At 51.7% G+C, this 55888-nt stretch carries 61 protein-coding genes (1 of these 61 cut by a window edge); 41 read left to right on the plus strand and 20 right to left on the minus strand.

What is annotated here, in order from left to right; genetic code table 11:
• The 6 genes from meaB to PsAD13_RS12205 all read right to left on the minus strand — a co-directional run.
• Window positions 1-591, minus strand: a 591-nt coding sequence (meaB, locus tag PsAD13_RS12180) for a methylmalonyl Co-A mutase-associated GTPase MeaB (RefSeq protein ID WP_084404710.1), incomplete at its 3' end; no start/stop codon positions are given.
• A gap of 142 nt (window positions 592-733) precedes the next feature.
• On the minus strand, window positions 734-1054 hold the full coding sequence (locus PsAD13_RS12185; RefSeq protein WP_057465850.1) for a heavy metal-binding domain-containing protein: 321 nt from the start codon (window positions 1052-1054) through the stop codon (window positions 734-736).
• Window positions 1055-1211: 157 nt separating this feature from the next.
• Entirely contained in the window at window positions 1212-1973 is a 762-nt protein-coding gene (locus tag PsAD13_RS12190) for a potassium channel family protein (RefSeq protein WP_084404711.1), read from the minus strand.
• Between the two features lie 150 nt (window positions 1974-2123).
• The gene (locus tag PsAD13_RS12195; protein ID WP_063318341.1) at window positions 2124-2975 is read right to left on the minus strand and encodes an SDR family NAD(P)-dependent oxidoreductase; all 852 of its coding nucleotides are present in this window, start codon (window positions 2973-2975) and stop codon (window positions 2124-2126) included.
• Window positions 2976-3279: 304 nt separating this feature from the next.
• Window positions 3280-5445, minus strand: a complete 2166-nt coding sequence (gene scpA / locus PsAD13_RS12200; RefSeq protein ID WP_063318342.1) for a methylmalonyl-CoA mutase — start codon at window positions 5443-5445, stop codon at window positions 3280-3282.
• Window positions 5445-7439 (minus strand): methylmalonyl-CoA mutase family protein, encoded by a 1995-nt coding sequence (locus PsAD13_RS12205; RefSeq protein ID WP_208986582.1) that lies wholly within the window; start codon window positions 7437-7439, stop codon window positions 5445-5447. The genes scpA and PsAD13_RS12205 overlap by 1 nt, the downstream gene beginning before the upstream one ends.
• A gap of 747 nt (window positions 7440-8186) precedes the next feature.
• On the opposite strand from PsAD13_RS12205, the gene PsAD13_RS28340 reads away from it, so the two are divergent.
• Window positions 8187-8888, plus strand: coding sequence for a LuxR C-terminal-related transcriptional regulator (locus PsAD13_RS28340; protein WP_057465853.1), 702 nt, complete (start codon window positions 8187-8189; stop codon window positions 8886-8888).
• 122 nt (window positions 8889-9010) lie between these two features.
• Here PsAD13_RS28340 and PsAD13_RS12215 read toward each other — a convergent pair whose 3' ends face one another.
• The gene (locus tag PsAD13_RS12215) at window positions 9011-9400 is read right to left on the minus strand and encodes a DUF2780 domain-containing protein (protein ID WP_082597153.1); all 390 of its coding nucleotides are present in this window, start codon (window positions 9398-9400) and stop codon (window positions 9011-9013) included.
• Between the two features lie 378 nt (window positions 9401-9778).
• Here PsAD13_RS12215 and PsAD13_RS12220 point away from each other — a divergent pair, with 378 nt between their 5' ends.
• Together PsAD13_RS12220 and PsAD13_RS12225 are read left to right on the plus strand one after the other, a co-directional pair.
• The gene (locus tag PsAD13_RS12220) at window positions 9779-11167 is read left to right on the plus strand and encodes a dipeptidase (RefSeq protein WP_063293258.1); all 1389 of its coding nucleotides are present in this window, start codon (window positions 9779-9781) and stop codon (window positions 11165-11167) included.
• 97 nt (window positions 11168-11264) lie between these two features.
• On the plus strand, window positions 11265-11846 hold the full coding sequence (locus PsAD13_RS12225) for a TIGR00730 family Rossman fold protein (RefSeq protein WP_063288149.1): 582 nt from the start codon (window positions 11265-11267) through the stop codon (window positions 11844-11846).
• Window positions 11847-11921: 75 nt separating this feature from the next.
• Here the strand turns inward: PsAD13_RS12225 and PsAD13_RS12230 are convergent, their stop codons facing one another.
• Both PsAD13_RS12230 and PsAD13_RS12235 read right to left on the minus strand, forming a co-directional pair.
• Window positions 11922-12785, minus strand: a complete 864-nt coding sequence (locus tag PsAD13_RS12230) for a DMT family transporter (RefSeq protein ID WP_208986592.1) — start codon at window positions 12783-12785, stop codon at window positions 11922-11924.
• Between the two features lie 231 nt (window positions 12786-13016).
• Window positions 13017-13679, minus strand: a complete 663-nt coding sequence (locus PsAD13_RS12235; protein ID WP_057465857.1) for a haloacid dehalogenase type II — start codon at window positions 13677-13679, stop codon at window positions 13017-13019.
• A 566-nt stretch (window positions 13680-14245) separates the two neighbouring features.
• On the opposite strand from PsAD13_RS12235, the gene PsAD13_RS12240 reads away from it, so the two are divergent.
• Window positions 14246-15115: a branched-chain amino acid aminotransferase gene (locus PsAD13_RS12240; RefSeq protein ID WP_057465858.1), complete on the plus strand. Its 870-nt coding sequence runs from the start codon at window positions 14246-14248 to the stop codon at window positions 15113-15115.
• Window positions 15116-15162: 47 nt separating this feature from the next.
• Here PsAD13_RS12240 and PsAD13_RS12245 read toward each other — a convergent pair whose 3' ends face one another.
• Window positions 15163-16353, minus strand: coding sequence for a YbfB/YjiJ family MFS transporter (locus PsAD13_RS12245; RefSeq protein WP_208986594.1), 1191 nt, complete (start codon window positions 16351-16353; stop codon window positions 15163-15165).
• A 260-nt stretch (window positions 16354-16613) separates the two neighbouring features.
• Between PsAD13_RS12245 and PsAD13_RS12250 the strand changes: the two genes are divergently transcribed.
• From PsAD13_RS12250 to PsAD13_RS12270, 5 genes are all read left to right on the plus strand, one after another.
• On the plus strand, window positions 16614-17213 hold the full coding sequence (locus PsAD13_RS12250) for a superoxide dismutase (protein WP_063296261.1): 600 nt from the start codon (window positions 16614-16616) through the stop codon (window positions 17211-17213).
• Window positions 17214-17354: 141 nt separating this feature from the next.
• Window positions 17355-17963, plus strand: coding sequence for a TetR/AcrR family transcriptional regulator (locus tag PsAD13_RS12255; RefSeq protein ID WP_057465861.1), 609 nt, complete (start codon window positions 17355-17357; stop codon window positions 17961-17963).
• Window positions 17938-18243 carry a hypothetical protein gene (locus PsAD13_RS12260; protein ID WP_063318346.1) on the plus strand — a complete coding sequence of 102 codons (306 nt, stop codon included), beginning with the start codon at window positions 17938-17940 and terminating at the stop codon, window positions 18241-18243. Before PsAD13_RS12255 ends, PsAD13_RS12260 begins: the two co-directional genes overlap by 26 nt.
• Window positions 18230-19390 (plus strand): aromatic ring-hydroxylating dioxygenase subunit alpha, encoded by a 1161-nt coding sequence (locus PsAD13_RS12265; protein ID WP_084404712.1) that lies wholly within the window; start codon window positions 18230-18232, stop codon window positions 19388-19390. Before PsAD13_RS12260 ends, PsAD13_RS12265 begins: the two co-directional genes overlap by 14 nt.
• A complete protein-coding gene (locus PsAD13_RS12270) occupies window positions 19387-20445 on the plus strand; it encodes a ferredoxin--NADP reductase (RefSeq protein WP_063318444.1) in 1059 nt (352 codons plus the stop codon). Before PsAD13_RS12265 ends, PsAD13_RS12270 begins: the two co-directional genes overlap by 4 nt.
• A gap of 1 nt (window position 20446) precedes the next feature.
• Here PsAD13_RS12270 and PsAD13_RS12275 read toward each other — a convergent pair whose 3' ends face one another.
• From PsAD13_RS12275 to msrB, 4 genes are all read right to left on the minus strand, one after another.
• The gene (locus tag PsAD13_RS12275) at window positions 20447-20830 is read right to left on the minus strand and encodes a hypothetical protein (protein ID WP_057465863.1); all 384 of its coding nucleotides are present in this window, start codon (window positions 20828-20830) and stop codon (window positions 20447-20449) included.
• 49 nt (window positions 20831-20879) lie between these two features.
• Complete coding sequence (locus PsAD13_RS28100; RefSeq protein WP_208980729.1) at window positions 20880-21245, minus strand: hypothetical protein; 366 nt, start codon at window positions 21243-21245, stop codon at window positions 20880-20882.
• A 218-nt stretch (window positions 21246-21463) separates the two neighbouring features.
• Window positions 21464-23557: a S9 family peptidase gene (locus tag PsAD13_RS12285; RefSeq protein ID WP_063318347.1), complete on the minus strand. Its 2094-nt coding sequence runs from the start codon at window positions 23555-23557 to the stop codon at window positions 21464-21466.
• A gap of 295 nt (window positions 23558-23852) precedes the next feature.
• Window positions 23853-24260, minus strand: coding sequence for a peptide-methionine (R)-S-oxide reductase MsrB (gene msrB, locus PsAD13_RS27325; protein WP_084404713.1), 408 nt, complete (start codon window positions 24258-24260; stop codon window positions 23853-23855).
• 258 nt (window positions 24261-24518) lie between these two features.
• On the opposite strand from msrB, the gene PsAD13_RS12290 reads away from it, so the two are divergent.
• From PsAD13_RS12290 to PsAD13_RS12335, 10 genes are all read left to right on the plus strand, one after another.
• Window positions 24519-26867: a putative monovalent cation/H+ antiporter subunit A gene (locus tag PsAD13_RS12290; protein ID WP_063318348.1), complete on the plus strand. Its 2349-nt coding sequence runs from the start codon at window positions 24519-24521 to the stop codon at window positions 26865-26867.
• Complete coding sequence (locus PsAD13_RS12295) at window positions 26867-27283, plus strand: Na+/H+ antiporter subunit B (RefSeq protein ID WP_057465865.1); 417 nt, start codon at window positions 26867-26869, stop codon at window positions 27281-27283. The genes PsAD13_RS12290 and PsAD13_RS12295 overlap by 1 nt, the downstream gene beginning before the upstream one ends.
• A complete protein-coding gene (locus PsAD13_RS12300) occupies window positions 27283-27660 on the plus strand; it encodes a Na+/H+ antiporter subunit C (RefSeq protein ID WP_057465866.1) in 378 nt (125 codons plus the stop codon). Before PsAD13_RS12295 ends, PsAD13_RS12300 begins: the two co-directional genes overlap by 1 nt.
• A gap of 4 nt (window positions 27661-27664) precedes the next feature.
• Window positions 27665-29251, plus strand: coding sequence for a Na+/H+ antiporter subunit D (locus tag PsAD13_RS12305; RefSeq protein WP_063288157.1), 1587 nt, complete (start codon window positions 27665-27667; stop codon window positions 29249-29251).
• Window positions 29248-29727: a Na+/H+ antiporter subunit E gene (locus PsAD13_RS12310; RefSeq protein ID WP_057465868.1), complete on the plus strand. Its 480-nt coding sequence runs from the start codon at window positions 29248-29250 to the stop codon at window positions 29725-29727. The genes PsAD13_RS12305 and PsAD13_RS12310 overlap by 4 nt, the downstream gene beginning before the upstream one ends.
• A complete protein-coding gene (locus PsAD13_RS12315; RefSeq protein WP_057465869.1) occupies window positions 29724-30077 on the plus strand; it encodes a cation:proton antiporter in 354 nt (117 codons plus the stop codon). The genes PsAD13_RS12310 and PsAD13_RS12315 overlap by 4 nt, the downstream gene beginning before the upstream one ends.
• Window positions 30074-30436 (plus strand): monovalent cation/H(+) antiporter subunit G, encoded by a 363-nt coding sequence (gene mnhG / locus PsAD13_RS12320; protein WP_063293249.1) that lies wholly within the window; start codon window positions 30074-30076, stop codon window positions 30434-30436. The genes PsAD13_RS12315 and mnhG overlap by 4 nt, the downstream gene beginning before the upstream one ends.
• Before the next feature lie 463 nt (window positions 30437-30899).
• Window positions 30900-31316 (plus strand): MucR family transcriptional regulator, encoded by a 417-nt coding sequence (locus PsAD13_RS12325; RefSeq protein ID WP_008549808.1) that lies wholly within the window; start codon window positions 30900-30902, stop codon window positions 31314-31316.
• A gap of 490 nt (window positions 31317-31806) precedes the next feature.
• Window positions 31807-32217 carry a helix-turn-helix domain-containing protein gene (locus PsAD13_RS12330; protein WP_193757784.1) on the plus strand — a complete coding sequence of 137 codons (411 nt, stop codon included), beginning with the start codon at window positions 31807-31809 and terminating at the stop codon, window positions 32215-32217.
• Window positions 32201-32947, plus strand: coding sequence for a DUF6456 domain-containing protein (locus PsAD13_RS12335; RefSeq protein ID WP_063303619.1), 747 nt, complete (start codon window positions 32201-32203; stop codon window positions 32945-32947). Before PsAD13_RS12330 ends, PsAD13_RS12335 begins: the two co-directional genes overlap by 17 nt.
• On the opposite strand, the gene PsAD13_RS12340 is transcribed toward PsAD13_RS12335, so the two are convergent.
• Entirely contained in the window at window positions 32910-33341 is a 432-nt protein-coding gene (locus tag PsAD13_RS12340; RefSeq protein WP_057465873.1) for a SufE family protein, read from the minus strand. The two genes, PsAD13_RS12335 and PsAD13_RS12340, sit on opposite strands and share 38 nt — an antisense overlap.
• 146 nt (window positions 33342-33487) lie before the next feature.
• Entirely contained in the window at window positions 33488-34072 is a 585-nt protein-coding gene (locus PsAD13_RS12345; RefSeq protein ID WP_057465874.1) for a DUF5330 domain-containing protein, read from the minus strand.
• Between the two features lie 528 nt (window positions 34073-34600).
• Between PsAD13_RS12345 and PsAD13_RS12350 the strand changes: the two genes are divergently transcribed.
• The gene (locus PsAD13_RS12350) at window positions 34601-35479 is read left to right on the plus strand and encodes a peptidoglycan-binding protein (RefSeq protein ID WP_057465875.1); all 879 of its coding nucleotides are present in this window, start codon (window positions 34601-34603) and stop codon (window positions 35477-35479) included.
• 33 nt (window positions 35480-35512) lie between these two features.
• A complete protein-coding gene (locus PsAD13_RS12355; protein WP_082597157.1) occupies window positions 35513-35899 on the plus strand; it encodes a DUF1491 family protein in 387 nt (128 codons plus the stop codon).
• On the opposite strand, the gene PsAD13_RS12360 is transcribed toward PsAD13_RS12355, so the two are convergent.
• On the minus strand, window positions 35873-36529 hold the full coding sequence (locus PsAD13_RS12360) for a hypothetical protein (RefSeq protein ID WP_208986596.1): 657 nt from the start codon (window positions 36527-36529) through the stop codon (window positions 35873-35875). The two genes, PsAD13_RS12355 and PsAD13_RS12360, sit on opposite strands and share 27 nt — an antisense overlap.
• A gap of 644 nt (window positions 36530-37173) precedes the next feature.
• Here PsAD13_RS12360 and PsAD13_RS12365 point away from each other — a divergent pair.
• A complete protein-coding gene (locus PsAD13_RS12365; RefSeq protein ID WP_063318349.1) occupies window positions 37174-38016 on the plus strand; it encodes a hypothetical protein in 843 nt (280 codons plus the stop codon).
• 12 nt (window positions 38017-38028) lie between these two features.
• Here the strand turns inward: PsAD13_RS12365 and PsAD13_RS12370 are convergent, their stop codons facing one another.
• From PsAD13_RS12370 to PsAD13_RS12380, 3 genes are read right to left on the minus strand one after another with little or no spacing between them, the layout of a single operon-like run.
• Entirely contained in the window at window positions 38029-38619 is a 591-nt protein-coding gene (locus tag PsAD13_RS12370) for a hypothetical protein (protein WP_063318350.1), read from the minus strand.
• Window positions 38616-39317 carry a DUF1214 domain-containing protein gene (locus tag PsAD13_RS12375; RefSeq protein WP_063318351.1) on the minus strand — a complete coding sequence of 234 codons (702 nt, stop codon included), beginning with the start codon at window positions 39315-39317 and terminating at the stop codon, window positions 38616-38618. The genes PsAD13_RS12370 and PsAD13_RS12375 overlap by 4 nt, the downstream gene beginning before the upstream one ends.
• A complete protein-coding gene (locus PsAD13_RS12380; RefSeq protein WP_063318352.1) occupies window positions 39314-41551 on the minus strand; it encodes a PBP1A family penicillin-binding protein in 2238 nt (745 codons plus the stop codon). Before PsAD13_RS12380 ends, PsAD13_RS12375 begins: the two co-directional genes overlap by 4 nt.
• A 127-nt stretch (window positions 41552-41678) precedes the next feature.
• Here PsAD13_RS12380 and PsAD13_RS12385 point away from each other — a divergent pair, with 127 nt between their 5' ends.
• The 19 genes from PsAD13_RS12385 to PsAD13_RS12475 all read left to right on the plus strand — a co-directional run.
• On the plus strand, window positions 41679-42158 hold the full coding sequence (locus PsAD13_RS12385; protein ID WP_057465880.1) for a YcgN family cysteine cluster protein: 480 nt from the start codon (window positions 41679-41681) through the stop codon (window positions 42156-42158).
• A gap of 457 nt (window positions 42159-42615) precedes the next feature.
• Window positions 42616-43128, plus strand: a complete 513-nt coding sequence (locus PsAD13_RS12390; protein ID WP_063293240.1) for a hypothetical protein — start codon at window positions 42616-42618, stop codon at window positions 43126-43128.
• A complete protein-coding gene (locus PsAD13_RS12395; RefSeq protein ID WP_193777049.1) occupies window positions 43061-44392 on the plus strand; it encodes a terminase family protein in 1332 nt (443 codons plus the stop codon). The genes PsAD13_RS12390 and PsAD13_RS12395 overlap by 68 nt, the downstream gene beginning before the upstream one ends.
• A gap of 217 nt (window positions 44393-44609) precedes the next feature.
• Window positions 44610-45788, plus strand: a complete 1179-nt coding sequence (locus PsAD13_RS12400) for a phage portal protein (RefSeq protein ID WP_063293238.1) — start codon at window positions 44610-44612, stop codon at window positions 45786-45788.
• Window positions 45781-45969 carry a hypothetical protein gene (locus PsAD13_RS12405; RefSeq protein WP_063303628.1) on the plus strand — a complete coding sequence of 63 codons (189 nt, stop codon included), beginning with the start codon at window positions 45781-45783 and terminating at the stop codon, window positions 45967-45969. Before PsAD13_RS12400 ends, PsAD13_RS12405 begins: the two co-directional genes overlap by 8 nt.
• 51 nt (window positions 45970-46020) lie before the next feature.
• The gene (locus PsAD13_RS12410; protein WP_063318353.1) at window positions 46021-46200 is read left to right on the plus strand and encodes a hypothetical protein; all 180 of its coding nucleotides are present in this window, start codon (window positions 46021-46023) and stop codon (window positions 46198-46200) included.
• Between the two features lie 25 nt (window positions 46201-46225).
• Entirely contained in the window at window positions 46226-46651 is a 426-nt protein-coding gene (locus tag PsAD13_RS12415) for an HK97 family phage prohead protease (RefSeq protein WP_063296280.1), read from the plus strand.
• An 83-nt stretch (window positions 46652-46734) separates the two neighbouring features.
• Window positions 46735-48066 (plus strand): phage major capsid protein, encoded by a 1332-nt coding sequence (locus tag PsAD13_RS12420; protein ID WP_082597164.1) that lies wholly within the window; start codon window positions 46735-46737, stop codon window positions 48064-48066.
• A 32-nt stretch (window positions 48067-48098) separates the two neighbouring features.
• Window positions 48099-48671, plus strand: a complete 573-nt coding sequence (locus PsAD13_RS12425; protein WP_084404714.1) for a head-tail connector protein — start codon at window positions 48099-48101, stop codon at window positions 48669-48671.
• The gene (locus PsAD13_RS12430; protein ID WP_063318355.1) at window positions 48668-49006 is read left to right on the plus strand and encodes a phage head closure protein; all 339 of its coding nucleotides are present in this window, start codon (window positions 48668-48670) and stop codon (window positions 49004-49006) included. The genes PsAD13_RS12425 and PsAD13_RS12430 overlap by 4 nt, the downstream gene beginning before the upstream one ends.
• Entirely contained in the window at window positions 48990-49400 is a 411-nt protein-coding gene (locus tag PsAD13_RS12435; protein ID WP_063318356.1) for a DUF3168 domain-containing protein, read from the plus strand. The genes PsAD13_RS12430 and PsAD13_RS12435 overlap by 17 nt, the downstream gene beginning before the upstream one ends.
• Before the next feature lie 24 nt (window positions 49401-49424).
• On the plus strand, window positions 49425-49841 hold the full coding sequence (locus PsAD13_RS12440) for a phage major tail protein, TP901-1 family (RefSeq protein ID WP_063318357.1): 417 nt from the start codon (window positions 49425-49427) through the stop codon (window positions 49839-49841).
• Between the two features lie 10 nt (window positions 49842-49851).
• Window positions 49852-50202 (plus strand): gene transfer agent family protein, encoded by a 351-nt coding sequence (locus PsAD13_RS12445; protein WP_063318358.1) that lies wholly within the window; start codon window positions 49852-49854, stop codon window positions 50200-50202.
• Window positions 50199-50426, plus strand: coding sequence for a phage tail assembly chaperone (locus tag PsAD13_RS12450; protein WP_063318359.1), 228 nt, complete (start codon window positions 50199-50201; stop codon window positions 50424-50426). Before PsAD13_RS12445 ends, PsAD13_RS12450 begins: the two co-directional genes overlap by 4 nt.
• Entirely contained in the window at window positions 50423-50968 is a 546-nt protein-coding gene (locus PsAD13_RS12455) for a phage tail tape measure protein (RefSeq protein WP_063318360.1), read from the plus strand. The genes PsAD13_RS12450 and PsAD13_RS12455 overlap by 4 nt, the downstream gene beginning before the upstream one ends.
• 210 nt (window positions 50969-51178) lie before the next feature.
• Window positions 51179-51823 (plus strand): DUF2460 domain-containing protein, encoded by a 645-nt coding sequence (locus PsAD13_RS12460; RefSeq protein ID WP_063318445.1) that lies wholly within the window; start codon window positions 51179-51181, stop codon window positions 51821-51823.
• 22 nt (window positions 51824-51845) lie between these two features.
• Complete coding sequence (locus PsAD13_RS12465) at window positions 51846-52733, plus strand: DUF2163 domain-containing protein (RefSeq protein ID WP_063318361.1); 888 nt, start codon at window positions 51846-51848, stop codon at window positions 52731-52733.
• 2 nt (window positions 52734-52735) lie between these two features.
• Window positions 52736-53176 carry a peptidase P60 gene (locus PsAD13_RS12470; protein ID WP_063318362.1) on the plus strand — a complete coding sequence of 147 codons (441 nt, stop codon included), beginning with the start codon at window positions 52736-52738 and terminating at the stop codon, window positions 53174-53176.
• A gap of 18 nt (window positions 53177-53194) precedes the next feature.
• Window positions 53195-55888: the 5' portion of a glycoside hydrolase TIM-barrel-like domain-containing protein gene (locus PsAD13_RS12475; RefSeq protein WP_063318363.1), read on the plus strand. Its footprint extends 1185 nt past the window's final position; 2694 of the gene's 3879 nt are visible here — the first part of the coding sequence; the start codon lies at window positions 53195-53197; its stop codon lies beyond the right edge, outside the window.

The raw sequence follows: 55888 nt of genomic DNA on the forward strand, positions 1-55888 counted from the left end.
CTCCAGCACGCCCTTCTTGATCCCCTGCAGCTCATCCCCGGCACCCGGCAGCATCAGCACGAGAAAGAAATCAACCATCTGTGCAACAGTCGTCTCGGATTGCCCGATACCCACAGTCTCAACAAGGATCACATCAAACCCAGCCGCCTCACACAAAAGCATGCTTTCACGGGTTTTGGCAGCAACACCACCAAGTGTACCGGCTGATGGAGAAGGACGGATGAAGGCATTACGATCTATAGCCAACTGCGCCATGCGGGTCTTGTCACCCAAAATGGAGCCGCCAGTCCGCGTTGAAGAGGGATCAACAGCCAGCACGGCCACTTTGTGTCCGGCTGCTGTGAGATTGGAGCCAAAGGTGTCAATGGTGGTGGACTTGCCAACGCCCGGAACGCCAGTGATGCCAATGCGGAAAGCATTTCCGGTGGAGCCCATCACCTTGGTCAGCAGCGCTTCGGCTTGCTCACGATGCGCTGGCTTCTTGGATTCAACAAGTGTTATGCCACGAGCAAGCGCAGCACGCTGCCCATTCAGCAGCCGCTCGGCAAGATCATCAATGTTGTCTCTGGAAGAAGCGAGGCGTGCATTCATTCAAATAAATCCGGTCAGAAGAATCTCTCCTGCCAACCTTGAACAGATGACGCCCCTTTGCAAGTCAGCGACTTGGAGAAGTTGTGGGGCAGAGCAGAACCCTGCGCCAGTTCTTCAGAAAGGATACGCAAAGAAAAACGCGTTAGCGGTAGGTGACAGCAGTACCGGTTGCGGTCACCATCAGCATAGAACCGTTGCTGCCAACAGTCTCATAATCGATGTCGATGCCAATCACAGCATTTGCGCCATAGCGAGCCGCTTCCTCAGTCATCTCATGCAGCGCAATCTGACGGGCTTTCTTCAACTCCCCCTCATAGGCGCCGGAACGACCACCGACGATATCGCGAATACCGGCAAACAGGTCCTTAAAGACGTTCGCACCCAGAATTGCTTCACCATGAACAATTCCCTTGTAGTCGGAAATCTCTTTGCCATCGAGAGTGTTAGTGGTCGTAGTAAGCATATGTCATCCTCAAATCCGTGCCATGGCCCTCAGCCAGACACACATCAATCCGTTCAATCAAAACCAACAAGCTATGATCGAAGTGCCCGAGCCCATAAAACGTATGGGCGCTTATCTCATGTAGGAAAGGATCTTACAAAATCCAGTGGTAGCCAAATTAGTCTGGGACGTGAACTCTCTTTTGCTTGCTTACCTCACGTCTCATCTCGGTCAATTCAGCGTGAAGCGCGTCAAGTTTTGCCTCCAGAACTTGTAAATCTTTGTTGCCCGCGTCTTCGCTCTCATTGATGAAGAGATTAGCAACGATTGTACCTGTCAAGGAGGCAAACATACCAACACCAACAGTCATCAAAAAAGCTGCGATCACACGACCTACGGGTGAAACAGGAAAGAAATCTCCATAGCCCACTGTTGTGATGGTAACGAATGCCCACCAGATGGCATCTCTCAGACTGAGAATATTTGCACCTTCCATGTTTTTCTCTACTTGGAGAATAGCAACTGCAGCAAGGATGACCATCAGGATGGAACTGATGAACACAAGAGTAAGAATGTTGTTTGTTCTCTTGTTAAAGATGTGCCGTACAATGGTATGGGAAGCACGGATTGCGCGAATTATTCTGAAGAGCCTGATAATGCGTCCGTATCGTAGAGGGTCTACCAATGGGATGCTCGAAATGAGGTCGATCCAGCCCCATTTCATAAAATAGCCTTTCCTTTCTGCCTTTATGAAACGGACAAGAAAATCAATGAAGAAGACACCGCAAATTACAGTATCTGCGTAAATCAGTAGAGTAATGGTATCCGCGTCAAGCTGCATTGCTTCCTGGATAAGCAGTGCAGCGATTACATATATTGACAGTACGACAATAAACAAATCAAAAAGATGAGGTGCCGTTTGCAAGGAACGCTGGTTCATTACAGAAAATACCTAAAGTTAAATTTCAACGCTATCCCATTGGAATTGAAAAAATCATTCCGACAGATCTGGTGCTAATATTTCCTACTCAACATCGAGGTTTATGCAATTAATAGTTGCTGGTGTCTACAATGCACCAGCTATCAAAGACTACCTGATCTTCCCAGCTTTCTGGAAACTGGCAAACTTTTCGCAATAGTCTGGATGCCAACGTGAAAGAGCTGGACGGTTTTCGATAATACCAGCAGCTGCCCAGGCGATCCGTAGCTTGTCGGTGTTGGAGTCTACAGCGTTATCAGGGCACAGAATGTAAAAGTCACCCTCAGCCATACGCTGGAAGAAGTAGTCAACCGTTTGCTCGCTGGTCCACGCATCCTTCGGCTTATCTGGATATTGGGCCATGTTTATACCCGTGTGAGTAAAGCCTGGTACAAAGAGATGTACTGAAATAGGCGCATTAGCCTCTCTGAGCTCATGGCAAAGCTGTTCACTTATGACTTTTATGCCTGCCTTGGTCGTGTTGTAGGCAGGATTGCCGGGAGGTGTCGTGATCCCTTGTTTCGAGCCTGTGTTGATCACAACAGACGGGCGGTTTGCGTCCACCATGCGCGGCAGGAAAGCATGAACGCCGTGGATTACACCAAACAGATTGACCGAGATGAGCTTCCGCCAGTTCTCCATCTCACCCCAGCTTGAAGATGGAATTTCAATCCCGGCGTTGTTCATAAGAACGGCCACATCACCAGCTTCAAAGGCTTTGTCGGCCAAGGCTTTCACCTGGCTCTCATCAGAGACATCTGTAGGAACGCCAAACACGCTCGCAGAACTGGAAGCAACAGCGCGAACATCTTTTACAGCTTCCTCAAGTCGGGAGCCGGGCAGATCTGCAAGAACTACACCTAACCCCTGTTGAGCAAACCGAAGGGCAGATGCTTTGCCGACACCACTTGCTGCACCAGTAACGACCGCTAAACCACCGAGTTCAAGAGCTTCTTTAAACATTGTTGTTCGCCTCATGACTGGAAGTTCTATTATGGAAGGAGACCTGCTCTTTCTACCTCACCTGTATGAGCTTTATTCATTAAGGGTTCATTGCACACAGATCGCACGCATCTGACAGCCGGTCTGTCACGACCATCTGGCGCAGCAGAAGATAACGAATTTTGGGGGAGGTGTTCGGGCAAAGCTGACTTGCCTATCCACCGATAGGGTTCAGCGATGTTGAAGAGCCTGAAGGCGAGAACAAAAGTCTCGCCTTCGGGCTTAGCTATAAATGGTCATCAACTGCGGGAGTGCCTATCGGCGCTCACTCTGCCGCTTGCTGAGGCTCGTAGCCCAGCTTGCCGTTGAGTTCGTGGATGAGCCCTTCGGCGGCCTCGGAGATTACAGTCCCCGGAGGGAAGATCGCTGAGGCACCAGACGCATAGAGTTCATCATAATCTTGCGGAGGCACAACGCCGCCCACAACAATCATGATGTCCTCGCGTCCCTCATCAGCCAGTGCTTTCTTCAAAGCAGGGACGAGGGTGAGGTGACCTGCGGCAAGGGAGGAAACGCCAACGATATGTACGTCGTTTTCAACCGCCTGACGGGCTGCTTCTTCAGGTGTGGCGAACAAGGGGCCGATATCTACATCAAAGCCAAGGTCAGCAAAGGCAGAGGCGATCACCTTCTGCCCACGGTCATGACCATCCTGTCCCATCTTGGCAACAAGAATACGCGGGCGGCGACCGTCATTTTCTTCAAACGCCTCAACCAGCTGCTCAATTTTGGAGATGCTCTCAGACATTTCACCAACCTCGCGCTTATAAACGCCAGCAATGGATTTGATTTCCGCTTTATGGCGACCAAACGCATTTTCCATTGCCAGAGACATTTCACCAACAGAAGCTTTCACACGAGCGGCTTTCACACAAAGATCCAGCAGATTGCCTTCGCCAGAGCGAGCTGCATCCTCAAGAGCCTTAAGCGCGGCCTGAGTATCCTCTTCGTTGCGCTCTTCACGCAAACGGTTCAGCTTCTCAATCTGCTTGGCGCGAACCTCTTCATTGTCCACTTTCAGAACTTCAAGTTCTTCTTCGCGGTCAGGGCGGAACTTGTTCACGCCCACAACAGTCTGATGACCGCTGTCGATACGGGCTTGCGTTTTTGCAGCAGCTTCCTCAATGCGAAGCTTCGGAATGCCTTTCTCAATGGCTTTCGCCATACCGCCAAGGCTTTCAATCTCTTCAATGTGCTTCAGTGCTTTAGAGGCCAGATCAGCGGTCAAGCGCTCAACATAGTAGGAGCCGCCCCATGGATCGATGGTCTTGGTGGTACCGCTTTCCTGCTGCAGGAACAGCTGAGTGTTACGGGCAATCCGAGCAGAAAAGTCCGTCGGCAGCGCCAAAGCTTCATCCAAAGCGTTGGTATGCAGAGACTGGGTATGTCCCTGTGTCGCCGCCATAGCTTCAACGGTGGTGCGGATGACGTTGTTGAACACATCCTGTGCCGTCAAAGACCAGCCAGAGGTCTGCGAGTGTGTCCGCAGCGACAGGCTTTTCGGGTTCTTCGGCTGGAAGTTCTCCTGCATCAGCTTCGCCCAGATCAGGCGTGCTGCACGCAGTTTGGCAACTTCCATGAAGAAGTTCATACCAATCGCCCAGAAGAAGGACAGGCGAGGGGCAAAAGCATCAATATCCATGCCTGCTGCCACACCAGCGCGGGCATATTCAATGCCATCCGCAATGGTAAAGGCCAGCTCCAGATCAGCCGTCGCACCCGCTTCCTGCATGTGATAACCGGAAATGGAGATCGAGTTGAACTTCGGCATATTTTCCGATGTATAGGCAAAAATATCGGAGATGATACGCATGGAAGGCACGGGCGGATAAATATAGGTATTCCGCACCATGAACTCTTTCAGTATGTCATTCTGAATGGTCCCGGAAAGCTTTTCAGAAGGCACGCCTTGCTCTTCGGCAGCCACCACATAAAGCGCCATAACGGGCAGAACCGCACCGTTCATGGTCATGGACACACTCATCTTGTCCAGTGGAATGCCGGAAAAGAGCGTGCGCATGTCATAGATGGAGTCAATGGCCACACCCGCCATGCCCACATCACCGGCAACGCGTGGGTGATCACTGTCATACCCGCGGTGGGTTGCCAGATCGAACGCGATGGAAAGGCCTTTTTGTCCAGCAGCCAGATTGCGACGATAGAAGGCGTTGGAATCTTCCGCAGTCGAGAACCCGGCATACTGGCGCACAGTCCATGGCTGCTGCACATACATGGTTGGGTATGGCCCGCGCATATACGGCGGCAAACCCGGCCAGGTGTTCAGATGCGTCAGACCATTAAGATCTTCTGGACCATAAGCAGGCTTAACAGCAATACCTTCTGGCGTGTTCCATGTGGCTTGCGCATCAGTGGAGGCCGACACGGCACAGTCTTTGTATTCAATCTGGGTGTAGTCAGGAAACAAGCTCATCAAATTGCCTCCACTTCATCAGCCAGCGAAACGCCAACCACTTCAAAACATGTCTTCAGTTCAGCAAGCATATCACAGCCTTGGTATATGGTTCCATCAAGGCCATTCTCAGTCAGCTCAGCAAGAAGATCCTTCGGACGCCCGGCCAGCGTAATGCGTTTAGCACCGGCAGCTTTCAGTTGTTTCAAAACGGCAACGGCTTGTTCCTCGTAAACCTTGTCAGAGGAGCACAAACACACAACCTTGGCATCGCTGATACGGAAACAGGAGATCATGTCATCAAGGCTGTCAAACTGCTTGCCACCCCCGCTGACAAACCCGCCAGTTGCATAAAAGTTGGTTGCAAATGTTGCACGAGCAGTATGCTGAGCAACCGGTCCAAGCGTTGCTAAAAAGACCTTTGGCGGATTGCCTTGCGTTTCCTGGAAAGCCTCGGCTTTGTCCCGGAGGTTTTCAAATGGTGCCGCCAGACGAGAAAGCTTCAGAGCCTGACAATCATTGTCACCCAGTTGCTTACGGCTGGCCTGAATGTCAACAAGACCGGCCCCCTCAGTCAATGCTTTGGCAACCGCCTCAAGCAACTGCCCATCTGTGCTTGGCTCTGGCAGATCCATGCGTGTTGCGATCTCACCAATCTGGTCAGCATCCGCTTTCAGTACGTCAACATCAAGCTCGCCAAGGTTCGGGAAGGCGCTTGTGCCGGTCAACGGATGACGACCTGTTGCGATCAACTTGTCCTCTTCACGTCTGGCTGTCGTAACATCAGAATGAATTACGCCAGATGCCAGTGCTGCAAGCACCCCGCCTTCTTTCTCTATCTTTTGGAAATACGACCAAGCTGCATTGGCGAGGTCTTCAGTGCGCTCTTCAACCAAACCGCTTCCGGCTGCAGGATCGCTCACCTGCGCTAGATTGCTTTCTTCAATTAAAATGAGCTGCGTGTTTCGCGCAATACGCCGCGCGAAGGCATTCGGCAAACCAAGAGCGCTTGTGAAGGGAAGAACGCTCACGCTGTCAGCACCGCCAATCCCGGCAGCAAACGCGGCAACTGTTGTGCGCAGCATATTCACCCAGGGATCGCGCTTGGTCATCATCCGCCAGCTGGTTTCCATATGAAGATGGAGCGGCAGGGATGGCAACTGAGCAGCATCCAGCAAACGAGACCAGATCTGGCGCATCGCGCGGGCTTTGATGATGGTGCCGAACTGGTCAGCACTTGCACTCAGGCAGGCCGAAACATGTTTTGGAAGGTCCTCAGCAGGCACACCGCCTTTTTCCAGCGTACGCATATAATAGAGCAGGCTGGAAAGGATGAGGCCAAGTTCCTGAACGCTGTTGGCACCCGCATCGTGATAGCAACGCCCGTCACCGCGCAAGAGACTGCCCTGAATACCGTTGTTGCGGGCGTATCCCGCAAGATCCTGAGCACGCAGTTCAAGCCGCTCAAAGGAGTTACGAACCCGCCCGGAGTTGACAAACACACTCAACGGATCGGAAACACCATGAACAGTCAGCTGGTTTGGCTCAATACCCAGACGCTTGCAGGCTTCAACGAGCAACGCGAGCGTTGCGCTGCCCTCATAACCACACTCAAGGCGGAAATCGATCAGGTCAGGTTTGACCCCCTCAAGGAGCCTCAGCATATCATCTATGCGCTGAACACTCAGTCCGCCACTCAGAACACGCGGGGAGGCAGGAAGAACCAGCTCGATGCTGTCAGCACCGCCCTCAAGGTCTTCGAGCATCTGGGCGTTGGCCTCGGAAACGATGGGATGATCACTTCTCTGAATGATTTTCCAAGGGTGAGAGCGCTCCCTCAATTGCAGTGGAGCACTGTCCGTGCGCCCTTGGTATAATGGCTTATTCTCAAGGCCGCCGGCAATTGGTGTGTTTAATGCATCCAGTGCCGCGCCTTTGAGGGCACGCAGAGCAGATGCTTCCCAGTCGCTGTGCGTCGCTTCTAGGAAATTGCTTGGAAAATCAATGTTTTGCATGTCCATCCCATGTCCTTCTGATAACTTTATACGAAGGAACCTTTGATGGTTTCAAGCTATGCGTTAGGACGAGATTGGAAAACAACTGCCTCAAACACTGCGTAAATTGCAGAACTACTGATGTGACAATGGTTGGACAGTTTTCGCATTAGCTTAATTTATCCTAAACTTGTCGCAATTGACCCTAGGGCATGTAACGCTGTTACTATTGCCGAGAGCTAAGCAGTAGTTTCGTACTCTTACTATAGATATTTCGGAGTTTCTGCGAAATAGCTCCTAGTTAAACTGTTGGGGTAATGCGTTTCTGGGGCAACAGTGGGGCCACTATTTACAAGTACTCTGAATACTTGGAGGTCAGTTGATCTACCTCCGAAAATGAGAATGACGGTATTGCCGAGATTGCTGTAATAACAAGTGGTCTAAGAGTAATGCAAAACACAAGAGATGGTTACATCTTGTAGAAGCGAGGCAACTCAAAGAATTGCCAGAAAACTACAAAATACAGCGATTAACAGGCGTGCAATATATTTTCTGAGCATGAGATAAGGCAACTGCCATAACTCCGCGATGATGCAGTCCTGCGCTGAATAACCATTCAAAATGAAGAGTTTTCGAATTTACCTGCGCAAACCATCGGTTTGCGAAAGTTAGTTGGCATGCCTTCGGTATGTCAGGTGGGCAAGTGCGTCTTCAATCCAGCAGCACCCGAGCGAGTGCCAGGCGGATAGAAACGGGAAGGCAGGGCAAATGAACGATACTTCAGATATCGAAGCAAAGGTAAAAGCGATTTCAGAAGCACGGGCAGCGAAACCGGTTCTGGATATTGTGGAGTCCTATTTAAGGCGACTGGGTGCGTCCCATATCCTGATCACAGGTCTACCTATGCCAAACAGGACAATTGACAGTTTGGTTCATAGGTTCAGATGGCCTGATGAAAGAAACGGCGGTGTTGAGCGGACAACGCTGAGTGCTGGTGACAGCGCGTTGATGTTGGGATTATCCGGCAATCGTCCGGTCGTCTGGTCAGTGTCCAGCACGGACACGGGCAACTCCGAGCTCTTTGCAGCAATTGGTGAAGGTGCGCGGGTCATGGTGATTCCGGTGGATGCTCTTCATCCGTTCCAGGCAATGGTGGTTGGTGCAGGGCATCAAATTGCCGCTGAACCTTATGATCTGGCATCACTGGAAATTGTGTGCTCAGCAGCGTTCCGGCGCTTGTTTGAGCTGGGTGTGATCTCTGATCAAAGACCAGGAGATCTGTCTGCACGTGAACGTCGTGTTCTGGAACTGACTGCGCTGGGCAAAACTGCCCATGAGATTGCAGAACTTCTGGAGATTTCACAAAGAACGGTTCATGCGCACCTGCAAAACGCAAGTGCCAAGCTCAATGCATCAAATAAGACCCACACTGTGGTTGAGGCATTGCGTTACGGGCAGATCAAAATCTGACCAAAACGTTCTCTCAGTACTGGTGAAAAGCAGGCTCATTTCAAATGCGTCTGCTTTTTGCGTGATTGAATTATATGCAAAGGCGCATACTTGTGAGGACTGATGAACCTCACAAGAGGCTTCTATGTAATTTCAGCAAGTCCTGGCACACGGGCGACAATTTCATCTGTCATTTCTGGACCGACTTTTTCGCGGGTATATTGAACGGTTTCTTTCGCGACCTGTTGAATTTCTTCAACTGAGAGGCCAAGGCTGGTCATCTCATTTAAGGCAGCCAATACGCCGACACTAGCATTCATTTTGCTGGCAAGGCCGCCCAGAAGCCCCTTGTTCTCAGTGGCTTCATCGATTGCAAGAAATCCCTCTGCAGCAGGGAAGGCCTCAAGCAATGCCTCGACTTCTTCTTTACTGCTGTTTTTGGCGATGAAGTTCAACATAATCCCAACAGCAGGTTGAGCCTTCTCAGGATCCAGTCCGGTTCTTTCGGTAATGCGATCAACAAGTACGTGCATTGTAATCTCCTGTCCCCTAATGAATCTAATATAGTGATCATTGGGTGCAATGTTAGAGACAACGAAACAGGCGCAGGGCAACTCTGTGTTACCATCACTAAAAAACAGGCCTAATCCCGTGTGTCTCCTTCAAATTCCGTATCGCATGGCCTCTTACGTGCCTTCGTTGTACAAAGTATCGCTCACGCACCTTAAAAGAGTTTAACCGACCCGCTTAAACAGTGCAGCGGAATTACAAGTGGTTACCAAGGCAAAGCCGTAGCTTTGACTTTGGAAATTATGTTAGAGCTTCTAACAGCCTCATATCTACGCAGTGACCTGCGTCCTATCCCATCTTACAGGTGATACACACGAGCCTGCACTACAAAGGAATGAACCATGTCGAATCTCGACAAAGTCCTTGATCGTATTGACCAAAATTTGGATCAAAGTCTCGATCGGTTGTTTGACCTCCTGCGCATCAAAAGCATTTCTACTGATCCTGAATATAAAAGGGATTGCCGCGAAGCTGCTGAATGGATGGCTAAAGAACTGACTGCAATTGGCATTCCTTCAGAGGTCAGAGACACCACTGGCCATCCAATGGTTGTTGGTCATCGTGTTGCTGATGGAAAGCCGGGCCCACACGTTCTGTTTTATGGTCACTATGATGTGCAGCCAGTCGATCCGATTGAGCTTTGGAACGCAGACCCGTTTGATCCGCAGATTGTTACCCGTGAAGACGGCTCTAAAATGATCGTCGCTCGTGGGGCAAATGATGACAAAGGCCAGTTGATGACCTTTGTTGAAGCTGTCCGCGCCTGGGTTGAAGAATCTGGTGATGTTCCGATCAACATCTCTGTTCTGCTCGAAGGTGAGGAAGAAAGCGGTTCTCCATCCCTTCAGCCATTCCTGGATGCAAACAAAGAAGAGTTGTCTAAGGATCTGGCACTCGTTTGTGATACCTCCATGTGGGACAAAGATACTCCTGCAATCTCCGTCATGCTGCGTGGTTTGGTTGGTGAAGAAATCACCCTGAAGGGCCCAAGCAAAGACCTTCACTCTGGTATGTATGGGGGCGCAGCACGCAACCCGCTTCATGTCCTTTCTGATATGGTTGCTGGCCTGCGCGATGAAAACGGACGCATCACGCTTCCTGGGTTCTACGATGGTGTTCTGGAACTGCCGGAAGATGTCAAAAAAATGTGGGACAATCTTGGCTTCTCTACTGAGGAGTTCCTCGGTGGTATCGGCCTGAAGGATCTTGGCGGGGAAAAAGACCGCTCTGGCTTGGAGCAGATCTGGGCACGCCCAACCTGTGAGGTAAACGGCTTGTGGGGCGGGTACACCGGCGCGGGCTTCAAAACGGTTATCCCTGCAGAAGCACACGCAAAAATCTCCTTCCGTCTGGTAGGCGATCAGGATCCTGAGAAAATCAGAGCTGCATTCCACTCTTACCTCAAGTCCAAAACTCCGGCGGATTTTGAGCTGGAATTGCACCCGCATGGCGGCGATCGTGCGCTGCGCATGGACTTTGATGCACCAGCTCTGACCAAAGGCCGCGCTGCGCTCACTGCTGAGTGGGACAAGCCAGCGGCTTTGGTTGGCTGCGGTGGTTCCATTCCGATTGTTGGCAGCTTCAAGCGAACGCTCGACATGGACAGCCTGCTGATCGGCTTCGGTCTGGATGAAGACCAGATCCACTCACCAAACGAAAAGTACGAGCTGAAGAGCTTCCACAAAGGCATCCGGTCCTGGGCGCGTGTTCTGGAAGAGCTGGCGAAGTAATAAGCCATTGAAAATTTCTGGCTCTGGACTGTCTAGTTCAGAGCCAGCATCTTTGAATTGAAGTTGTATTTTGGGCTCAGCCGACTGGAGAATTGAAATGGCATCTATCTGCGTGTTTTGCGGATCATCAATCGGGAAACGTCCGGAATATGAAGCAGCTGCCCGTGTTTTGGGCACCGAAATTGCAAAGCGTGGCAATCGTCTCGTTTATGGCGGTGCTGAAGTTGGATTGATGGGTGTCGTTGCAAATGCAGCGCTGGAAGCCGGTGGCGAAGTCGTTGGCGTTTTGCCAGAAGCACTTGCAGCAAAAGAACTGGCACACAGATCCCTGACGGATCTCCACATTGTCGGCTCTATGCACGAGCGTAAAGCGATGATGGCTGATCTGTCTGATGCGTTTGTGGCACTGCCAGGCGGCATAGGCACCATGGAAGAGCTCTTTGAGGTTTGGACATGGGGACAACTTGGCTACCACAACAAGCCATGCGGTCTATACAACGCAAACGGTTTTTACGGTCGCATGCTGGCATTTCTGGACTTCATGGAAGAAGAAGCGTTCATGAAGAAAACACACCGTGAGATGCTGTTAGTTGGTGACAATCCGACCCAGCTGCTGGATCAGATTGAAAACTATCAGGCCCCGATCGGCCATAAGTGGATCACGCGCGCTGAAACTTGATGGTTTGACACTCTGCAGGACTGAATATCGCTTGATTAAAGCATGATACGCAAATGAAAATGAGCGTAGCATGCTCTAGTCCTGCAGATACCGTGGAAGGCGAGAAGGTTCGTTTGTCAGGTAAAGCGCAGCCAGCAAAAAGACGAAGCCAACGGCCTGCCCAATACCTAAAGGTTCAGCAAAAAACCAATACCCTGTCAGGATCGCCAGTCCGAACTCAATGAAGCCGGTGGTATAGGCCGTTTTCCTGCCAGACTTGTCAGAACTTCCATAGGCAAGCAAAAGCTGCGGCAACAATCCTGCAATCAGTGCCAGTCCTAGAATTGGCAGGGTACTCGGCATGAAACCTTCCCCATGCCACACCTTGAGTTCGACAAGAGCAAAAGGAACTGCTGTCAAAACCGCCCCGGCAAAAATACAGGCGGCAATGGACAAAGAAGGTAGGTAACTCGGCGTTTTACGGCTAACCATCTGCAAACCGCCATAGCACAATGGCCCAATCAATCCGATTGCAACGGCAATAAAATCCACATCATGCAAAGGTGTTGAGGCAATGATAATCAGCAGTGCGCCAAACACCAGTCCTAGTGTGAGCTTGTCACTGCTTCTCAATTTTTCGCCGCCAAGAGCTCTCAAGATCACCAGAAGAGCAGGATAGGAGAAGAACAGACTAGCTGCCAGATAGATCGGTAGCATGCTCAGAGCATAAAAATAGCTCCACGCCCCAAGCCCCATAATCATTCCGAACAGCACATAATGTCGGCTGCTTGGGCCGGATTTAAGCGCTTGTGGCAGGTAAGGAGCAAGCAACACGGCTGGCAAAATGTAACGCAAGAGAACTGCAGCGCCGGGTGAAATGCCAGCAGCAAAGCCAATCTTTGCAAAATACGGGATGCTTCCGAAACAGACGGCACCCAAACCCAATGCAACCAGGCTCACAAGCGCGTGGCCTTTGCTTCCACTTTTAAATCCATGAAACATGAAGTCTAAGTAACGCCGATTGCTTCTACTCTGAAATTGGTTCTGGCCTCAAAGCCGCCACAAATATGAAACCTGCACGGGCTAAGAGCAAGTTTATTCGCTGAGCCAGCTGAGTTTGAGCTCAGATGGCCACAGAAAATAGGCCTGTAATGAGGTTTATGCCAATTCAGGGTCAGGTGCACTCAAGGTTCAACCCAACGCAGGAAGCCCACTCAGGTCTTTCAAAACAGCCGATGGCGCCAGGTCTGCATATTCATCTGGCATCTGAGAGCGATTGATCCAGACCGTCCGCATACCGTACTTTGTTGCACCTGCGATATCCCAACGGTTGCTGGACTGGAATGAAATCGCTTCCGGATACATACGGAAATGGGTGGTCACAAGATCATAAACATCTGGATGCGGCTTGTAGGTTTGCACCGGATCAACCGAGAAGACCTCGTCAAAGGAATCCGTGATACCAGCGTTTTTAAGAGCGCCATCCATCATTTTCATAGGAGCGTTTGACAGGATCGCAAGCTTGGAACCACGTTCACGCAGATCTTTCAGCAGCTGAGGGACTTCCGGATAGCAATCTAATTCCCAATAGGCGGCCAACAGCTCATCGCGTGCGCTTTTGTTTGCTTCTGGTACAAGCGCAAATGCAGTGTCCAGAGCCTGAACTGTCAGCTCCCAGAAATCTACATACTGCCCCATAAGAGAACGAACCCAGGAGTATTCCAGCTGCTTCTCACGCCAGATGGATGAGAGCTTTTTGCCTTCAGGACCCACAGCACCCATGTGTTTTCTGGCGGCAGCATGCACGTCAAAAAGAGTTCCATAGGCATCAAAAACATAAACTGAGTGGCTCATCTCTGCTCTCCGGCTTTGCACCAAGCGTCAAGATTGGCAAATTCCAATACCTCTAAGAAAGCGATGTCATGCGTGTTCGTCAAGGCATGGTAAATACGTGCCCCCTATGCTTTGGGCGCAAAAATTTAACAATTGTTCCATGAAAACAACATTTCACTCCAAAATTGCTCGTACACGCACAAAACACGGCCAGAATCTTTAGCCAGCTCTCACGAAGGTTGCGGCAATCTCAAAAGTCCTCAAAACACGATTGCGTTAAAACTGTGCAAAAGAACAAAGAAGAGGCGTCAAGCCTGAAAACTACACGCAAGTCACAAGCCGCAATCTAATTGCGTTTTCTCACTATTTATTCGCGCGCAGTGACATTTAGTTGCGCTTCAGAGCTAAAATAGCTGCGGGATATAACTTTGAGCACGTTTGTGTTGGGCGTGATGACCGCACCTTGGTGCTTTGTCTTCTTTGTCGAGAGTATGGTTGACCCCATTTGAATTCTCAGGTCGACTGACAATAGATAATTGGGCGGGGCCTTTCAGGCTCATAAGCCGACTTTTGAGGAGAGATTAATTATGGCCGAAATGTCGAAGACTCGGACATGGGTTGAAGGCAAATGGTACGAGGGCAATCCGCCACTGATCGGTCCGCGTACGCATTCTTTTTGGTTGGGTTCGAACGTATTTGATGGTGCCCGTGGATTTGAAGGCGTTATGCCTGACCTTGACTTGCATTGTGAACGTCTGAACCGGTCTGCCGTAAACCTTGGTATGAAACCAACCATGCGCTTTGAAGAGATGGTTGAACTCGCGACAGAAGGCATGACCAAGTTTGAAGCGGACGAAGCAGTTTACATCCGTCCGATGTACTGGGCTGAACACGATGGTCCTGGCATTATTGACGGTGATCCGGAATCTACTCGTTTCTGCATGTGCCTGTTTGAAGCTCCAATGCCGCCCAAAGGTGCTTCCAACAGCCTGACATTGTCTCCATTCCGCCGGCCAACAATGGAATCCATGCCAGTGAATGCGAAGGCTGGCTGCTTGTACCCAAACAATGCGCGGGCATCGCGTGAAGCAAAGTCCCGTGGCTTTGACAATGCAATCATGCTGGATGCTCTGGGCAATGTTGCAGAGCTGACCTCAGCCAACATCTTCATGGTCAAGGATGGTGAGGTGCTCACCCCTTACTGGAACGGCACCTTCCTGAATGGCATCACCCGCCAGCGCATTATCAAACTGCTCAGTAGCGCTGGCTATAACGTGCATGAAACAACGCTGACCTTTAAGGACTTCCTTGAGGCTGATGAGATCTTCTCAACCGGCAACTACGGCAAGGTGGTTCCAGTCCACAAACTAGAAGATCGCACAATGGATCATGGTCCTGTTGCTGCCAAAGCAAGAGAACTCTATTGGGAGTTTGCGCACGCTAAAGTGCCTGCATAACCCCATAGGGATTGTTTGTTTTAAAGGGAGGCTGCCGCCTCCCTTTTTTATGCCGGTGTGAAACGCTTGATCGTGAGCAAAGCAGCAAGAATGAGAGCACCTGCAGCCACAAGCGAGGCGAGCAAAAAGTCGCCGTTCAGTTCATAGAGATAACCGGCAAAGCTCGGGCCAAACATCTGGCCTAAACCAAAGGCAGCGGTCATCAGGCCGACAATCTGGCGAGGGTTAGAACTTGCAAGACGGCGCGCCTCAACAAGCCCAATCGATGTAATGCCAACAAACGTCCCACCCAACAGGATTGCAGCTGCTGAAAGCCCGGCGATAGTCGGTGTCAGAACACTCAAAGCGACACCAATGGCTTCCAGTGTGCAGGCGACTGCAATTGCACGGCCATACCCGATACGAACTGCCAGCTTCTCCCAAAAGAAGACGGAAGGGATGATCGCAAGTCCAACCAGCAGCCAGCCAAGGGATTTCATTGGCGCCAGCTCAGGCGTCGAACTAGCCAGTGCGCCAAGGAATGTGGCGGTGATGACGTAGCCAAAACCGAAGCAGCCGTAAGCAAAGATCAAGCGCCACGCGCTCAGGTTCAGTGGCTTGGTCGTGGTCTTCATTTGGGTGGAGTGAGAAGCTGCTTGAGGAGCAAGCTCTTTTCGTGGAGGAAGAAGAAACGGCACGCACAACGAAAGCAGAAGACTGAGCGCACCGCTTGCGATCCAAAGCTGTGATGAACTTTCTAAGCTTGTGCCGAGCCATTCAATCATAAGGGACGAACCTGCAATGCCGATACCAACTCCAGTGAAATGGATCGGAAAGAGATGAAGGCTACGGGTCTCAGCCAGCCGTTGCATGACTATATTTGCGACCAAAACAAATGCATAAGCGCTTGCCAGCCCAGCTAGAAAGCGAATGACAACAAACCAGTAGACGCCAAGACTAAACGCCATGAAAAAGGTGACTACAGTGCTCGTGATCAACGCGATCAAGAAGATACGATAGGGACCGCCGGGCAGGGGAGCGCGAGCTGCCAGCAGTGCTCCGAGCAGATAACCAAGATAATTGGAGGAGGCGACAAATCCTGCGTTGACTTCATTCAAAGTTCCGTCCTGCAACATGAACGGCAGAACCGGAGTATAGACAAATCTTCCGATACCCATGACTGCAGCCATAGCAAGGCAGCCACCCACCGCAGAAAGGACTGCAAACTGGTCTTTTTCGGTCGTAGTGGATGTTTTCATGAGTTTTTCGGAGGCATCTGACACAAATTGATTCCTTACAAGCCGCAGAATACAGCCAATAATGTGACCTCACAGCTCCTGCAATTTCCAACTTAGAAGTTCTACTTACAAAAAAACAAGAAAAATATTTGCAAATTATGCTCTTCACCCGTTGCTCATACGGAAAAACATCACTATTTTGCACCATGAGTTGCAGCGCTGCTCGGTTGTAAAACTGAAAAGTTCTGCGCCCAAAATTTCCTTTCCCATGGAGGTATACCATGTCTTTTGCTCTTGAAGACCTGCCATACGCATACGACGCTCTGGCCCCTTATATGTCTGCTGAAACTCTCGAGTTCCACCATGACAAGCACCATATGGCTTATGTAACCAACGGCAACAAGCTGCTCGAAGGTTCTGGTCTTGAAGGCAAAAGCCTTGAAGAGATCGTCAAGGAAAGCTACGGCACCAATGCAGGCCTGTTCAACAACGCTGGTCAGCACCTTAACCACCTGCACTTCTGGAAATGGATGAAGCCAAATGGCGGCGGTTCTTCTCTGCCGGGCGTTCTGGCTAAGAAGTTTGACGAAGACCTCGGTGGTTTCGACAAGTTCCGCGCTGACTTCATCAACGCTGGTGTAACCCAGTTCGGTTCCGGTTGGGCATGGCTGGCTATTAAAGGCGGCAAGCTCGTGGTGATGAAAACACCTAACGGTGAAAACCCAATCGTACACGGCGCAACCCCAATTCTTGGCTGCGACGTATGGGAACATTCCTACTACATCGACTACCGCAACGCGCGTCCTAAGTACCTGGAAGCGTTCGTTGATAACCTGATCAACTGGGAATACGTGGAAGAGCTGTACTCTGCAGCTGTTTAATCCCAAAGACAGATTATAATCAAGGCGGCCTCGTGCCGCCTTTTTTGTCTCGATGGCTTTAATTTTTTAAATTGTCACTATTGACAGTTAATTATTTGAAGCCTATCTCTACTCGTGTCCGATGAGTGAAAGCACATACCTATGCCGCGTCCTAGTGTTCAATCCGCCAGACTAAATGAAATTGTTGAAGCTGCTGCGAAATGCGTTGCTCAATATGGTTTGGAAGGCGTGACGCTGGAACGCATTGCTGAAGAAACCGGACTGAAACGACCGCTTATCAGGCACCATGCCGGTAATCGGGAAGAGATAATAAACGCTGTTGTAACCCATGTTCTGTCAGGCTTTGGTGAGTTGACGACAATGTTCGCAAACGCATTGCCAGCAAAACGTGGTTCCTACACTGCCGTTGATCATCTGTTTGATGATCACGGCCACTCTGATCCAGCTGAGATGATGGTGTTCCAATCCATTGTTGCAGCAGCAGACAGGTTTCCTGCTGAGGCAAAAGCTCTTCTAAAATGGGTTGGTGATTTTACAGCAGTTGTCGTTGAGGCAATTAAACGAGACTTTCCTGAAGTGGAGAGTGAAGCCGCCGAAACCGTTGCCCATGGCATCGTGGCACTCTACTTCAACGTTGATTCCTTGGCTCCCCTCAAGCCGCCACACGCGTGGAGGCGTTATGCAAAAAATGCAGCATTGCTGCTGCTGAGGTCCTTGGAAGATAATGCAGGTACTCAAAGAGCTCCTTAGAAAGATAATCAGCTACGGCAAGTGGCGAACCATTTTTGCTCTGATCCTGATTGCTGCCTCGCTTTACTACGGCTGGCAGTGGGTCTGGGGTGCGCTTTTCCTCCTCTGGACAGTTAGAGCGTGGCGGAGCCAATCCGTCTATGTTGTCGAAACTCTCACTCGTGGTGATAACCCGTTCCTGTTCTGGATCACGATCATCCTGTGGGCGACGCTTTCGCTCTATCTCATCCTCGCAGATCTAATAATGAAGATAGGAGGCGTTCCCCATGTCTACTCATAGCAACGGTATGCCCGTTCTCCCCAAAGAGGCCTACACCTCGCAAGAATGGTTTGATCGAGAGCAGGCCGAAATATTCTCCAAAACCTGGTCACTGGCAGGCTTTCAGGAGGACATCACTGAACCTGGCCAGTACATTTCCGTTCAGGCTGGTTTGAACAATATCTTTATCGTAGTGGGTCGTGATCATCGCTTGCGCGCGTTTCACAACATTTGCCGCCACAGAGGCACCCAGCTTTTGCGAGCTGAAGGCAAGACGCAAAAGGCGATCACATGCCCATACCATGATTGGACTTATGACCTTGAAGGCAACCTGATTTCTGTCCCGGAACAAGAAAAAGAGTTTCCCGGTATCGATTTGTCTTGCAATGGTTTGAAAAAGGCGTCTGTCGATATTTGGCGCGGAATGCTCTGGGTTCACCCAGATGAAAATGCTCCATCAATCATAAATTGGTTTGGAGAGGTAGAGCCATACCTTGCGCCATATGATCCAGCTGGATTGATCGAGACGGAAGAGGGCTACTCAAAGCACGAAATCAAGGCCAATTGGAAGATTATCGTCGAGAACTACATCGACGGGTATCATCTGTCACACCTGCATTCTCATACGCTCAACATGTATGACCACTCAAAGATTGAGTGCGAGTTCATCGGCCCGCACTTCGCCTTCTGGGAGCCTCTTGCAGATTTCTATGCAGTTGAAGTGGAAAAGGTCACACCAATGCCACTCATTCCGGGCATCCCGAAAGACAAGATGGGAGCCTGGGTGCCAATGTTGTTTCCGGGGATTGGATTGGGTGAATCTGAGAATTCATGGTCCACCTTCCATATAACGCCAATCGCCCCGGACAGATCCATGGTTGAGATACGGACCCGTGTGGCAAATGAATCCACTTGGGCCTTCACAAAAGCGGCCATGGCATCAGCCTCCTTCTGGGATAAACATTTGGGTGCCAAATACAACGAAGACCCCAAAGTAGATCCGATGTCGTCTGGTGACTTTATGCAGGAAGATATTTACGCCTGCGAACAGCAGCAGAAGTCCCTGCAGAGTCCTTTCTTTGAACACGGCCCGTCCTCCAAACACGGTGAAAAGCCCGTTCGCGATCATCAGCGTATCGTGGCTGAATGGGTGGAGCGCAAGTCGTGAGAAATATCGTTTATTCACTGAGGGTTTCAGAGGTTATCTCTGAAACAAAGTACGCGAAAACCATCCGATTTGACGTCCCTGCAGAGCTGAAGGAGGAGTTTTTCTGGAAGCCAGGACAACACATCACCATTGAGCTGGATGCAAATGGTGAGAAAGTGCGTCGTCCCTTCACGATTTCAGCGGCCCCCAGTCACGGCAACGCACTACAGATCACGGTCAAATCCAATCCAGATGGCATTGTCTCCAAGTTCCTCTGTACAAAGGTGAAGGCAGGTCAGCAGCTAAATGTGATGCCACCCTTCGGAGGTTTCACGCTTGAGCCTCTAAAAGACCAGCAAAGAACGCTCTACTTCTTTGCCGGTGGCAGCGGAATTACGCCGGCTGTCGCAATGATTGAAGCTGCATTGGAAAGAGAACCACGTTCAAAACTGTTCTTGCTCTATGCGAACCGGACAGCTGATGACATCATCTTTAAGGAACAACTGGAACAATTGGCAGATCGCTTCCCGTCTCAACTGGAAGTTAGACATATTCTGTCCAAACCATCCATGTGGTCCATGTTCTCACCATGGAAATCTGGCCGGATAACCAAAGATGTGGCCTTGGAGCATTTGTCTGAATGCCGCCCGGTTGCTCAGGATACGCAATACTTTATTTGCGGTCCCGGTACCATGAACGCAGATGTGCGCGAGGCTCTTCGAAACTGCGATGTTCCGACAGATCGTATCCATGCGGAGAGTTTTGGCGGGAACCTTGATGCGCCAAAAGACGTGGCCAGCGTGCCAGCTCTGCTGAAGCTCGACTACTACGGCGAGGCCATTGAGCTGGAAGCTGCAAAAGGGCAGTCGATTATGAATGCTGTCCGGGCAGCGGGCTTGGAACCACCTTATTCCTGCCAGTCAGGAATCTGCGGAGCATGCCGGGCGCAGATCAAGAGCGGTGCGGTGAACATGAAGGCCAGAATGGCTTTGGAAGACTCTGAAGTCGCCAAAGGGGCAATTCTGACCTGCCAATCCTATGCAAAAACCGCAGAACTATCGATCAGCTTTAAGTAGTTCAAGATCCGAACAGTTTGGCGAAGAAGCCTTTTTCATATCCAAGCTGGCAACGGGATGTGATGATCTGGTCTAAGACCCCGTTCATCAGATAGAGAAATGCTTCGCACTCGCTCTGAGTTGTGAAGCAAGCCTCGGTTGAGACGTTATAGGGCTGATTATCGCTCAAGACGCGCCCGCCAACATTTGCTTGCCAGATATTGGACGCGCCATGTTCAGCAGTCGCAATGGAACAATCATACTGAGTGCCTTTCACACGCGGCATGATTGGCCCTGTACGAGGTATCAGTTGCCGTTCCAGATAATTGGTGCTTGGTGGTTGACTGCAGCTGACTAGAAACAGAGACGCCGCTGCAAAGCAGGCGAGTGGGGCAATTGTCTTCATTTAATCAACGCTTTCGGGCCTTATCGGCCTCTTCTGTCAAAAGTGTATTTTAAAACCAGCCAAAAAGTCCTTTGTAATACCCGTGCTGGCAACTGGCACTACGGGTAAGCTCTAAGTACCCACGCATGAAGTTCAGATAAGCCTGACACTTCTTCATTGTCCGAAAACAGGCAACGCTGGAGATATTGCGGCTGGGATCGCTGAAATACCCAGTTACAAACGCCTGATAAACATTCTCCGCCCCATCCTCTTTCACCCTGATCCGACAATCATACTGCGACCCATAAATCCGCGGCGCCGACCGCAAGTCATTCGGGATCAGATGATTGAACGGATAAAGCTTATTGTTGACCTGAGCGACTGTAGACGCAGGAAGCATAAGGATAAGAAGCAAGATAACCAGAATGGCACGCACAGGATGTTCCAGACTTTTTTGTTGTTTATGTCTTTAACATTGAGCGCCAAGAGGAGTTAAAGCTCCTCATTCGACCAAATAATCTTAGTCCTATGTTGGTTCCAGTATTCTTAACGGAGTTTTTGAACTGAGAATAAGGTTAAGGCAAACTTGCAGCTATATTAATTAAAAAAGGCGCCCGTTTGAAGCGCCTTTTTACATTACTTAGTGAAGTTAGATTAGGCCTTGCCGGTCTGCTTTAAGGCAAAGGCATAGACCAAGGCGACCTCTTTCAGGCGATCGAAACGACCAGATGCGCCACCGTGGCCGGCATCCATGTTGGTGCGTAGCATCACCAGGCTATCATTAGCCTTCTTCTCACGCAGTGTTGCAACCCATTTGGCAGGCTCCCAATAGGTAACGCGCGGATCAGTCAGGCCGCCAAGTGCGAAGATCGCTGGATAGTCTTTCGCTTCCACATTGTCGATGGGAGAATAGGAGGCGATATATCCATATGCGCTCTTATCGCGGATCGGATCACCCCATTCCGGCCATTCAATCGGTGTCAGCGGCAACGTGTCGTCGAGCATGGTGGTTAGCACGTCCACAAATGGCACTTCAGCAATCATTGCAGCAAAAGCCTCAGGTGCCATGTTTGCACATGCACCCATCAGCATGCCGCCGGCAGAGCCGCCGTGCGCAACGATCCTGTCATGAGCGGTGAAGCCTTCGCTAGCTAGGAACTTCGAGGCTGCGATGAAGTCATAAAAGGTGTTCTTCTTGAATTCACGACGCCCGTTCTTGTACCAGGCATAGCCTTTGTCTTTGCCACCACGAATGTGCGCAATCGCATAAACAAATCCGCGATCAACAAGCGACAGGGCATTGGTGGAGAAGCTGGCAGGAATTGAGAGGCCATAGGACCCATAACCGTAAAGCAGGCAAGGAGCACTTCCATCCAGAACTGTCGAGCGTTTATAGAGCAGAGAAACCGGAACCAGTGTACCATCATGTGAAGGAGCCATCAGGCGGCGCGTAATGTACTCAGAAGCATCGTGACCAGATGGCACTTCCTGCCGCTTGCGCAGCACTCTATCGCGCGTAGCAAGGTCATAATCATAAACCTCGCTTGGTGTTGTCATGGAAGAATACGTGAACCGTATGGTTGTGGTGTTATACTCAAACCCTGCGGCTATACCGAGGCTATAGGCCTCTTCATCAAATTCAATGCTGTGTGAAATACCATCGATGAAACGATGGACGACAATCCGCGGCAAGCCATCAACGCGCTCAAGCCACACCATATAATCCTTGTAAACATCGTGCGATAGGATCAGACGGCCAGGCTTATGAGCAATCAGATCAACCCAGTGTGACTTACCCGGAAGAGCAAGCTGGGCGACGAGCGGCACGCTGACAATCTTGAAATCTTCAGCCTCACCAGCGTTGGTCAAGATCAGCAGGCGGTCACCATTATCTTCGACGGAATACTCCACGCCAGTCTCACGCTTGGCAACCAACGTAGGGGCTGCCAAAGGTTCATCTGCTGGAATAAGCCAAACCTCGGTGGTTTCATGGTCGCCTGAACCAACACAAATGAAGCGTCCGGATTGTGTTCTGCCAAGCCCAACAAAGAAGCTTGTATCTTGTTCTTCATAAACAAGAACATCTTCAGATGGTGCTGTACCGAGCTTGTGGCGGAAGAGCTTGGAAGGGCGATGGTTTGCGTCTACCTGAACATAAAACAGATACTGACCGTCCGTAGACCAAACACCGCCTGCACCAGTGTCTGGTATGGTGTCTTCCAGATCCTGTCCTGTCGTCGTGTCGCGCACTTTCAGTGTGTAGTACTCGGAGCCTTTGTCATCATAAGCCCAGGCCAGATACCTATGGTCATCGCTGTGAGATGCACCGCCAAATTTGAAGTATGCTTTGCCATCAGCTTCAAGGTCTCCATCGACAAGAACTATGGGGTCGCTTCCATCACGCTTGCTGCGCACAAATTTGGGGTGTTGGCCACCTTCAACAAACTTCATCGCATAGGCGTACTCACCATCAGGAGAAGGAACTGAACTGTCGTCTTCTTTGATACGACCCTTTAGCTCTGCAAAAAGTGCTTTTTGCAGCTCTTCAGTGTCTTCCATCTCGCTTTCGGTGTAGGCATTTTCTGCTTCAAGATAGGCACGGATCTCAGGATCAAGCAGAGTGGGGTCTCGCATTACCTCCTGCCAATTATCTGCGCGCAGCCAGGCATAAGGCTCGTTGCGAGTAAAACCATGATGGCTGGTTTCATGAGTGCGCATCTGCGCGCTTGGTGGAACTGACTTTTTCATTATACCTGACTGAGTTTACGCTTATGATTTTGAAATCTGAATTCTATTCTTCAGCATTTTAATCGGGAACGAGCATAAAGCCAGTTCCCGATTAAAACTTATCCCTGAGAAGATATGCGCTGAATCGAAGGTATAAATTTGAACCTGAAGCTTTTTACACCGATAATTTTCATGCTCATATGTCTTTCGAAGAGAGCAGATAATATTATTTCAATGTAATTAGAGTTGTTCTTCCACAGCTTCAAAACGTCGCTCTTTTGCCTCGCGATAACACCTATCTTGGATTTGATCAAAACTACGTGTCAGGTGTGAATGTCATCGAAGTACCATTCATGCAGTAGCGAAGTCCTGTTGGTGGTGGGCCGTCAGGGAAAACGTGTCCGAGATGTCCTCCACAACTTGCACAGCAAATCTCTGTGCGGACCATGCCAAGCGTAGCGTCTTTATGTTCTGTCACAGCATCGGGAGAGACCGCCTCAAAGAAACTTGGCCAACCGCAGCCTGCATCAAATTTTGTGTCTGATTTGAATAGCTTAGAGCTACATGCTGTGCAGCTGTAGGTGCCTGTTTCAAAGGTATTCCAATAAGGGCCTGTAAAGGCCCGTTCGGTACCTTTTTCCCTAAGGATACGATATTGCTCAGGGGTCAGTTGTTCCCGCCATTCCGACTCGGTCATGTCCTTAGGTGATTTTTTGTTAAACATGATAGAAATCCTTATTCACCGGGCTCAATGGTAGGGCCATGTTAAGTTTACCAAGACATAAACAAACAGCCAATGCCTATAAGGCAAGTTACAATTAGGTGAGGTTAAAGTTTATTGGAACCTGACAAAACTAGAATGTGATGAACTTGCCCTGCATGGGTGGGCAGCTTATGTCTTTGGAGTGGTCGGGGGAGCGTGTTTGGCAAATTCGACTCGGTCTTATAGGTTAACCACACTAATAAATTTACGGAGTGCTACATGCCTTTATTCGGTGTCGAGGCAACGTTCTGGGCGTTATTAGGCCCGTTTGTTGCCGCTGCGCTTAGTCCCTTTCTGGCAAAGACTCTGAAACACAATGCTGCGTGGCTTCTCGCTGTTATTCCTGCATTGGCGTTCCTACAGTTTCTTTCATTCGTGCCAGGCATTGCCGAGGGACAAACATTCAAGGCGAGCTTGGAGTGGGTTCCCACCTTCAACGTAAATTTCTCGATTTATCTGGATGGCCTGTCTGTCTTATTTGCGCTTCTAATTTCGGGAATAGGAACGCTCATTACGCTTTATGCAGGTGGATACCTGAAAGGCCATGAGAACCTTGGGCAGTTTCTATCCTACCTGTTCCTCTTCATGGGGGCCATGCTGGGCGTTGTTGTTGCTGATAACGTCATCACGCTCTTCATCTACTGGGAGTTGACGTCTATCACGTCCTTCCTGTTGATCGGGTTTGACCACCTGCGCCGCGCCTCTCGCCGCTCTGCTGTGCAAGCGCTTGTTGTAACTGGCGGCGGTGGTCTAGCTCTGATGGCTGGTTTGATCTTAGCTGGCTACCAAGGTGGTAGTTTCGAGTTGAGTGAGTTGCTCAACTCCGGAGATGTTTTACGCAAAAGCCCGTATTACACCGCGATCTTCATCTTGGTGGTGCTGGGCGCTTTCACAAAGTCAGCTCAATTTCCGTTCCATTTCTGGCTTCCAAACGCAATGGAAGCTCCGACACCTGTTTCTGCATACTTACACTCTGCCACCATGGTGAAAGCCGGTGTTTACCTGCTCATGCGCATGCATCCGGTTCTGGGAGATACAGAACTCTGGATGACCGTACTTCCGATCTTTGGTGGCATCACACTGCTCGTTGGCACCATTCTTGGCATTCGGCAGACCGACCTCAAACTTGTTCTGGCCTACACAACAGTTGCGTCTCTCGGGTTGCTGGTGATGCTGACAGGCACATCAGACCCGGTGGCGATCCAAGGCGCCGTTATATACCTGTTCGCGCACTCACTCTTTAAGGGCTCTTTGTTTATGGTGGTCGGAACCGTCGACCATGAATCAGGTACACGCGATCTGAACAGAGTAGGGGGCTTGTTCTCACTGATGCCGATCACCGGTACAGCTGCGGTCCTATCTGCATTGTCAATGGCAGGTTTGCCACCTCTGGTCGGCTTTGTTGCAAAAGAAGTTCTTTATGACGGAACAAGGCACGCTGTGAACGGTGGGCTTTGGACTGGCTTTGCCGTACTGGGCAACGCGATGATGTTTGCTCTGGCCGCGACCGTTGCCATTAAACCGTTCTTCGGCGCCGAGGTGAAAACACCAAAAGTTGCTCATGAAGGAACTGTCCTACTTGTTGCGGGATCAATCACTCTTGCGGTTCTGGGCTTGGCAGCCGGTGCATTCATCGCATCAGTTGGTCATCAGCTCTTGTCACCAATGACCTCTGCAATTCTGGGAACACCATTTGATGAAGAGTTGCATTTGTTCCCCACATACCTGTCACCAGCGCTTTACCTGTCCTTAGTGACAGTTGCCCTTGGTATTATCATCTTCATGTACATGGATAAGCTCCGTGTGATTGTTGCTGATGCTCTGCGAACCATTGGGTGGGGACCAGATAAAGGCTTCGACCAAGTCTTGGAAATTATCATTCGTTTTGCAACCACGCTGACACAAACAGTTCAAACTGGCAGTATGGTCACCTATATGCGTGCAACGTTTACCGTAATCGCGCTGGTGCTGTTTGTACCAATGATCCTCACAGGCAATTGGCCAAAGCTGCAAGGTATAGGCAGCTTCTACGCTTATGAGTGGTTTATTGCCGCGATTGCGGTGATTGGCGTTTATGCCGTGTTAACAGCACGCTACCGAGTAACGGCGATTGTCCTGCTTGGTATTCAAGGCTTTGCAGTGGCACTGATCTACCTGCTCTTTGGAGCGCCGGATCTGGCCTTCACGCAGTTTATGGTTGAGACACTCTCGGTTGTGATCCTTGCATTGGTAATGACCCGTCTGAATCTGAAGCCAACCGATGCCCGGTCATCGCGTGGCAAGGCATTTGATATCAGCCTGTCAGTGCTTTGCGGTGCGGGTATTAGCATGTTGCTGATGTCCATTATTCAACTGCCGTTTGACCCAACACTCTCTGAGTTCTTCACACAGTACAGTCGGACGATTGCGCACGGTCGGAACATCGTGAACGTTATTCTCGTTGATTTCCGCGGCTTCGATACGATCGGAGAGATCTCCGTTGTGATGGTAACGGGTCTGGCGGTCCTTGCACTTATCCGAGTGCGACCTAAATCAAACGGAAACTCGAACTCGGAGAAAAATCGCTAATGAATACGCTTATATTCAGAACGGTCGCTCCGTATCTCTCTGCTCTGATGATGCTTTTTTCCGTCTTCGTATTGCTCCGTGGGCACAATGAGCCCGGTGGAGGTTTCATCGGCGGGCTGATTGCCGTTTCCGCCTTCGCAATTTATGGCATTGCCTGCGGTGTCTCTGCAGTTCGCCGGGCAATGAAGTTTCATCCTATGTCCATTGCTGCGTCAGGCCTGCTCCTCGCGGTTGTCTCTGTGTTGCCGAGCCTGTTCTTCAGTCAGCCAGCAATGACAAGTCAGTGGCTTGCTCTCCCGTTTTTGGGCACGGTGATTGACCTGTCAACACCGCTGTTCTTTGACATTGGAGTGTATCTGGTGGTGGTAGGAGCGATTTCTTCGATCGCTCTTTCTCTGGAAGAAAGGGCAGACTAATGGAAACGCTTTTCTCTGTTCTGGTCGGGATCCTTTTTGCAGGTTCCATTTATCTGCTTCTGTCTCGCAAACTTGTACGGATCCTGCTGGGCATTGCCATTCTTGGAAATGCCGTGAACCTCTTGATCTTCACGGCAGGACGCCTGACACGGGATGTACCGCCAATTATTCCGCTTCAAAGCTATCTCCCCGTAGAAGCAACAGCGAACCCTCTGCCTCAGGCATTGGTGCTGACCGCGATTGTGATCTCGTTCTCATTCCTGGCATTCTTCCTGGTCCTCGGGTACCGGGCCTATCAGGAGCTGGGAACAGATGACTTGCTTGATATGCGCGTTGCAGAACCCAAAGAACATTCTGAACCGCCGCTGGGGTACTAAGTAGATGGCTGCAACGAAAACGACAGTTGATATTACAGCGGCAATGGTAACGGAGGCGGTGCCTCTTGCCGACTGGCTATTGGTTGCTCCTGTCCTGCTCACCATGGCAGGCGGTGCAATTTCAATTATTTTTCGAAAGAAATCGGCTACTCAGCCTTGGATCGCGATCACAACAATCGCACTGGTGATCCTTTCAAACATCGGCTTGCTCAACCACGTTCTCACCAATGGTGTTGTGACAATGGTGATGGGCAGTTGGCTCCCGCCTTTCGGTATCGCTTTTACAGCTGATCCGCTCGGCGCATTGCTGGCGCTGACAGCCTCTGTAGCAACCATGTGTGTCGCCGTCTTCGCAATGAACTCAATTGCTGAAAACGAAAGACGCTACGGTTTCTATCCGTTCCTCCTGATGCTGCTCTGCGGTGTCACAGGATCATTTTTGACAGGAGATATCTTCAACCTTTATGTGTGGTTTGAAGTCCTGTTGATCTCATCCTTCGGTATGCAGATCCTTGGAAATGAAAAGGTGCAGATCGACGGTGCTGTAAAATATGCAGTGCTGAACCTGATTGCGACAACGCTATTCCTTGCCGCGACTGGCCTGCTTTACGGTCTGGTTGGTACGTTGAACATGGCGGATATTGCTGGCAAGCTAAAAGCCTTTGATAGCTCTGGTCCGATGCTTGGTTTGGCAACCCTGTACTTCCTTGCGTTTGCAATGAAGGCAGCAGCGTTCCCAGTCAATTTCTGGCTTCCGGCCTCTTATCACACACCACGTTTGGTAGTGGCCGCAATCTTTGCAGGCTTGCTCACCAAAGTCGGTGTCTATGCGCTGCTCAGAGTGATGCTTCTGCTGATGCCGGAAGGTCGTGACTGGCTCGCCTCTCTAATTGGAATAGTCGCCATCGCAACGATGCTGACCGGCTCACTTGGTGCGCTGGCTCAAACAGATATCCGACGCCTGATGGCCTATCTCGTCATCGCTGGTATCGGTGCCATGATGGCTGGTATCGCAGTCGGCAATGAAGTTGCTGTATCTGGTGCGATCTTCTACTCCATGCATTCCGTTCTCATCATGACTGCGCTTTATCTCTTGGTCGCCTTTATGTTCCAGATGAGCGGTACATTTTCCCTGCGGGAAATCGGAGGTCTCTACATCCGCACGCCTCTGGGCGCTGGAATAGGCTTGATCCTCTTGCTCGCAGTCGCAGGCTTGCCACCTTTCTCTGGTTTCTGGGCAAAACTGTTGCTCGTAGCTGGTGCGCTAGAAGCTGGTCGTGGCTGGGTCGCAGCTGGTATTCTGGTCTCTGGGCTGTTTACGACCATTGCTGTAGGACGTCTTTGGATCTTCGCATTCTGGCGAGGCGGGAACGAGCACACGGTGGATGGCATTCAAGCTCTCCCCATTGCCGGTAGCTCTGATGCCTCTGAGATATCGTGGAGCATCTGGTTGCCACTCGTCGTGTTGACTGCGCTGATCTTCATAATTGGAATCTTGCCGGAAACCATGATGTCCATAACTGAGAATGGAGCAAAAACGCTGATTGATCCGACAGCCTATATCGGTTCCGTATTTGGAGGCATCCGATGAACAACACGGTCTTTCTCATGAACCTGCTGCTTGCAGCAGCATGGGGCGCTGTTACCGGCTCATTCACACCGCTGAATCTGATTTTCGGTTTTATCTTGTCCAGTATTGCGTTGTTCCTGATCCGGGAACAGATCGCATTTCGAGACTACTTTCAGCGCGGTGGGAAGATTCTCATTCTTGCTGGCAGCTTCTTCAAAGAGTTGGTGCTGTCCTCTTGGCGGGTGCTGATGATTGTTATCAAACCGAAGATCAATCTCCACCCAGGCATCATCGCAGTGCCGCTCTCAGTCAGCGAAGACTTTGAGATCACATTGCTGGCAAACATGGTCACGTTGACACCGGGAACGCTCTCCGTCGATGTTTCGGAAGATCGAAAGGTCTTGTTTGTGCATTGCCTCAACGTGCCAGATCCGGAAGAAACAATTGATGGCATCAAGAATGGTTTTGAACGTCAGATCTTGGAGGCGTTTCGATGAACGGATTTGAGGCTTTCGCATCAGATTTTCTGTATGCCTGTGTGAGCATCGCGCTCTTTATTCTCGGCCTGACATTCTTGCTGATTGTCTATCGCATCATCAAAGGCCCAACCTTGCCTGATCGCATTGTTGGACTGGATCTATTGGTGGTTGTCGCCATCGGCCTGATAGCGACTGTGGGTGTTGGGTCATCATACACGCTCTATATCGATATCTCGCTTGCACTCGGTCTTGTCGGCTTTCTGGCAACCGTTGCCTTCGCCCGCTTCATCTTAAATCGAGGGCAGGCCAAAGACTTTATTATCATGCAGGAAATCAAAGATTCCGAAAAGCAGGAGGAGCAGAAATGATGTCAGCAGTTATCTCCATCCTGACTGGGATTATGCTCATTATAGGAGCAATCTTTGCAGCTGGCGCAGCGCTTGGCATCAATCGTCTGCCAGACGTCTATACACGCATGCACGCAGCGTCCAAGGCGGGAACTTTGGGGTCTGGCTTGATGGTGCTGGCGCTTGGCCTCTATTCGCAGCAGTGGGATGATTTCATGCGCGCTGTCGCGACCGTCTGCTTCTTTCTGTTGACGGCTCCGGTTTCTGCACACCTCATCGCGCGCGCAGCCTATGTCGTGGGCTACAAACCTTGTAAGGAAACCAAATTGGACGAGCTGAGTGTGACGAAGAAGTCTGCGGAGCCTGAAACACCGCAATAATATGTCAGCTTCGATCACAGTTTCTGGGGTTTAGTGCAGCCAAATCACCAGAAATAATCGACAATGCCCTTTGGGAAGGCGGTTGACTAGAAACGTGAGTTTCACCGGCATCGCCTTGCCAACAGCCAATTACACAGCAAAGTCTCATTCTTTTACCTGTACATTAGGGCAAGCAGTTTATCTAGTTTACTTCTATGATTTCTCAAGTTTGTTGGAAGTCTGTAAGGTCCTTCTAAATCACAATGCACAAAAAACCATAGTAAATCTGCTTTTTCATACCGAATTTAACTTGTTATCCTTATTTCCTGTCTCTATAAAAGCCTCCTATGGTTTTTGCTTGTTTAGAGTCGAAGCTTAGCTGAGATAAGTACGGATCTAACGTTTAATCTTCGGATTGAAGTATTAGTTCTGTAGTAAGTAAGCACACCTACGAAATTTAGATCCACAAGATGACAGGTTAGAGATGAGCGAGATCCCTGCAGATAATAATTTGATGGAACTGACTGCTGATATCGTGTCAGCCTATGTTGGTAATAACACTGTGGCCTCTGCCGATTTGCCTGTGCTGATCAACGACGTTTACGTCGCTTTGCAGAAAACCAGTGGTGATCTTTCCGAGCCAGAGCCTGAGCCACTCAAGCCAGCTGTGCCGGTGAAGAAGTCTGTTACGAACGATTACATCATCTGTCTTGAAGATGGTAAGAAGTTTAAGTCCCTGAAGCGTCACCTACGCACGCATTACGATATGACACCTGAAGAATATCGTGAAAAATGGGGTCTGCCTTCAGACTACCCAATGGTTGCTCCTCATTACGCGGCAGCTCGTTCTGAGCTTGCTAAGAAAATGGGTCTCGGCCAGCAGCGTAAACGCGCTAAGTAATTTCAGGACATATCCTGACAGAAAACCAGCCTCAATCGGGGCTGGTTTTTTTTATTCCCCTTCTGCTGTTTCTTATCCCCCCATTATTGATGAATTTCCCTTAAGGGTGCACGTGTTGTGCATAGTGCCCTGGCACGCCTTCTTCGACCTTCCGTAAAGGTAAAATTAGTTCATCTGACACTAGAGCTTAAGTTCTAATTTTCTTGTGCTTTACTAAGTTGTGATCTCAAAACACCTGCAAGTCTCAAGAGTTAATTCAAAAAAATAATTCGATAAGGTTTTAAGGGCAGCTTTCGAAACTTCGAAGCTGGACTCAAAAATCGCTTAAGTCTGCCAGTCGTTTAGAAAAATTTATGCTTTGAGACCGCGAGGTACCAATCTTATCCCCCCCGAGTATCGCTAGGGCAACAATCAATTGTTCTTTGACGATAACCAATCAGTTCATTGGAGTAATTAAATGCCAAGATTTTCTGAGGGGGAGAAAAATGAAATGTCCAAGAGTCCGTGTTCGGAGTCTTCGGTTCATTCTGGACTGTCCCAAAAGCCTCTGTCAGCGGTGGACTGGATGGCGACAGGCCGTGTCGCGCTTGCATTTGGATTGAAGCCAGAGGAGCTTCATTCTGCCTCCCGCGGTTATGCAAAAGCTGCACAGGCCCGCCAAGTCTCTATGTATATTCTTCACGTCTCAATGGGCATGACCCTGTCCCAAGCAGGTGCAGTCTTTGGACGTGACAGAACAACAGCAGCCCATGCCTGCAAGGTGGTTGAAGATTTAAGAGAAGATCCGAAATTTGATGCTGTCCTCTCCGAGATTGAGGGGCAGCTGTCTGCGTCTATTGCCAGTGCGCGCATGCATTCTTCCCTAAGCTCCGGAGGTCAGTCTGATGCCTACCCAGCCTGAGGAAGCAGTATCTGAAATGCAGCTCATCAAATTATGCAAAGGGCTCGCAGTTGCAAAGCAGCATGCGGAACCTGAGGGGGAAGCTAAAGCTGTCTTATCGCGTGCAATAGCCCTGTCGCTGGTTGCTTCCTGTGCGCAGGGCTACCAGCTGACCAAAAAGGGCAAAAGCTGGTTGCGGCGAAAATTGAGCTATGGAGGGTTGGAAACTCAATCTAATACGGAGCAATCTCAAATCAATACCATCAACTCAGAAAGCCCACTGGCCTGGCTAAGGAGTAGAAAAGACAAAACGGGGAGAGGATACCTCTCGGAGCTCCAGTTTGAAGCAGGTGAGCGATTAAGAGAAGATTTCACCTACGCGCAACTTTGGGGAACCGTTAGATCGAACTGGCGCAGTGAGCAATCATTAAGATCGAGTACTAAGGTAGATGATGTATCCGACAGCGTTTACGATGCCAGAGATCGCCTTCAAAGAGCTCTCTCAACTGTCGGACCGGAGCTCTCCGGCGTTCTCATGGATGTGTGTTGTTTCTTGAAGCCTTTGAAACAGGTTGAGAGCGAGCGTCAATGGCCACAACGAACAGCCAAGATTGTTCTGGGGTTGGCGCTAGACCGACTTGCTACACATTACGGTGCGTCTCGCAGTCGTGCGATCGGTCCCGAAAACGCTCGGATGGCGAGTTGGGCAGCGTCTAATTCGGAGTTAGAGCAGCGGACGCATCATCCTTGATACGCTGAACCATGGAACTCAAGCCATTGGAACGCTGAGGCGTCAGGTGTTCTTTGAGGCCAATCTTGCCAAATATACTCTCGATGTCCGTTGCAAGGATTTCCTTTGCTGAAACACCGGAATATTGCGCAAGAACGATAGCAACAAGACCGCGAACAATGTGTGCATCGCTGTCGCCCTTATAGAACAGGATCGGGCCTTTATCGGTATCTTCCTGAATGTTCTTCGAAAGCCAGACCTGAGAAACACAGCCATGAACGCGGTTTTCCTCACTGCGTTCATCATCTGTCAGGGGCTCAAGTTCTCGACCCAGCTCGATGACATAGCGATAGCGGTCTTCCCAGTCTTCGAGGAACTCAAAGCCTTCCAGAATATCAGCGATCGCAGTGGTCATAATACTATTCTCTCACTCAGGGTTTTGAGGGCGTTTCTACCGCGCCAACCGGTTAGGGGCAATACGATTGGATTCAAAATGTATAACGGCCCACACTCCAGATGAGAGTATAGGCCATAAATAGCTCAGATTTATGGAAATTGACCTTAATTCCGACCGTAATACAGCGGATTAGGACGCGGTAACGGAACAGCAGCAACTGGAGTTGCATAGATTGGCTGAACTTCAGCAAACAGACCTTGTTCAGATGGATCTGCTTGCGCAGAGCTGTTCTGTTGCTGGTCTTGATCGAGTTGCCATGGAATGTCCCGATCAGCTGAACTAAGTGTACCGGAATGTGCAGGCTCGTCTGATGGGCTTGTAAGGCTCGGCAGCAGCTGGCCAGCTGCAACTTCATCAAACGGTATGGCCTCGATAGCATCCTGAGCTGACGGCAGAGCAGCAAACTTTGTGGGTTGCAGATCTTCTGTCTCACTGTCGCTGAGGTAATTGTAGGTCAAGCGAGCAGCTTCTTTTGCCTTTAAACCGACGAGAGTGATGACAGAGCCGCCCATCTCGCAAGCATTGGGATTACGATCACAAAAACCGCCAAGGTCCTTCACGGTGGATTGAGCAGCAAGGTAAACCTGAACGATCCCAATAGATGGTGCGTCCTCATCACTGCCAGTTCCAATTGGAAGCAGAAGCAGTACAAGTCCGATCCAAAATGTAGTTCTAAGCAAAAAGAACATTGGCTTCGCCCGTGGGTTTCAAGTGCGCCGAATAGGCTGACAACTTTTAGATAGTCGTTTAACTTGTTGAAACTATAGGGTTTACTCTCAAATATAACATATATTGTTCTCAATAAAATTGAATCAAATTTTATGTAAATTTGAAAACTACTGAAATTTATGGCTATTTTTGGTCTTTCGAAAATTTTGCGAAGCGTATCTATGATTAATAAAAGGTGTAGAAAAAGTATCCCAGCGGCACCTTATTGAAGTGAAAAGCCACCAGATGGGGCTCACAATTAAAACTCAAAAGTGCACATAAGAGTTTTTTTAAGCAAAACTTGATAGAAACAGTAGGACTGGAAAACCAGAATACAGCCCAATTTAACCCAAGGTTTTATGGTGGTTCTCGGTGGGCAGAGAGCTATTCAAAGTGGACTTGCTGAGGTGAGGGCGATATCTCTAACCTCTCAGGAAGACACCAGTTAACATTGGTAGTGACCGAGTACTCGGGTGACACACAAATTGCGTTGAAAGAGGTAGTGCTTGATGGTGGGGCGAAAGCCAAACGGCAAAAAAGCGAGCAAAGGTGGAGCCCGTAGGGGGGCTGCACATACGCAGCCTGATGGTGATTACCAAATGCATGTGGACTATGACGAAGACGGTGTTTTCTATGAAAATGGCGAAGTCGATCATGCTGCTGTTGCTAACGCTGCCTCCAAAAAGTCTCCAGGCATGAACAAGCTCTCTACATTGGTGCTGTTAGGCTTCGTTGGCATGGCATCGCTGATCGCGGTGAACGCTGCCTTTTTGCAAGATGCCAAGCATCCCTCTCCAATGGTCGCCACGCGGGTTTCTCAAAGCCAGTTAGATAGCTCAGAACTTGTAAGAGCAACTCAGAGATTGAGACAGCAAGAGCTGGTTGCTGAAGTGCAAAAAGAACTGCGCCGTTTAGGGGTGTATCCGGGCAGTTTGGATGGCCAGTTCGGTCCCGCGACAGAACGGGCAGTCCGTGCTTATCAAAGACAACGCGCAATGAGTGAAAACGGGCAGGTGACCGAAGCGCTGCTCGCACGGCTGACAATGGACTTTGCCGCGTTTACGCCGTCTCCAAACACCGCGTCTGCTGAAGGGACTGAGATTCCTATTCCTCGGGCAAGTCCTGAGGAAATTGAAGCATTGACGCAAAGTGGCTCCAATCTGACACAAGTCTCCGGTCAAACGGATGCAATGACTGAGCGTATCAAGCGCCTGCAAAAAACATTGGCAGATCTGGGGTACGGCCCGCTTACAATTGATGGTATTCCGGGTGGCCAGACCGCTTCTGCAATTGCCGCATTCCAACGCGATAATGCTTTGCAGATAGACGGGCAAATGAGCGAAGCTCTCTTCTCTAAGCTTGCTACTGTCAGTGGCACACGGATCTGATAGCGCGACCAATTCAATAAGAAAGACAACTTGATGCGAGTAACCTCTGAATTTTGGGTCGCTGCTTACACACGCCGGTGCTTCGGGGAAGGTGCTTTCGCAGGCATACGCCGCAAAGGCGCGCTGGAAGCAGGTGCCATCTTCATCATTGTTGATCGGTTGGACACGACCTACGACTTTTACGGTCCTGCCCCGCAGTCTTTCTTTGAAGAGGAAAAGCCACTTGATCGCGAGTTTGAGTGTTTGATGGAAAAGACTTCACGAGAGGAAATTGAAACCAAACTCACACGCGAAGAACGCATGGACCCTGACTTCTGGGTTGTCGAAGTTGAAGATAAGGAAGCCAGAAGCTTCCTGTCACTGCCAAAAGAGCCGGGGCCTGAAGATCTATTCTCAGGCTTTAAGGGTCGCAAGTTCTGAATGGTAATGTGAGGGCCGCGTTAAAGACGTGCCCTGGGCTTTGAGTTCCCGCACAACTGTCTCGGTTGCCTCAAAAATCGTGTTATAGCGAGGAGGAGAAATCTCTCCACTCCAGCTGCAGAGCAATTGTCGCGCAATCTTCTTGCTAACACCAGCAGCAGACTTTTGCAGGTCTCTCATGCGATCCGTCTCAATGAGTGTGCCCCAAAACCGGACGAGCAGCTGATCGACAAGACGGGAAGAGAACCCAAGACCAACGAGCATGACAATGAATCCGTCCGGAGAAGAATGCGTACAGCATTGATGGATCTGATCTGGAGTCATGCGGCAGGCGTGCGCCAGCTGGCCTACCATGCTCGTATGGCCAAATTTTAGCCCTCTAAGTGTTAGCTCCTGCGCCTCATTTTCCGTCAGAGCGTCAACCGTGTCATCTGAAGCAGAAGCATCTGAAAGGCTTGCTGAGAGGTCTTTGTATGATGAGATCGGCGCGCGCTCCAGGAAGAGACCAAGCAGATCTTCTGCAAGCTCATCAGAGGAACTGGCTGGATGTGAAGGGGCAACGGTGCTCCTGGAATTGAGAGCAACGTATTCTCCAATCATCTGGTCATGGTCATTTGCAAGAGCTTTCATCACGGCCTCCGGAGCATGAGAGATCGGGCACAACAGGTGCGCTACCTTCAATCGACTTGCCGCAGTGGCTGATGACAGGTGCTGCAGCGCTAACTCCTCATACATATGAGAGCTTGCATGAGAATGGCCGGTTTGAGCAAAAGCCTCTGTTGCTGCAATTAAGAGTTGAGACCTGTCTTCCATGAGTGAAGGAACCTGTATACGCAAAACAATGATTTCTCGATGTTTTTCGCAGTCACCAGAAATACACAGCGACACATATGACATCGAATATAATTACTAGCTAAATTTAGGAGCAAATGCTTTACAGCTCATTAACTGAAACTCCGCTTAACTGAGGCTTGGAAGAACCACGGTATTGACCGGTAAATGTGCCAGAGGACAAACGATGGGTACACTTCATGATCTCGTGACTGAGCGCTCGCGCAGGCAACCCTTAGAGATACGCAGAGGCTTTGACCGCCAGGTTTCATCAGCCCAGATCCATATATTCCCGGGTGTCTACAAAATGCCGTCAGGATTAGCCTGCCGCAGCAGAGTTGGTGTTATTCGCGTTGTAGAAGAGCACTCGGAATACGAGAGGGACTAGCTTCCTACGTTCTTTGCCTGTATCTCCATTGCTGCAAGCAGCGGGATTGTGAGTCATGGGCGAGTTCGGGAAAACAGAGTTGATCAGTAAAGGTCGGGCCTTTGCGACTTGTCTCCTTCTTGTATCTTCAACCAGCCTGCTGTTGTCGGCCTGCGCCAAACCCACTGGAGATTTTGGCCGAGCAAAACCAAATTTCCTTCATGACCGCGTCGCAGAAGATCTGGGCATGCTCTACCGCTATTCCCAGAAGCAAGACGTCTCCAACCTCAATTTGACAGATCAGGAAAATGAACTGCGCGATCGCGGATGGACGCTGGTTGTTCCTCCGGCCTCTGAGGATTGGATTGGAGCCAACAAGGCTCAGTTGGAACGTCAGGGTTTTTTGAAAGATCCATATGCTGCGATCAATCCGTCAAACTATTACGTTTATCTGCGCTCGGATAAGTACCGCTCCAGCGAAACGCGTTATACTCGCCTGATTGATGACATGGGGTCTGATCAAAAGCTCCTCCTGCCGTTTTGTAAAATTGCCCGTCAGGTTCTGGTGAGTGATCATGAGCGACTGGAGGCACTGAGCCGCCAAACTCAGGTGAACCCGCAGTTTGCAACGGGGGTAAAGGCGAGGGTCCGCGAGAATAAGTCCTTTGTGGATTGGGTACTCCGCGCCACAGGCCGTCGCCTGCAGGCCTATCAGATCGCCATCAACGCGCTGGAAGTGGAAACCCCGTCTGCTCAGCAAATCTGGGACGCGAGCAAAGGCTATGAGCAGCTGCGTCGCACCTACGAAGAACTGCCTTCCAAATGTTATGCCGAGGTCAAACGTCCGGCAGAACAAGTCGAGAAACCGTCTCGCATCTTTACCGGATGGGGTTTAGAGAGCGCTATCCCGCAAAAATAGCCGGGTGGTGCTCTAAATCTTTGGCAGATCAGAGCAAGTTGCAGATCGCAGCGCTGCGGAGATCTGTGGTAGATACGCGTTGGACGGCGCAAAGGCACGGAACAGCGCAAACCCCCTCAGCTCATTCGTCTCAACCACAATCATCTCTTCCAGGTCTTCAGGCGGGTTCTCACGCAGGATCGAAAGCTGCTGCGGTGTCAGCACCAGCATGCGCACAGCTTCGCCCTCAGATGTCTTGTCATTGAGACTGTAAGTCACCTGTCCCTTTTCATTGAACAGGCCAAGCGACCAGAACGGAGAGGGAGCAAATGCGCTCACAATCAATGGGCCGTTCTCAAGGGAATAACGACAGATGGCATGGCGCATAGATGGGTCGAGATCCGGCAGAGGCTCACTGCGTGGCAGGATCGGTGGCAGCATCTGAAAACTGCGATCTGCACCAAAGCCGCCAACACGCTCATAGGGGGAATGCAGAACATAAGCGGGAACGCTCAAAACAATGGCCACATGGATTATCCCCGCAACGAGCAATCCGCCGACGCCCCATAAAATCCAGCGGGGGGAAATGTAAAGGTCCTGCAGTTTTTTGAGGAGATCATTCATTTGCAGCTCACCAATTCAACAGCAGGCATCACAGGGGCACTCAAACCGGCACCCGTGGTATAGGGGATATCGTAAAGACGCATGGCAAACACTAGCCCGTTACTCCCCCCGGTTGGCAGCCAGTTCCCGGGCCGGGCTTCAGGAGAAACCTGTATTGCAAACGCGCCTGTGTGATCCGTTAAAATGCCATGGCTATGCAAGGAGGCGCGACCAGCATCAGTCGCAAGCAGCTCCAGAGCGTTGTTCAAAGCTGTAATGGTCCAAAGCCGTGTAGTTGGCACTTTACCGGCAATTCGGTAATTGCACTGGGGGTCTAGTGCCCGTCCGCTGTCATCAAAGGCAGCGTAAAATGCAATGCCTTCACCGCTTCCAAGCGGCACGCGCCCGGTTCGAGCAAAGATCGCCGTACTGTAAGGATCACTGTCAATCGTCCCTGCATGCGGGTGTGCAACCCACACGCCGCTTTCCAGTGCGCTGAACGGAGAGCCTCTGTTGAGCGACAGATAAGCACTGCCTATCCCCACGATCAAAGCAATCATGATGGAGAATAAAAACGGTCCGAACGAGAAAAACGGGGCTTTGAAAAGCAATGGCGAAATATGAGGCCAAGGCTTTTGCCAGGAGGTTTCTCCATCAAAAATCTGGGTGGTTTCTGGTTCGCGAACCGCCACCAAAGGCATGTGAGGGGTGTGGGTCATCGGGTATAAGTCACATCCGCCTTTGCGCCAGAGCCCAGTTGGGCCTGCACGTTTGACTGAGAAATACTGTTGAATGGAAGCGCACGCAGCCGCTTCCCAAGCGCTTCCAGAACTTGCTGTGATGTTCTGTTGAGCAGTTCTGGCGGGCCAGTCACCTCAACATCACTGAGACCATTCGCGGCAATAACATCCTTTCCTTCAGGCGGCTCCACACCGGGCATAGCTTTCAGCTCCAACCCCTGGTGCGCATACTTCATAAAGTTGCCCCAGGTCATCGCAGGCAAGCTACCCCCGGTCATGCGGCGTGAGGAGGAGAAGTCGTCGTTTCCGTACCAGACCGCAGCCGCAAGGTTGCCCGTGTAGCCAATGAACCAGGCATCGCGATAAGCCTGTGTCGTACCAGTCTTACCGGCTGCAGTAATCCCATCCAGCCGGGCACGTCGGCCAGTGCCACGTTCCACCACATTCACCAGGATATCATTCATCATCGAGACCTTGTCAAACGGCAGAATCCGCAGAGAAGGGCCAGCGTCACGATCATGGTTGTAAAGCAACTCACCTTTTGAATTGCGCAACTCTAATATGGCGTAGGGGTCAATTTTCTTCCCGCCAGCTGCGAAGGCCGCATAGGAACTTGTCATATCAAGAACCGTAACTTCAGAGACTCCAAGCGGCATAGCACGGGTAATACGCAGTTCGCTGTTGATCCCCATCATGTAGGCGGTGGTTGCAATCTTATCGCGCCCGATGGCCTGTGCCAGACGAACGGGAATGGTATTGATTGACTTGGTCAACGCCGTCTTGAGCGTCACAGCGCCTGCATAGCTGCGGGTATAATTGCGTGGACTCCAGCCGCCAATGCTGATTGGACGATCGGGGACAACACTCTCGCTCTCATATCCATTCAGGAAGGCCGTCATGTACACAAACGGTTTGAACGAGGAACCTGGTTGGCGAAGCGCATCAGTGGCTCTGTTGAACTGGCTTTCATCATAATCGCGTCCACCAACCATGGAGCGCACAGCACCCTCGGTGGTGATAACTGTCATGGCCGCTTCTTCAACGCCGTAACGGTCACCGTATTGGCGTAAGGTGCTCTCGATTTGGTTGGTAGCTTCCTGTTGCATGCCCGGATCAAGCGTGGTGCGAACAGAAATAACCCTGTCATTACTGAGCTCTGGGTACTGTTCGGCAAGGTCTTTCACCTGTTCAAACGCCCAGTCGAGAAAATGATCCGGTGCCTGGCTCTTGGTCCGGTCAATCGCTTCTGCCGGGTTACGCCGCGCGCCGATAACTTGTCCCTCAGTCATGAAGCCCGCTTGCACGATATTCGTCAGCACCTCGTTGGCACGAGCACGGGCAGAGGGCAGGTTTTTATGCGGCGCATATTTGGAAGGGGCCTTATAAAGCCCTGCTAACATTGCAGCTTCTGCCAGCGAAATTTCGCGCACGTCTTTGCCGAAGTAAAATTCAGAAGCAGCGGCAACACCAAATGTCCCCGCGCCCATATAAGCGCGATCGAGGTACAATTTGAGGATTTCTTGCTTCGTCAGGTTCATCTCAAGCCATAAAGCGAGATAAGCCTCTTTGATTTTGCGTTGTAATGTGCGTTCGTTTGAAAGGAACAGGTTTTTTGCGAGCTGCTGTGTAATCGACGAGCCACCCTGCACAACAGAGCGGGCTTTCACGTTGGCAACCATGGCACGGAAGGTACCAACAAAGTCGATTCCCAAGTGATCAAAAAACCGTCTGTCCTCGGTAGCAAGGGTGGCCTGGATCACGTGATCAGGAATTTCATCCAGTGGAATTTTGTCGTTCAGCAAAATGCCGCGTTTGCCGATCGGGTTTCCGAACCGATCAAAAAAGCTCACGGAAAAGTCGGAGGTGGTTTTCCAGTCAGAACGCTCCGTTGCTTTAAAGGCCGGTTGCGCAAAGGTCAGCACGATCAAAAAGCCGAACGCGCAATAGGTCAGCCCTTCAGAAGCAAGCCCTGCAATAAACTTGGAGGGGCCTCGCAGGGAGAACCGGCGCATGAAGGCCGAGTACTCACGAAAGAACACCCCCAAAAACTGTGAGGTGTGCCAAAGCGCAGAATCCAGCCATGCATCGGTTGCAAGCATCCGCTGAGATAGATCCTGAAGGGTAAAAGATCGCTCCTTGCCCTTTTTTTTCACATTTTCAGCAGAATTTTCCGTGACATTCTGCTTTTCGCTGTTATCAGAGTTCTCTTCCAAACTGATTACCCGTAGTACCGGTCACACCCCTGAATGCGCAAAGGGGGACAATGAACCAAACCGAAGAACTAGCTAAGCGACATCCTCGCGATATTCCCATCGGAATTTTGCAATGAGAACGACATAAATGGTATCCGTAAACTCTGAGAGTCACCGCCCTTTCTGGCAGACCAAAACCCTTGATGAGATGACCCATGAAGAATGGGAGTCACTCTGTGATGGATGTGGACGCTGCTGCCTGAACAAACTTGAAGATTGGGACACAGGCGCAATCTACTGGACAAACGTTGCGTGCACTCTGCTGGATGGAACCACATGTAGGTGCAAAAACTATGAACAGCGCTTCGACACAGTGCCCGATTGCGTACAGCTTTCGCCGGAAACTGTAAGAACTTTGAAATGGTTACCGCCAACATGTGCGTATCGTCTAATCCGTGAGGGCAGGGATCTGTACTGGTGGCATCCGCTTGTTTCCAAAGATCCGCAAAGCGTGCATGACGCCGGAATCTCAGTCCAAGACAAAACCATCAGCGAAGATGGAATGGAGCCAGAAGAGTTCGAAAACTATCTCGTCGACTGGCCGGATGAGGAATACACCAAAGACTGATCCTGCAAAATATGTTTATTTTCAATTACTTCTCCACAGGTGAGAAGCGGGTATAAGTCAAAATTCAAAGCAATTGTAAAGCCAGCGCAGTACCTCAGGGCCTGCGCTTTTTTTAATGTCGCATCAAAGCCTTACAGCTTTCTTTATTTAAAGTTGAACGAGTTTCAATCCTAACGTGAAACGGGGATAAGTGTCCATGCCTCTTTGGATGACTTACCTTAGGAATATAATCTTGACAGCGCGCCGCTGTTTTGATAGGGTTTTGGCATGCTAGAGAAAGTGTGACGGTGCCTGCAGAGGCAGTCTTACTCTTTCTATCTGCACTACATTTTAGAGAATTGACCAGCTGCTCCTTGTTTCAATGGGCGGCTTTTTTTGTGCCTACAGCGTACCGCCGAAAAGTGAACATCGGTTTTCGGACAACGATACGCGAACAGTTTTAGAGACAGGAGGAATGATGGCGGAGGAGCAAGAGCCCCAGCAAGAGGATGAGCAGGCAGCACGACTGCGTGTGCCATTAGAGGTCTGGCAGGTCGTCCGCCGCATGGTGGAAGAAGAGGCCATCTCAATTGCTGATATCGCTCGCAAAACAGGCCTGCCAAGCAGCACCATCACCACCAAGATTAAACGGGAGGGATGGCTGCGCAAGTGGGAGTTGGCGCAGGAGCTTGCCAGCTCTCAGCCAGAAGAACGCAGGCGCCTGATCGCCCGTCTCTATGCTGCCTTTGAAAAGCAGGTCAGCGCACTGGAAGCCAAACTGAAAAAGCTAAGCGGTGATCCGCAATCAGCAGCGGGAGAGATGGATGCCACAGCAAAAGCCATCACCAGCCTCGCCAAGACGCTGGATATGTTGATCGACCTGCAGCAAGCACACGGTGAGGACAACACAGAAGAGGTGAGTGATGACCAGATGCGACAACAGCTTTCGCAGCGCATTGAAAGCTTGTGTGGCGCAGGGCAAACTTCATGACTTTGTCGCCTCTTTGAATGCACATGAACTGAGTTATCTTCAATATAACTGGCAGGTGTTCGCGCACGCCCATCAACGACCGCCAGATGGAAGTTGGACCACATGGCTGCTTATGGGCGGACGCGGTGCAGGCAAAACCAGAGCAGGGGCAGAATGGGTCAGAGGCAAGGTTGCAGGGGAGGCATGGGCTGGTCCGGCGGCTGGCAATATTGCGCTCGTCGGGCAAACCTATGCAGATGTGCGGGAGGTGATGATCGAGGGCATTTCCGGTCTGCTCACCGTCCACCCAGCAGGCCACAAGCCTCAGTGGAACCCATCACGGCGCCGTTTGGAATGGGCGAATGGAGCGGTCGCTCGGGCCTTTTCATCAGAAGACCCTGAGGCTCTGCGCGGTCCTCAATTTGACGCCGCCTGGTGTGATGAAGCAGGCAAGTGGAGCAACGCAACAGAAACCTTCGACATGCTCCAGTTTGGTCTGCGTCTTGGGGTGCAACCACAGCAGCTGGTGACCACAACACCCAAGTCCACGCCGCTGTTAAAACTGCTGCTGCAAGACAAAGGCACCGTGGTGACCAAGGCTGGAACGAAAGCGAATGCCGCGTTTCTGGCAGAGGTGTTTCTGCTGCAAATGGCAGAGCGGTATGGTGGCACCCGATTAGGCCGGCAGGAGCTGGATGGAGAACTGATTGAAGACCGGGAAGACGCTTTGTTCGCCCGCAAATGGTTCGAGATGGGTCGGGTGCGGGATGCCCCCGAACTGAAGCGCATTGTTGTTGCCGTGGACCCGCCAGCCACATCAGGCAGGACTGCAGATTCCTGTGGCATCGTCGCTGCAGGTATCACAGAGGCAGGTGACCTGCATGTCTTGCGAGACAGAACCGCCCAGGGCCTGCGCCCCGCTGCATGGGCTGAGCAAGCCATCAAACTCTATCATGAGCTGGAGGCGGACTGCTTATTGGCAGAGGTCAATCAGGGTGGCGAGATGGTGCGTGAGGTCATTGAAAGTGTCGATGCCAGCGTGCCGGTAAAGTCCGTCCACGCAACCAAAAGCAAACGCCGCAGAGCAGAGCCTGTCGCCCTGTTGTATGAGCAGGGGCGAGTTCATCATTGCGGTGTCTTTCCTGAGCTGGAAGATGAACTCTCCGACTTTGGGGTTGGTGGCCTGAGCAACGGAAGATCACCAGATCGGCTGGATGCACTGGTCTGGGCCATAACAGAACTCAACCGACGCCCGGCAGGCAAACCACGCCTGCGCAAACTGTAAAAACACCAATAATTTGAAGGGTTAGCTCGCAAACTTGAATCTGTTTGTGAGGATTAGCCCTCCGTGTATCGCCGAAAAGTGGGAACCGGTTTTCGGATAAGGATACGCGAGAAAATGAGTTAAAGCTGTTTATCAAGGCAGACCAAAAGCAAACAGCTTTGTGCACTCAAATACATGAATCAAAACATTAAGTTAGAGCGAAAAGGACTCTGATCTCATGGGGTTACGCAGACTTCTTGATTCAGTTTTTTCACCAGTAACTGAGCAAAAGGCATCACGGGCAAAATCAGTCGCCTTCATGCGGTTTGGTGAAGGGGCCGTCTGGACCCCGCGCAACTATGAATCACTTATAAACCAAGGGTATTTACGAAATCCTATCGCCTACAGATGCGTACGCCTCATCTCCGAAGCCGCCGCAAACGTGTCCCTCACTGTGAAAGTGGGCGATGAAGAGCTGGAAGCCCATCCCCTGATGGAACTTCTGAACAAGCCCACCCCCATGCAAACACGGCGCTCGTTTCTGGAAGAAGTCTACGGCTTCCTGCTGGTCTCCGGTAACGCGTATATAGAGGCCGTCTCGCTGGAAGGCGCACCGCGTGAGCTCCACGCTCTCAGGCCCGACCGCATGAAGGTGCTGGTGGATGAGGTAGGCTGGGTGGAGGCCTACGAGTATCAGGTGGCAGGCCGCAAAGTAGAACTGCGCAAAGCCCCCGGTGACAAGGTCCAACCCGTCCTGCACATCAAGCTCTTCAACCCGCTCAACGACCATTACGGCTTCGCCCCCATTGAAGCCGCACAAATTGCCCTCGACATTCATAACGCAGCCGGAGAGTGGAACAAGTCTCTGCTCGATAATGCCGCCTGTCCAACCGGTGCGCTGGTCTATGGTGCAGGCGATGCGATGAACATGACGGACGACCAGTTCCACCGCCTCAAAGAAGAGCTGGAAAGCTCCTATCAGGGTGCGAAAAATGCAGGCCGCCCCATGTTGCTGGAAGGTGGGCTCGACTGGAAGCAGATGGGCATGTCGCCCAAGGATATGGACTTTATTGAGCTGAAGAATGTCGCTGCCCGCGAAATCGCATTGGCCTTCGGCGTGCCGCCCATGCTGCTCGGTATTCCGGGAGACAACACCTACGCCAACTATCAGGAAGCCAACCGCGCCTTCTGGCGCCTGACGGTTGTGCCGCTCGCCGCGCGGGTTCTCTCCGAGCTCTCCAATTGGCTCTCAGCTGCTTACGATGAGCAGGTTACGCTGGAGCTGGATCTCGATGCTGTCGAAGCGCTGGCGCTGGAACGCAAAGCACTGTGGGATCGCATCACCGCAGCGGACTTCCTCTCCCGCGATGAAAAACGCATCGCCGTTGGATATGGGGCGGAGGGCAAAGATGAATGAGCTGCTGGCAGCGCTCGCTGCAAAAGGGGACCTCGCCCATGTGGCGCTTAGCGCATGGGCAGGCACCTCCACATCACTGCTCTTGTGGGCATTAAAGCAAGTCATCCGGTTCAATCGCAGGTTCGAGGAGTTCATGAGTGAACTGGAAAAACTCAACCAGCTGCTCCGCATGGATCTTTGAAAATTGCGCACTCAGACTATTGAGATAATTTGAAAGGTTGAAGGTGAAACCTTGATCCAAAAACACAAAGCACAAGCCGTGCCCGTTGAGCAAAAACAACAGCCAACTCAGCGCGGCAATGAAGCCCCCGCACAGACCCTCGCCAACTTCACCAAGGCACTCGCCGGAGCATTGGTGGAACGACGCGCGGCAAAGTCGGAGGGAGCAAACTCCGGCAGAAAAAACAATTGAAAGCTCGCTAAGGGAGGCAATCAATTTGAACACAGATCACCCCATCGCCATTGAGGGCTACGCCAGCCGGTTTGAACTAAGCGATCAGGGCGGCGACGTGATGCGCAAAGGTGCATTTCAAAACACGCTGCAAAAGCAAAAACTCACGGATGTAAAAATGCTCTGGCAGCACGATCCATCTCACCCCATCGGCAAGTGGCTGCACATTCAGGAAGACAGCATCGGCCTCTTTGTAAAGGGCTTGCTTTATCCAGGTATCACACAGGGCCGGCAAGCCATCGCCATGGTGCAAACGGGTATTCTGGACGGACTGTCCATCGGCTTCAAAACCCGCCGCGCCCAGCGCAACAACAAAACGGGCAGACGGGATGTGCTGGCGGTAGATCTCTGGGAGATCTCGCTGGTCACGTTCCCGTTGCTGCCATCAGCACGGCTGACTGTGGTCTCCTGAAGCTCCTGATTATTTGAAACTACGATCTGTGGTTCCAATCGGCGCCGCAGTTTTTTTATATGCTTTACGAGGAAAATAATCCTATGAAAAATACATGCAATCCAGCATTAGAGACTAAAGACTTCGCAAGGGAAGCTGCAGGAAAATCAGCTCATCCCGCACTTTCTGGGCCGGCAACAGGGCAGTTTGTGTCTGGAATGGAGGCCTCTGGCAGCTTCAACCAGCTGAACCACGCTTATTCTGAGTACACCCAGACCAACGACATGCGTCTGGCTGAGCTGGAGCAAAAATCCGGCTCGGATGTGCTCCTGGATGAAAAACTGGCCCGTCTGGACGAGATTATCGACGGTCAGCTGCGCCATCTGAATGAGCTTCAACTCAAATCCCAGCGCTTGCCGCGCTCAACGCCAGAAACCACCGGCGGCCCATCAGCTGAGGTAGAGCACAAATCCGCGTTTGAGACCTACATGCGTGACGGGCAGGAGACCCGCCTTAAAACGCTGGAGCAAAAGGCCATGTCCTCCGGCACTGCAGGCGATGGTGGGTATCTGGTGCCGGAGCAATTGGAAACGGACATCCTGCGCCGCATCACGGCCCTGTCCCCCATCCGCTCCATTGCGTCCAACCGCAAGATCTCCGGCGCGTCTTACCGCCGTCCTGTTGTGACGGTGAACCCGGATGCGGACTGGGAAGGCGAAACCGACGCCCGCAGCACCCCCACAAACGCAATGAAATTTGAGATGCGGGAGGTGAAGATCTTCGAGCTTTCTGCTCTGCCAGCCGTCACCCAAACCCTGCTGGATGACGCAGCGGTCAACATCGGGGAAATTCTGGCAGAAGAGGTGGAAACCGTCTTTGCAGAAAAAGAATCCGCCGCCTTCCTCAATGGCAACGGCACCAGTCAGCCGCAAGGGCTGCTCAAAGGCACAATTCACGGCACGCTGAATGATACAGGCCTCTCCATCGGGTCCATCAAGACAGGACAGGCAGGGGCGTTTCCCTCTTCCAACGGAAGCGATCTGCTGATCTCGCTGATATACGGGGTCAAAACCGCCATCCGCCGCAATGCCCGCTTCCTCTTCAATCGCAGAACGCAAGCTGCCATCCGCAAGCTGAAGGACGGGCAGGGCAACTACATCTGGCAACCACCTGCAGCTGCAGGCGCTGACCCAAGCCTCATGGGCTTCCCGGTCACTGAAGCTGAACACATGCCGGACATGACCGCAGGTTCTGATCCCTACGCCATCGCGTTTGGTGACTTCCACCGTGGCTACATGGTGGTGGACCGCGTCGGCATCTCTGTTCTGCGTGATCCGTACACCAGCAAACCAAACGTGCTGTTTTACATCACCAAACGCGTCGGTGGTGGCATCATGGATTTCGACGCCTACAAACTGCTGAACTTCAGCGCCTAATCATCTTCAACAACAATCGAGGAGGAGCCGCCGTGACGGCTATACTCACAGTGCCACCAGCTCTGGAGCCGGTTTCGCTCGCCCAGGCGCATGCGCAGCTCAGGGTCTCCCACACCCACGAGGATGATCTGATCGAGCGTCTGATCAAAGCCGCGCGGGAGCAAGTGGAGACCCTCACACGGCGGGCTCTTATTGATCAAGAGTGGCGGCTGCTTCTGGATGATCTTTCACCAGACCGCCTGATCCGCCTGCCTGTCGCGCCTGTCGCCCAAGTCCTGCAGGTCTACACCTATGACAGGGAAGGCAACCAACAGCTGGTGCCAGCGTCGAACTATCAGGTGGATTTGACCGGGAATCCCGCCCGCCTGCGCTTCAAAGCAGGCGCCATCGGGTCTCTGCGTGACCTCAACGGCATCGAGATCGACTTCAAAGCAGGCTATGGCGCGGCGGCAACTGCCGTCCCTGCAGGCCTACAAACCGCGATCCTGATGCTGGTCGGCTTCTGGTACGAGCGCCGTTCCATGCTGGAAGAAGACCGCCTCACAGGCCTCATGCCCCACGGCTTCGAGGCAGCGCTCTCGCCTTACAAGGTGCTCAGAATATGAGAGCAGCAGGCACACTCAACGAACCCCTGCTGTTACTCAGACCAGAGATCACCAATGGCACGGATGGCTCTGTCACAAGGAGTTACAAGCAAATCGCCATGGTCTGGGGGCTGGTCGAGACATCCACTGGCTCACAGCGCACTGCGGCAGGCCGTATCGCCAGCACCTATCCACTCACACTCACCCTCCGCCGCCGCACAGATGTGGCAGAGGGCTGGCGGGTGGAGCGGGATGGACAGAGCCTCAGAGTAAAAGCGGTTCTCCCGCACTCAGAACAGGCGCCCTTCATGCAAATCCTTTGTGAACAGGAGGAGGGTGATGATGGGGGAGCTTGAATTCCGCAAAGCCCTGTTTCAGGCAATTCACGCCAAGGCCTCGCTGACACCTTATCTGGGAGACCCCATGCGGGTGTTTGACGGCGTACCAAGAGGGGCAGCACTACCCTATGCAACGCTGGAAGCCGCCACCACTCAATTGCTGACAGGTCATCTGGACGATGGTGGCAGGCTCACAGGCTCCATCGGCATCTACTCGCGCCATGCAGATCGGGCTCAAACTCAGGAAATCCTGCAGATCTTCAACGAGCTGTTGGAAGCCGGTGTCACGTCATCCGCTGGAACCGAGGCAGCAGGCCTGACCATGACCGAAACCAGCTGCCGCCGTTTGAGTGATGGCCGCACATGGTACGGACGCATCAAGTTCTCCGTCCTGCTGCAGCAGACTGCTTAACACCAAACTTTGAGAGGAAAACAGATGGTCGCTCAGGCCGGAAAAGACCTGTTGTTGAAACTGGACACAGTGGGAGATGGCACCTTTGAAAGCGTGGCAGGTCTGCGCTCAAGACGCCTCGCCCTAAATGCCACGCCCATTGATATCACCGATGCAGAAAGCACAGGCCGCTGGCGGGAGCTGCTGGCAGGGGCTTCCACCCGCCAAGCCTCACTCTCTGGCAGTGGCCTGTTTCGCGACAAAGCATCTGCAGAAAAAGTTCGCATGGCCTTCTTTGCCGGAGAACTTCGTAGTTGGCAGGTCATTCTGCCGGGCTTTGGAACGCTGGAAGGCCCATTCCACCTTTCTGCACTGGAGTACTCTGGTGATTACAGATCCGAAGTGACCTTCGAGATTTCACTGGAATCTGCCGGTGCTCTCACGTTCACCCCGCTAACTTGAGGAGCATACGATGCCATCAAAAACCTATGACCGGGGCGTTAATCGCAGGCGCGGAGAAGTCCTCGCAGACCTCGGCGGTCAAAAGCACATATTGGTGCTCACACTTGGGGCTCTGGCTGAGCTGGAAGACGCGCTCAGCTGCAGCACATTGCAGCAGCTGACCGAGCGATTTTCCTCTGGGCAGCTGAGCGCCTCCGATATCATCAAAGTGCTGGGTGCAGGCCTTCGCGGTGGTGGATTGATCATTGAGAACGAAGAAGTCGCAGAACTCTCCCATGAAGGCGGCGTTGCAGCCCTTGCCAAGCTGGCAGGTGAGCTCCTGGTCGCCACGTTCTCTCCACCTCAGCAGTCTCAATCGTGAAGCATGAGCAACCTGAAAACCAACCGGTGCCCTGGTATGACCTGATGCACAAAGCCTGCCGGGAGCTTGGCTGGTCACCGCACACCTTCTGGCAATCAACACTGGTTGAGCTGGAAATGGCCTTCATCCCGCCGGGAAACCGCAATGCACGCACAATCACGCGCGGCGTGTTGGAGGAGCTGGTATCCCAATTTCCAGACAATGAGGACCAACAAACACCATGACAGATAGTTTTAGTGAAACGCTGAACGTAGAAGATGCACGCGAGCTGGAAACAACCATGCAGGAGGTCAACACTCTTGCCAAAGAATTCTCTTCAGAGCTTGGCAAAGGTCTGCAAAGTGCAGTCACCTCTGGCAAAGACCTGCAATCGATCCTCTCACAAGTCGCGCTCAACATGTCCAGCTCTGCTCTCAACAGTGCCTTAAAGCCGCTTGAGAACCTGCTTTCTGCCGGAATTTCATCAGCCATTGGCAATGTGGCAGGCGTAACGCCCTTTGCAAAAGGCGGTGTCGTTTCCAGTCCAACCATGTTTGCTGCAGGCAACACAGGCTTGGGGGTGATGGGAGAGGCCGGAGCAGAGGCAATCCTGCCTTTGCAGCGCGGCAATGATGGTCGTCTGGGCGTTGCTATGAATGCGGGCAGCACGCAGCCCAGCGTCACAATAAATGTGGCGACACAGGATGTGCGCAGCTTTGAAAGATCTCAGGGGCAGATTGCGATGATAATGGCCCGCGCCACCGGACGGGGGCGACGCGGGCTATGACGTCGGCATTGAAGAGGAGGGACTCAAGGACCGACGTGGCTTTGCTACCGGACGGTGGTAGCAAACTTTTTGGAAAAGACCGTTGCTTTGCAAAGAGGGAGGAGCATCGACAACGGGTCTACGCAAATCACGCAGATAACTTTCCCATATCAAATCTATTAGATGCTTCGCGGGCGCCCAGCCTTGAGCCAAGTCAAACAGGAGGGTGAAATGCAACCATGTTTTGTTGATGAATCATTCCCACTTGGAATTTCCCTAGGGGCTTCTGTCAGAGTAGAAAAACGCAGTCAGGTCACAAGGTTACTCAATGGCGCCGAAACCCGAAACGCCATCTGGAAGGGAACGCGACGGCATTTTGATGTGGGGACCGGATTGCGTAGCTCAGCAGACCTGCAACGAGTACTCTCCTTCTTCGAAAAAGTGGGGGGGCGCCTCTGCGGATTCCGGTTTCGTGACCCCATGGACCATAAATCCTGCAGTTTTGACGCAACTCCATCTGCAACCGATGTGACAATCGGAACAGGCGACGGGACAACAACGACTTTCCAGCTCATCAAGCAAGTGGGAGCGGTAAGTGTTGCTTGGCAACGCAAAATCACGAAACCAGTGGCAGGAACTGTCTCCGTTGCGGTCGCTGGTCAACTGAAAACCGTCGGCAGCGATGTGCTGATCAATCCGTTAACAGGCGTCCTGGAATTTCAAGCAGGTCACATTCCCTCAAACGATCAGGTGATCACGGCGGGCTTCCTGTTCGACACACCCACGCGCTTTGAAAGCGATCAGCTGGAAATCAACCTCCTGCACTTCGAGGCAGGGCAGGTGCCATCCATCCCACTCGTCGAACTTCTCATCTGAAACCAACTCCGCGAGTAAACTCATGTTCAATGCTGCTTTGAAAGAACACCTGACCGGTGAGGGCACAAGCGTGGCCTATTGCTGGCGCTTAATCGCCCCATCTGGCCTCAGCCTAGGTTTCACCACCCACGACCACCCCATTACATTGCTTGGCAAATCCTATGAGCCCGGCATCGGGTTGGATGGCACGCAGACCATGGCTCAATCCGATTTTCAGACCGGACAGGAAGAAGCGCTGGGCTTCCTTTCTTCCGACAGCTTGAGCGAAAAGGAGTTGAGTGCGGGCCTTTGGGACAATGCTGAGGTCGAGGTCTATCTGGTCAACTGGCAAAATCCAGAACAACACCAGTTGCTCCGGCGCGGCTCTCTTGGCGAAATCACAAGAGATGCCGATGTGTTCCGTGCTGAGTTCCGCTCATTGGCCGCCAAACTTTCCGAGCCCAAAGGCCGGCAACTCTCCCACCAATGCCATGCGGATCTGGGAGATGCCAAATGCGGGATCGAGCTGAACACAGCCACCTATTCGAGACAGGTGAGTATCATAGGCAAAGAAGACGGCAATCGGCTGATCATTCAAGCCAACACGGATATCAGCACAAACTGGTGGTCCTTCGGCAAACTCACCTTTCTGTCCGGCCCCTACGCTAATCAACCCCTGCGCATAGCCAGTCACCTCATAGAACAAGGCAAGCACAAGCTCACGCTCTGGGCACCCTTGTTATTGGAGCAAACCTATCCGGTATCTGCATCCGTTTCCGCAGGCTGCGATAAAGGTTGGAGCAGCTGCCAGATTAAGTTCCAAAACACAGAAAACTTCCGAGGCTTTCCTCATATGCCTGGCAACGACTTCATCCTTGCCGGACCTGAAAGCCAATCAGCGGCCAACAACGGCGAGAAATTGGTGGGGTAATCATGCAGCAATCTCCCCACACCCTCCTAAGGGAAGCGCACAGCTGGGTTGGAACGCCTTACCAGCATCAGGCAACGACCAAAGGCGCAGGCTGCGATTGCCTCGGTTTTATCCGCGGCCTCTACCGCTTTTTGCATTACACCGAGCCGCCCGTTCCCACCAGTTACGCACCAGAATGGGCAGAGCTGAAGGGGGAGGACCAGCTGCTCAATGCTGCGCACCAGTATTTGTATGAGATGCAAGGGCCTTTGCAGAAACCAAAACCAGCGGAAGTCATTCTGTTTCGCTGGGCACCGCAGTCTCCCTGCAAACATCTCGGTTTCATGACCAACAAAGACCGCTTCATCCATGCCTACGAGGCGGTGGGAGTGGTTGAAAGCCCGCTGGTGCCTATGTGGCGCAACAAGATTGCAGGGCGTTTTTCATTCTTCTCAAGTCAGTGATCCGGAAAGGACAGGACCATGGCAACAATGGTGCTATCAAGTGTTGGTGCAGCCGTTGGCGGCGCAGTCGGTGGCCCTTTCGGCGCCATCATAGGACAAACACTGGGGGCTCTTGGTGGGGCGTGGATCGATCAGCAGATCTTCGGCGAAAACCGGGAACTCTCTGTCGGTAAGCTAGGCGATCTGCAATTACAAACCGCATCTGAAGGCGCATCTCTTCCCTTTGTCTATGGCCGTGTCCGCGTAACTGGCAACATCATCTGGGCAACGCGACTGGAAGAGGTGGTCTCCGAAGAAAAGCAGGGCGGAAAGTCCACTGGCTCATCGACCAGTATCACCAGCCACAGCTACTTCGCCAACTTCGCTGTCGCCCTCTGCGAAGGCCCGATCACCGCAGTGCGCCGTGTCTGGGCCAACGGTAAGGAGCTGGACACCAGCGCAATTAACATGAGGGTGTATCTGGGGGCTGAAGATCAACAACCTGACCCACTGATAGAAGCCAAGCAAGGCACTGCACCAGCCTATAGAGGCACCGCTTACGTGGTGTTCGAGCGCCTCCCGCTGGCTGAGTTCGGTAATCGGATCCCTCAACTCGCCTTCGAAGTGCTCCGCTCCATTGAACCACTGGAACAGCAGATCAAGGCGGTCACGCTCATCCCCGGAGCAGGTGAGTTCGCCTATCATCCGCAGGAAGTTATCGAGGAGCTGACCCCCGGCAACACCCGGAGCGTCAATCGCCATGGGAAGGGCGAGGAAACTGATCTGGTCCGTTCTCTCGATGAGCTTCAGGCTCTTTGCCCTAACCTGAAAAGCGTTGCGCTTGTTGTTGCATGGTTCGGTGATGACCTGCGCGCCTCCCAGTGTACCATCCAGCCCAAAGTGACCTACCAGACCACAAAGCACTTGCCTGAGAACTGGAGTGTCGCAGGCCTGACCCGCGCTGAAGCACAAGAGGTCTCCCGCATCAATGACAGACCTGCCTATGGTGGCACACCCTCAGATGCTTCCGTCACTGAAGCTATCAAGGAACTGAAGCGACGTGGCCTTGCCGTCATGTTCTACCCGTTTGTGATGATGGACATCCCCGATGACAATCAGCTGCCCGACCCATATGGCGCAACCAATCAATCCAGCTTCCCCTGGCGCGGACGCATCACTTCTGACATCGCAGCGGGACAACCCGGAACGCAGCAGGGAACCAGCGCAGTCACACCGCAGATAGACGCTTTTGTCGGCTCAGGTAGTGACTGGCGGTTTCGCCGTTTCATCCTGCACTATGCCAATCTGGTAAAAGAGGCAGGCGGAGTGGAGGCGTTCCTCGTCGGCTCAGAAATGCGCGGTCTCACCCAATGTTGGGCGGGCGGCAACGCGTTTCCTTTCGTTGATCACCTGAAAACACTGGTCTCAGAGGTCCGCCAGATTGTTGGTAGTCAGACCAAGCTCTCCTACGCAGCCGACTGGAGTGAATATGCGTGCCACAGCCTTCAATCCGGTGACCTGCGCTTTCCTCTGGACCCACTCTGGGCGCATGCTGACATCAATTTTGTCGGTATCGATAACTACCTGCCACTATCGGACTTGCGTCAGAACGATGACCCGCAAACAGCCTACAACCTCAAGGAACTTCGGGAGGGAATAGCCTCCGGCGAATATTACGACTGGTATTATGCCAATGACTCAGACCGAGCTGAGCAAACCCGTAGCCCGATTACAGACGGAGCCTATAACAAGCCATGGGTGTTCCGGCAAAAAGACCTTAAGAACTGGTGGCAGAACCAGCATTTTGAACGTGTTGCAAGTGTTGAACAAAACACGCCAACCCCCTGGGTGCCACAATCCAAACCCATCTGGTTCACCGAGCTCGGCTTTCCTGCTGTCGATAAAGGAACGAACCAGCCCAATGTCTTCGTGGATCCTAAATCTGCCGAAAGCGCCTTGCCGCACTTCTCTAATGGGCAGCAAGATGACCTTGTCCAACGGCGCGCGCTGGAAGCAAGCCTCAGTTATTGGGGAGCAGACCACCCGGACTGGCCGCAGGGCGACAATCCAACCTCAAGCACCTACGCAGGTACGATGGTCGATGCAGATAACTCCTTCCTCTGGACATGGGACGCCCGCCCATTCCCCGAGTTCCCAACATATTCTGATGTCTGGGCAGATGGTCAGAACTGGCAGCTCGGTCACTGGCTGACAGGCCGTCTCGGCGCAACCTCTCTCTCAGGTCTCATCCGTGCCATGCGCGATGATTTCGGACATACGCAAGAGCTATCGGAGATCGCTGAACTGGGTGAAACCCTCGAAGGCCTGATCGTGACAGGCCCAACGTCCTTACGTTCTGCGCTCTCTCCCATCCTGCAACTCGCTGGTGGCATCGCCGTTGATCGTGGAACCCATCTTGCCATCCTCCCCAAATACGCCAAGGCCACAGATTATGGAAAACTGAGCCTTGCTGACCTGTTGGAAGCTGAAGAGGAGGAAGGCTACATCTCCATCAGCCGCAATGATGGTAGCGACCTGCCAGCTGAACTCCGACTGCGGGGAATGGACCCCAATAACAATTATGAGCCTCTCGTCGTCTCCTCCCGCCGTTTGGAAGGCATGGACAGGCGCACCTCCAACATCCAGCTCCCCATCACAGCTTCGCTCTCCTCTGCCAAAAAGCTGGTTCAAAAAATGCACCAGAGCGTGTGGCTGGATCGGGAGACCCTTCAG

Source organism: Pseudovibrio sp. Ad13, from assembly GCF_001623225.1.
Taxonomy (GTDB): domain Bacteria; phylum Pseudomonadota; class Alphaproteobacteria; order Rhizobiales; family Stappiaceae; genus Pseudovibrio.

What these genes read in the sequence shown, in the direction of transcription:
- PsAD13_RS12470 (WP_063318362.1), top strand. Translation starts at nt 52,736, where the DNA reads ATGCAGCAATCTCCCCACACCCTCCTAAGGGAAGCGCACAGCTGGGTT.
- PsAD13_RS12375 (WP_063318351.1), bottom strand. Translation starts at nt 39,317, where the DNA reads ATGACCCACACCCCTCACATGCCTTTGGTGGCGGTTCGCGAACCAGAA.
- mnhG (WP_063293249.1), top strand. Translation starts at nt 30,074, where the DNA reads ATGATGTCAGCAGTTATCTCCATCCTGACTGGGATTATGCTCATTATA.
- PsAD13_RS12245 (WP_208986594.1), bottom strand. Translation starts at nt 16,353, where the DNA reads ATGAAAACATCCACTACGACCGAAAAAGACCAGTTTGCAGTCCTTTCT.
- PsAD13_RS12365 (WP_063318349.1), top strand. Translation starts at nt 37,174, where the DNA reads ATGGGCGAGTTCGGGAAAACAGAGTTGATCAGTAAAGGTCGGGCCTTT.
- PsAD13_RS12290 (WP_063318348.1), top strand. Translation starts at nt 24,519, where the DNA reads ATGCCTTTATTCGGTGTCGAGGCAACGTTCTGGGCGTTATTAGGCCCG.
- PsAD13_RS12215 (WP_082597153.1), bottom strand. Translation starts at nt 9,400, where the DNA reads ATGCACGTACTTGTTGATCGCATTACCGAAAGAACCGGACTGGATCCT.
- msrB (WP_084404713.1), bottom strand. Translation starts at nt 24,260, where the DNA reads ATGTTTAACAAAAAATCACCTAAGGACATGACCGAGTCGGAATGGCGG.
- PsAD13_RS12275 (WP_057465863.1), bottom strand. Translation starts at nt 20,830, where the DNA reads ATGAAGACAATTGCCCCACTCGCCTGCTTTGCAGCGGCGTCTCTGTTT.
- PsAD13_RS12420 (WP_082597164.1), top strand. Translation starts at nt 46,735, where the DNA reads ATGAAAAATACATGCAATCCAGCATTAGAGACTAAAGACTTCGCAAGG.
- PsAD13_RS12355 (WP_082597157.1), top strand. Translation starts at nt 35,513, where the DNA reads ATGCGAGTAACCTCTGAATTTTGGGTCGCTGCTTACACACGCCGGTGC.
- PsAD13_RS12315 (WP_057465869.1), top strand. Translation starts at nt 29,724, where the DNA reads ATGAACGGATTTGAGGCTTTCGCATCAGATTTTCTGTATGCCTGTGTG.
- PsAD13_RS12185 (WP_057465850.1), bottom strand. Translation starts at nt 1,054, where the DNA reads ATGCTTACTACGACCACTAACACTCTCGATGGCAAAGAGATTTCCGAC.
- PsAD13_RS12345 (WP_057465874.1), bottom strand. Translation starts at nt 34,072, where the DNA reads ATGTTCTTTTTGCTTAGAACTACATTTTGGATCGGACTTGTACTGCTT.
- PsAD13_RS12395 (WP_193777049.1), top strand. Translation starts at nt 43,061, where the DNA reads ATGACCAGATGCGACAACAGCTTTCGCAGCGCATTGAAAGCTTGTGTG.
- PsAD13_RS12205 (WP_208986582.1), bottom strand. Translation starts at nt 7,439, where the DNA reads ATGCAAAACATTGATTTTCCAAGCAATTTCCTAGAAGCGACGCACAGC.
- scpA (WP_063318342.1), bottom strand. Translation starts at nt 5,445, where the DNA reads ATGAGCTTGTTTCCTGACTACACCCAGATTGAATACAAAGACTGTGCC.
- PsAD13_RS12385 (WP_057465880.1), top strand. Translation starts at nt 41,679, where the DNA reads ATGGTATCCGTAAACTCTGAGAGTCACCGCCCTTTCTGGCAGACCAAA.
- PsAD13_RS12190 (WP_084404711.1), bottom strand. Translation starts at nt 1,973, where the DNA reads ATGAACCAGCGTTCCTTGCAAACGGCACCTCATCTTTTTGATTTGTTT.
- PsAD13_RS12240 (WP_057465858.1), top strand. Translation starts at nt 14,246, where the DNA reads ATGGCCGAAATGTCGAAGACTCGGACATGGGTTGAAGGCAAATGGTAC.
- PsAD13_RS12440 (WP_063318357.1), top strand. Translation starts at nt 49,425, where the DNA reads ATGGTCGCTCAGGCCGGAAAAGACCTGTTGTTGAAACTGGACACAGTG.
- PsAD13_RS12400 (WP_063293238.1), top strand. Translation starts at nt 44,610, where the DNA reads ATGGGGTTACGCAGACTTCTTGATTCAGTTTTTTCACCAGTAACTGAG.
- PsAD13_RS12255 (WP_057465861.1), top strand. Translation starts at nt 17,355, where the DNA reads ATGCCGCGTCCTAGTGTTCAATCCGCCAGACTAAATGAAATTGTTGAA.
- PsAD13_RS12445 (WP_063318358.1), top strand. Translation starts at nt 49,852, where the DNA reads ATGCCATCAAAAACCTATGACCGGGGCGTTAATCGCAGGCGCGGAGAA.
- PsAD13_RS12195 (WP_063318341.1), bottom strand. Translation starts at nt 2,975, where the DNA reads ATGTTTAAAGAAGCTCTTGAACTCGGTGGTTTAGCGGTCGTTACTGGT.
- PsAD13_RS12390 (WP_063293240.1), top strand. Translation starts at nt 42,616, where the DNA reads ATGGCGGAGGAGCAAGAGCCCCAGCAAGAGGATGAGCAGGCAGCACGA.
- PsAD13_RS12430 (WP_063318355.1), top strand. Translation starts at nt 48,668, where the DNA reads ATGAGAGCAGCAGGCACACTCAACGAACCCCTGCTGTTACTCAGACCA.
- PsAD13_RS12235 (WP_057465857.1), bottom strand. Translation starts at nt 13,679, where the DNA reads ATGAGCCACTCAGTTTATGTTTTTGATGCCTATGGAACTCTTTTTGAC.
- PsAD13_RS12460 (WP_063318445.1), top strand. Translation starts at nt 51,179, where the DNA reads ATGCAACCATGTTTTGTTGATGAATCATTCCCACTTGGAATTTCCCTA.
- PsAD13_RS12335 (WP_063303619.1), top strand. Translation starts at nt 32,201, where the DNA reads ATGCCTACCCAGCCTGAGGAAGCAGTATCTGAAATGCAGCTCATCAAA.
- PsAD13_RS12340 (WP_057465873.1), bottom strand. Translation starts at nt 33,341, where the DNA reads ATGACCACTGCGATCGCTGATATTCTGGAAGGCTTTGAGTTCCTCGAA.
- PsAD13_RS12265 (WP_084404712.1), top strand. Translation starts at nt 18,230, where the DNA reads ATGTCTACTCATAGCAACGGTATGCCCGTTCTCCCCAAAGAGGCCTAC.
- PsAD13_RS12220 (WP_063293258.1), top strand. Translation starts at nt 9,779, where the DNA reads ATGTCGAATCTCGACAAAGTCCTTGATCGTATTGACCAAAATTTGGAT.
- PsAD13_RS12325 (WP_008549808.1), top strand. Translation starts at nt 30,900, where the DNA reads ATGAGCGAGATCCCTGCAGATAATAATTTGATGGAACTGACTGCTGAT.
- PsAD13_RS12435 (WP_063318356.1), top strand. Translation starts at nt 48,990, where the DNA reads ATGATGGGGGAGCTTGAATTCCGCAAAGCCCTGTTTCAGGCAATTCAC.
- PsAD13_RS12370 (WP_063318350.1), bottom strand. Translation starts at nt 38,619, where the DNA reads ATGAATGATCTCCTCAAAAAACTGCAGGACCTTTACATTTCCCCCCGC.
- PsAD13_RS12360 (WP_208986596.1), bottom strand. Translation starts at nt 36,529, where the DNA reads ATGAAAGCTCTTGCAAATGACCATGACCAGATGATTGGAGAATACGTT.
- PsAD13_RS12300 (WP_057465866.1), top strand. Translation starts at nt 27,283, where the DNA reads ATGGAAACGCTTTTCTCTGTTCTGGTCGGGATCCTTTTTGCAGGTTCC.
- PsAD13_RS12260 (WP_063318346.1), top strand. Translation starts at nt 17,938, where the DNA reads ATGCAGGTACTCAAAGAGCTCCTTAGAAAGATAATCAGCTACGGCAAG.
- PsAD13_RS12285 (WP_063318347.1), bottom strand. Translation starts at nt 23,557, where the DNA reads ATGAAAAAGTCAGTTCCACCAAGCGCGCAGATGCGCACTCATGAAACC.
- PsAD13_RS12405 (WP_063303628.1), top strand. Translation starts at nt 45,781, where the DNA reads ATGAATGAGCTGCTGGCAGCGCTCGCTGCAAAAGGGGACCTCGCCCAT.
- PsAD13_RS12305 (WP_063288157.1), top strand. Translation starts at nt 27,665, where the DNA reads ATGGCTGCAACGAAAACGACAGTTGATATTACAGCGGCAATGGTAACG.
- PsAD13_RS12330 (WP_193757784.1), top strand. Translation starts at nt 31,807, where the DNA reads ATGTCCAAGAGTCCGTGTTCGGAGTCTTCGGTTCATTCTGGACTGTCC.
- PsAD13_RS12310 (WP_057465868.1), top strand. Translation starts at nt 29,248, where the DNA reads ATGAACAACACGGTCTTTCTCATGAACCTGCTGCTTGCAGCAGCATGG.
- PsAD13_RS12225 (WP_063288149.1), top strand. Translation starts at nt 11,265, where the DNA reads ATGGCATCTATCTGCGTGTTTTGCGGATCATCAATCGGGAAACGTCCG.
- PsAD13_RS28340 (WP_057465853.1), top strand. Translation starts at nt 8,187, where the DNA reads ATGAACGATACTTCAGATATCGAAGCAAAGGTAAAAGCGATTTCAGAA.
- PsAD13_RS12455 (WP_063318360.1), top strand. Translation starts at nt 50,423, where the DNA reads ATGACAGATAGTTTTAGTGAAACGCTGAACGTAGAAGATGCACGCGAG.
- PsAD13_RS12350 (WP_057465875.1), top strand. Translation starts at nt 34,601, where the DNA reads ATGGTGGGGCGAAAGCCAAACGGCAAAAAAGCGAGCAAAGGTGGAGCC.
- PsAD13_RS12250 (WP_063296261.1), top strand. Translation starts at nt 16,614, where the DNA reads ATGTCTTTTGCTCTTGAAGACCTGCCATACGCATACGACGCTCTGGCC.
- PsAD13_RS12465 (WP_063318361.1), top strand. Translation starts at nt 51,846, where the DNA reads ATGTTCAATGCTGCTTTGAAAGAACACCTGACCGGTGAGGGCACAAGC.
- PsAD13_RS12295 (WP_057465865.1), top strand. Translation starts at nt 26,867, where the DNA reads ATGAATACGCTTATATTCAGAACGGTCGCTCCGTATCTCTCTGCTCTG.